This window comes from Arthrobacter sp. MYb213 (assembly GCF_002979915.1).
Classification (GTDB): domain Bacteria; phylum Actinomycetota; class Actinomycetes; order Actinomycetales; family Micrococcaceae; genus Glutamicibacter.
Window position 1 is genome coordinate 632015 of record NZ_PCQA01000001.1, and the last position, 57671, is coordinate 689685.

The 57671-nt window shown below is 53.7% G+C and carries 52 protein-coding genes and 1 pseudogene (1 of these 53 cut by a window edge); 30 read left to right on the plus strand and 23 right to left on the minus strand.

Translation table 11 applies throughout. From position 1 onward, the window contains the following. The 3 genes in view from CQ011_RS03020 to CQ011_RS03030 are tightly spaced (at most 26 nt apart) and all read left to right on the plus strand, a layout consistent with a single transcriptional unit that may run on beyond the window. Positions 1 to 254: the final stretch of a GntP family permease gene (locus CQ011_RS03020; RefSeq protein ID WP_105674474.1), read on the plus strand. The gene continues 1168 nt to the left of window position 1, outside the view; the window shows 254 of its 1422 coding nt (coding positions 1169-1422); its start codon lies off the left edge, out of view; the stop codon is at positions 252 to 254. Positions 255 to 280: 26 nt separating this feature from the next. Continuing rightward, on the plus strand, positions 281 to 1525 hold the full coding sequence (locus tag CQ011_RS03025) for a CaiB/BaiF CoA transferase family protein (RefSeq protein ID WP_105674476.1): 1245 nt from the start codon (positions 281 to 283) through the stop codon (positions 1523 to 1525). After that, positions 1522 to 2466, plus strand: coding sequence for a hydroxymethylglutaryl-CoA lyase-like TIM-barrel protein (locus CQ011_RS03030; RefSeq protein ID WP_105674478.1), 945 nt, complete (start codon positions 1522 to 1524; stop codon positions 2464 to 2466). Before CQ011_RS03025 ends, CQ011_RS03030 begins: the two co-directional genes overlap by 4 nt. A gap of 76 nt (positions 2467 to 2542) precedes the next feature. Here CQ011_RS03030 and CQ011_RS03035 read toward each other — a convergent pair whose 3' ends face one another. Both CQ011_RS03035 and ffh read right to left on the minus strand, forming a co-directional pair. Continuing rightward, positions 2543 to 3346, minus strand: a complete 804-nt coding sequence (locus CQ011_RS03035) for an IclR family transcriptional regulator (protein WP_105674480.1) — start codon at positions 3344 to 3346, stop codon at positions 2543 to 2545. Positions 3347 to 3695: 349 nt separating this feature from the next. After that, positions 3696 to 5261: a signal recognition particle protein gene (gene ffh, locus CQ011_RS03040; RefSeq protein ID WP_105674482.1), complete on the minus strand. Its 1566-nt coding sequence runs from the start codon at positions 5259 to 5261 to the stop codon at positions 3696 to 3698. Between the two features lie 295 nt (positions 5262 to 5556). On the opposite strand from ffh, the gene CQ011_RS03045 reads away from it, so the two are divergent. The 11 genes from CQ011_RS03045 (at position 5557) to CQ011_RS03095 (ending at position 14728) form a co-directional block, all read left to right on the plus strand. After that, on the plus strand, positions 5557 to 6249 hold the full coding sequence (locus CQ011_RS03045; RefSeq protein WP_105674484.1) for an esterase/lipase family protein: 693 nt from the start codon (positions 5557 to 5559) through the stop codon (positions 6247 to 6249). Positions 6250 to 6857: 608 nt separating this feature from the next. Continuing rightward, positions 6858 to 7781: an SDR family oxidoreductase gene (locus CQ011_RS03050; RefSeq protein ID WP_105674486.1), complete on the plus strand. Its 924-nt coding sequence runs from the start codon at positions 6858 to 6860 to the stop codon at positions 7779 to 7781. A gap of 64 nt (positions 7782 to 7845) precedes the next feature. After that, positions 7846 to 8031 carry a DUF6480 family protein gene (locus CQ011_RS03055; protein WP_105674488.1) on the plus strand — a complete coding sequence of 62 codons (186 nt, stop codon included), beginning with the start codon at positions 7846 to 7848 and terminating at the stop codon, positions 8029 to 8031. Between the two features lie 20 nt (positions 8032 to 8051). Beyond that, positions 8052 to 8714 carry a cyclodeaminase/cyclohydrolase family protein gene (locus CQ011_RS03060; protein WP_105674490.1) on the plus strand — a complete coding sequence of 221 codons (663 nt, stop codon included), beginning with the start codon at positions 8052 to 8054 and terminating at the stop codon, positions 8712 to 8714. A 136-nt stretch (positions 8715 to 8850) separates the two neighbouring features. After that, positions 8851 to 9465 (plus strand): flavodoxin family protein, encoded by a 615-nt coding sequence (locus CQ011_RS03065; RefSeq protein WP_105674492.1) that lies wholly within the window; start codon positions 8851 to 8853, stop codon positions 9463 to 9465. A gap of 140 nt (positions 9466 to 9605) precedes the next feature. Beyond that, positions 9606 to 10136: a hypothetical protein gene (locus CQ011_RS03070; protein WP_105674493.1), complete on the plus strand. Its 531-nt coding sequence runs from the start codon at positions 9606 to 9608 to the stop codon at positions 10134 to 10136. Then, positions 10133 to 11557, plus strand: coding sequence for a phytoene desaturase family protein (locus tag CQ011_RS03075; protein ID WP_105674494.1), 1425 nt, complete (start codon positions 10133 to 10135; stop codon positions 11555 to 11557). Before CQ011_RS03070 ends, CQ011_RS03075 begins: the two co-directional genes overlap by 4 nt. A 98-nt stretch (positions 11558 to 11655) precedes the next feature. Then, a complete protein-coding gene (locus tag CQ011_RS03080; RefSeq protein WP_105674496.1) occupies positions 11656 to 12678 on the plus strand; it encodes an iron-containing redox enzyme family protein in 1023 nt (340 codons plus the stop codon). After that, positions 12675 to 12875, plus strand: coding sequence for a CDGSH iron-sulfur domain-containing protein (locus tag CQ011_RS03085; protein ID WP_105674498.1), 201 nt, complete (start codon positions 12675 to 12677; stop codon positions 12873 to 12875). Before CQ011_RS03080 ends, CQ011_RS03085 begins: the two co-directional genes overlap by 4 nt. A 59-nt stretch (positions 12876 to 12934) precedes the next feature. Next, positions 12935 to 14026 carry a carboxylate-amine ligase gene (locus tag CQ011_RS03090; protein WP_181147963.1) on the plus strand — a complete coding sequence of 364 codons (1092 nt, stop codon included), beginning with the start codon at positions 12935 to 12937 and terminating at the stop codon, positions 14024 to 14026. Between the two features lie 378 nt (positions 14027 to 14404). Continuing rightward, positions 14405 to 14728, plus strand: coding sequence for a hypothetical protein (locus CQ011_RS03095; protein WP_286161067.1), 324 nt, complete (start codon positions 14405 to 14407; stop codon positions 14726 to 14728). A gap of 50 nt (positions 14729 to 14778) precedes the next feature. Here the strand turns inward: CQ011_RS03095 and CQ011_RS03100 are convergent, their stop codons facing one another. Together CQ011_RS03100 and CQ011_RS03105 are read right to left on the minus strand one after the other, a co-directional pair. Then, positions 14779 to 14991: a hypothetical protein gene (locus tag CQ011_RS03100; RefSeq protein ID WP_146112546.1), complete on the minus strand. Its 213-nt coding sequence runs from the start codon at positions 14989 to 14991 to the stop codon at positions 14779 to 14781. Positions 14992 to 15147: 156 nt separating this feature from the next. Next, positions 15148 to 16242, minus strand: a complete 1095-nt coding sequence (locus CQ011_RS03105) for a hypothetical protein (protein ID WP_105674505.1) — start codon at positions 16240 to 16242, stop codon at positions 15148 to 15150. Positions 16243 to 16493: 251 nt separating this feature from the next. Here CQ011_RS03105 and CQ011_RS03110 point away from each other — a divergent pair, with 251 nt between their 5' ends. The 3 genes from CQ011_RS03110 to CQ011_RS03120 all read left to right on the plus strand — a co-directional run bounded on the left by CQ011_RS03110 (position 16494) and on the right by CQ011_RS03120 (position 17415). Beyond that, on the plus strand, positions 16494 to 16685 hold the full coding sequence (locus tag CQ011_RS03110) for a hypothetical protein (protein ID WP_105674507.1): 192 nt from the start codon (positions 16494 to 16496) through the stop codon (positions 16683 to 16685). Between the two features lie 108 nt (positions 16686 to 16793). Then, on the plus strand, positions 16794 to 17051 hold the full coding sequence (locus CQ011_RS03115; protein ID WP_105674509.1) for a DUF4235 domain-containing protein: 258 nt from the start codon (positions 16794 to 16796) through the stop codon (positions 17049 to 17051). 166 nt (positions 17052 to 17217) lie between these two features. After that, a complete protein-coding gene (locus tag CQ011_RS03120; RefSeq protein ID WP_105674511.1) occupies positions 17218 to 17415 on the plus strand; it encodes a CsbD family protein in 198 nt (65 codons plus the stop codon). 198 nt (positions 17416 to 17613) lie between these two features. On the opposite strand, the gene CQ011_RS03125 is transcribed toward CQ011_RS03120, so the two are convergent. Together CQ011_RS03125 and CQ011_RS03130 are read right to left on the minus strand one after the other, a co-directional pair. After that, the gene (locus CQ011_RS03125; protein WP_105675024.1) at positions 17614 to 18090 is read right to left on the minus strand and encodes a pyridoxamine 5'-phosphate oxidase family protein; all 477 of its coding nucleotides are present in this window, start codon (positions 18088 to 18090) and stop codon (positions 17614 to 17616) included. Between the two features lie 140 nt (positions 18091 to 18230). Next, positions 18231 to 19349, minus strand: coding sequence for a glycosyltransferase family protein (locus tag CQ011_RS03130; RefSeq protein WP_219844174.1), 1119 nt, complete (start codon positions 19347 to 19349; stop codon positions 18231 to 18233). 80 nt (positions 19350 to 19429) lie between these two features. Here CQ011_RS03130 and CQ011_RS03135 point away from each other — a divergent pair, with 80 nt between their 5' ends. Beyond that, positions 19430 to 20287, plus strand: a complete 858-nt coding sequence (locus CQ011_RS03135; RefSeq protein WP_105674514.1) for a glycosyltransferase family 2 protein — start codon at positions 19430 to 19432, stop codon at positions 20285 to 20287. On the opposite strand, the gene CQ011_RS03140 is transcribed toward CQ011_RS03135, so the two are convergent. Both CQ011_RS03140 and CQ011_RS03145 read right to left on the minus strand, forming a co-directional pair. Beyond that, positions 20284 to 21363: a glycosyltransferase gene (locus tag CQ011_RS03140; RefSeq protein WP_105674516.1), complete on the minus strand. Its 1080-nt coding sequence runs from the start codon at positions 21361 to 21363 to the stop codon at positions 20284 to 20286. The genes CQ011_RS03135 and CQ011_RS03140 overlap by 4 nt on opposite strands. Next, entirely contained in the window at positions 21360 to 22484 is a 1125-nt protein-coding gene (locus CQ011_RS03145; protein ID WP_105674518.1) for a glycosyltransferase, read from the minus strand. Before CQ011_RS03145 ends, CQ011_RS03140 begins: the two co-directional genes overlap by 4 nt. Before the next feature lie 442 nt (positions 22485 to 22926). Between CQ011_RS03145 and CQ011_RS03150 the strand changes: the two genes are divergently transcribed. Beyond that, positions 22927 to 23367 (plus strand): hypothetical protein, encoded by a 441-nt coding sequence (locus CQ011_RS03150; RefSeq protein ID WP_105674520.1) that lies wholly within the window; start codon positions 22927 to 22929, stop codon positions 23365 to 23367. A 491-nt stretch (positions 23368 to 23858) separates the two neighbouring features. After that, on the plus strand, positions 23859 to 24662 hold the full coding sequence (locus CQ011_RS03155; protein ID WP_105674523.1) for a DUF2382 domain-containing protein: 804 nt from the start codon (positions 23859 to 23861) through the stop codon (positions 24660 to 24662). A gap of 125 nt (positions 24663 to 24787) precedes the next feature. On the opposite strand, the gene CQ011_RS03160 is transcribed toward CQ011_RS03155, so the two are convergent. Both CQ011_RS03160 and CQ011_RS03165 read right to left on the minus strand, forming a co-directional pair. Beyond that, entirely contained in the window at positions 24788 to 24988 is a 201-nt protein-coding gene (locus CQ011_RS03160; protein ID WP_105674525.1) for a hypothetical protein, read from the minus strand. An 86-nt stretch (positions 24989 to 25074) separates the two neighbouring features. Further along, positions 25075 to 25398, minus strand: coding sequence for a hypothetical protein (locus CQ011_RS03165; RefSeq protein WP_286161068.1), 324 nt, complete (start codon positions 25396 to 25398; stop codon positions 25075 to 25077). Between the two features lie 584 nt (positions 25399 to 25982). On the opposite strand from CQ011_RS03165, the gene CQ011_RS03170 reads away from it, so the two are divergent. Continuing rightward, positions 25983 to 26456, plus strand: coding sequence for a DUF4383 domain-containing protein (locus CQ011_RS03170; protein WP_105674529.1), 474 nt, complete (start codon positions 25983 to 25985; stop codon positions 26454 to 26456). A 243-nt stretch (positions 26457 to 26699) separates the two neighbouring features. Continuing rightward, positions 26700 to 27209: a Dps family protein gene (locus tag CQ011_RS03175; protein WP_105674531.1), complete on the plus strand. Its 510-nt coding sequence runs from the start codon at positions 26700 to 26702 to the stop codon at positions 27207 to 27209. A gap of 108 nt (positions 27210 to 27317) precedes the next feature. Here CQ011_RS03175 and CQ011_RS03180 read toward each other — a convergent pair whose 3' ends face one another. Further along, positions 27318 to 28397 (minus strand): carboxylate-amine ligase, encoded by a 1080-nt coding sequence (locus CQ011_RS03180; RefSeq protein ID WP_105674533.1) that lies wholly within the window; start codon positions 28395 to 28397, stop codon positions 27318 to 27320. A 332-nt stretch (positions 28398 to 28729) separates the two neighbouring features. Between CQ011_RS03180 and CQ011_RS03185 the strand changes: the two genes are divergently transcribed. The 6 genes from CQ011_RS03185 (at position 28730) to CQ011_RS03205 (ending at position 32372) form a co-directional block, all read left to right on the plus strand. After that, on the plus strand, positions 28730 to 28999 hold the full coding sequence (locus tag CQ011_RS03185; RefSeq protein WP_105674535.1) for a DUF7218 family protein: 270 nt from the start codon (positions 28730 to 28732) through the stop codon (positions 28997 to 28999). A gap of 23 nt (positions 29000 to 29022) precedes the next feature. After that, positions 29023 to 29178 (plus strand): hypothetical protein, encoded by a 156-nt coding sequence (locus CQ011_RS17745; protein ID WP_181147964.1) that lies wholly within the window; start codon positions 29023 to 29025, stop codon positions 29176 to 29178. 20 nt (positions 29179 to 29198) lie between these two features. After that, positions 29199 to 29450, plus strand: a complete 252-nt coding sequence (locus CQ011_RS03190; RefSeq protein ID WP_105674537.1) for a hypothetical protein — start codon at positions 29199 to 29201, stop codon at positions 29448 to 29450. 87 nt (positions 29451 to 29537) lie between these two features. Then, positions 29538 to 30116 (plus strand): cysteine hydrolase family protein, encoded by a 579-nt coding sequence (locus CQ011_RS03195; protein WP_105674539.1) that lies wholly within the window; start codon positions 29538 to 29540, stop codon positions 30114 to 30116. A gap of 73 nt (positions 30117 to 30189) precedes the next feature. After that, positions 30190 to 30477, plus strand: a complete 288-nt coding sequence (locus tag CQ011_RS03200; RefSeq protein WP_105674541.1) for a hypothetical protein — start codon at positions 30190 to 30192, stop codon at positions 30475 to 30477. 50 nt (positions 30478 to 30527) lie between these two features. Then, the gene (locus CQ011_RS03205; protein ID WP_105674543.1) at positions 30528 to 32372 is read left to right on the plus strand and encodes a thiamine pyrophosphate-requiring protein; all 1845 of its coding nucleotides are present in this window, start codon (positions 30528 to 30530) and stop codon (positions 32370 to 32372) included. Between the two features lie 122 nt (positions 32373 to 32494). Here the strand turns inward: CQ011_RS03205 and CQ011_RS03210 are convergent, their stop codons facing one another. The 5 genes from CQ011_RS03210 to CQ011_RS03230 form a co-directional block, all read right to left on the minus strand. After that, positions 32495 to 33472 carry a cation efflux transmembrane domain-containing protein gene (locus tag CQ011_RS03210; protein WP_105674545.1) on the minus strand — a complete coding sequence of 326 codons (978 nt, stop codon included), beginning with the start codon at positions 33470 to 33472 and terminating at the stop codon, positions 32495 to 32497. Beyond that, on the minus strand, positions 33469 to 33960 hold the full coding sequence (locus CQ011_RS03215) for a transporter substrate-binding domain-containing protein (protein ID WP_105674547.1): 492 nt from the start codon (positions 33958 to 33960) through the stop codon (positions 33469 to 33471). Before CQ011_RS03215 ends, CQ011_RS03210 begins: the two co-directional genes overlap by 4 nt. Before the next feature lie 166 nt (positions 33961 to 34126). Then, positions 34127 to 36232: a catalase gene (locus CQ011_RS03220; protein ID WP_105674549.1), complete on the minus strand. Its 2106-nt coding sequence runs from the start codon at positions 36230 to 36232 to the stop codon at positions 34127 to 34129. Positions 36233 to 36406: 174 nt separating this feature from the next. Continuing rightward, complete coding sequence (locus CQ011_RS03225; protein ID WP_105674551.1) at positions 36407 to 37633, minus strand: ammonium transporter; 1227 nt, start codon at positions 37631 to 37633, stop codon at positions 36407 to 36409. A 251-nt stretch (positions 37634 to 37884) separates the two neighbouring features. Further along, on the minus strand, positions 37885 to 38568 hold the full coding sequence (locus CQ011_RS03230) for a hypothetical protein (RefSeq protein WP_105674553.1): 684 nt from the start codon (positions 38566 to 38568) through the stop codon (positions 37885 to 37887). A 105-nt stretch (positions 38569 to 38673) separates the two neighbouring features. Between CQ011_RS03230 and CQ011_RS03235 the strand changes: the two genes are divergently transcribed. Continuing rightward, positions 38674 to 39315 carry a DNA-3-methyladenine glycosylase gene (locus CQ011_RS03235; protein WP_105674555.1) on the plus strand — a complete coding sequence of 214 codons (642 nt, stop codon included), beginning with the start codon at positions 38674 to 38676 and terminating at the stop codon, positions 39313 to 39315. Between the two features lie 25 nt (positions 39316 to 39340). Here the strand turns inward: CQ011_RS03235 and CQ011_RS03240 are convergent, their stop codons facing one another. Both CQ011_RS03240 and CQ011_RS03255 read right to left on the minus strand, forming a co-directional pair. Next, positions 39341 to 40831, minus strand: a complete 1491-nt coding sequence (locus tag CQ011_RS03240; RefSeq protein WP_105674556.1) for a M23 family metallopeptidase — start codon at positions 40829 to 40831, stop codon at positions 39341 to 39343. Positions 40832 to 42135: 1304 nt separating this feature from the next. Next, on the minus strand, positions 42136 to 43419 hold the full coding sequence (locus CQ011_RS03255; RefSeq protein ID WP_181147965.1) for a CDP-glycerol glycerophosphotransferase family protein: 1284 nt from the start codon (positions 43417 to 43419) through the stop codon (positions 42136 to 42138). 112 nt (positions 43420 to 43531) lie between these two features. Between CQ011_RS03255 and CQ011_RS03260 the strand changes: the two genes are divergently transcribed. Then, positions 43532 to 45379, plus strand: a complete 1848-nt coding sequence (locus tag CQ011_RS03260; RefSeq protein ID WP_181147966.1) for a glycosyltransferase — start codon at positions 43532 to 43534, stop codon at positions 45377 to 45379. A gap of 66 nt (positions 45380 to 45445) precedes the next feature. Here the strand turns inward: CQ011_RS03260 and CQ011_RS03265 are convergent, their stop codons facing one another. From CQ011_RS03265 to CQ011_RS03285, 5 genes and pseudogenes are all read right to left on the minus strand, one after another. After that, positions 45446 to 50926 (minus strand): peroxidase family protein, encoded by a 5481-nt coding sequence (locus CQ011_RS03265; RefSeq protein ID WP_181147967.1) that lies wholly within the window; start codon positions 50924 to 50926, stop codon positions 45446 to 45448. 1664 nt (positions 50927 to 52590) lie between these two features. Continuing rightward, entirely contained in the window at positions 52591 to 53229 is a 639-nt protein-coding gene (locus CQ011_RS03275) for a hypothetical protein (RefSeq protein ID WP_105674570.1), read from the minus strand. A gap of 14 nt (positions 53230 to 53243) precedes the next feature. After that, positions 53244 to 54620, minus strand: a complete 1377-nt coding sequence (locus CQ011_RS03280; RefSeq protein ID WP_219844175.1) for a gamma-glutamylcyclotransferase — start codon at positions 54618 to 54620, stop codon at positions 53244 to 53246. Between the two features lie 51 nt (positions 54621 to 54671). Beyond that, positions 54672 to 55013 (minus strand): annotated as a pseudogene (locus tag CQ011_RS18130) (SH3 domain-containing protein); the annotation flags it as partial. A 197-nt stretch (positions 55014 to 55210) separates the two neighbouring features. Next, positions 55211 to 57349 carry an acyltransferase family protein gene (locus CQ011_RS03285; protein ID WP_181147968.1) on the minus strand — a complete coding sequence of 713 codons (2139 nt, stop codon included), beginning with the start codon at positions 57347 to 57349 and terminating at the stop codon, positions 55211 to 55213. Between the last annotated feature and the right edge of the window lie 322 nt (positions 57350 to 57671).

The following is a 57671-nucleotide window of genomic DNA, read 5'->3' on the forward strand; positions in this document are numbered from 1 at the left end:
CCCTCTCTGGGATCACGGCGGCCGGCCTACTTGCTCCAATTGCCCCAACGCTGGGAATTGACCCGGTGTTGATCGCACTGGCTGCCGGGTCCGGAGCGTTGTTCATGGTCCATGTCACTTCAAACACTTTCTGGTTATTGCAGTCATTGTTCGGGCAGACAGTACGAGGGGCTTTGAAGACCGTCAGCATCGGAGTCTCGGTAGCGTCCATCGTGGCCCTGGGCATGGTCATGATCCTTAACATCTTTATCTAGTGCCAGAGCATAAGGAAGAACAAATCATGGAAGAAGAACAAATCGCTCCGCTTCGCGGCGTGCGGGTCCTTGAACTGGGAAACTACATTGCTGCACCGACCGCAGGACGGCTCTTTGCCGATTTTGGTGCCGAGGTCATCAAAATCGAGCGCCCTGGCACCGGAGACGAACTGCGCAATTGGAGACTAAAAAAGGGTAGCGTCTCCATGCTCTACCGAACTATCAACCGCAATAAAAAGTCAGTCGTTTTGGACCTACGTAGCGAAGCCGGCCGAACGGCGGTACTCGCACTCGTCAAGGAGTGCGACATCCTGCTGGAAAACTTCCGACCCGGAACTCTGGAAAAGTGGGGGTTGGGTCCCGAAGTACTCAACGCTGCCAACCCTGAGCTGATTATTACCCGAATTTCGGCATTCGGCCAGACCGGGCCAATGTCTCAGCGTCCAGGATTCGCCGCCGTTGCCGAAGCGTTCAGTGGATTCCGCAACCTAGTGGGAGACCCCGACCGCGCACCGGTGCGGGTAGGCGTATCTATCGGAGATTCAATTGCCGGTTTGTACGCTGCCTTTGGCGCCGTGATGGCACTCTACCAACGGGAGATTGCACGCGGAGATAAAGCGACTCTGGCGCTAAATCATAGAATTATTGATGTCGCACTGCACGAGGCAATGTTTTCCATGATGGAGTCATTGGTACCTGACCACGGCGCCTACGGTGAATCGCGTACCCGAACCGGTGGACGCATGGAAGGCATCGCTCCATCAAATGCGTACGTCTGCGCGGATGGCACCAGCATTGTTGTCGCCGGCAATGGCGACGCCATCTACCGACGCTACATGGAGGCTATAGGTCGCCCAGAACTGGGAATAGATCCGAATCTGCACAGTAATGCTCAACGCTGGGAAGCCCGCGAAATGCTGGACGCAGCAATCGGAGCATGGAGCGCCACACATACCTCATCCGACGCATTGGAAATTCTTGATGCTGCAGGAGTTCCTGCAGGTCCGATATATACAGCTGAAGATATCGTCAACGAGCCGCAATACACGGCCCGCAACATGATTCAGAAATTTGATGTGTCCACCGGTGAGGAAATATTAGAAAACGTCGGATTCCCGGGAATCGTTCCGGTTATCGGTGGCGCCTCACTGCCCATCAAGTCTCTGGGCCCCGATCTTGGCGAACACACCGAGCAGGTTCTTGGCGAATTACTCGGGATGAATAAATCTGAAATTGATGCGGCCACTTCATCTGAAAGGACACTCTCATGAGCTACTCATTTACCCCTGTTGCCACCCTGCGAGACGTCACCTTGCGTGATGGATTGCAACTCACAGGAAAGATGCTTTCCACCGAAACTAAGATCCGCACCGTACGCGAATTGATTCGACTCGGCGTCGCGGAAATAGAACTTGGTTCGATGGCACGAGCCGACTTGGTGCCGACGATGGCCAACACACTTGAGGTTGCTCAGGGACTCACTCCAGAAGAATTAGAACGGTGCTGGATCTGGGTCGCGACTCCGGGGCATGTCGCCAAGGCTGTCAAAGCAGGGATCCGGAATTTCCAATATTGCCTTTCGGTTTCCGACGCGCATAACCAGGCGAACATTGGACGCAGTACCGAAGCCAGTCTGGAGGCCCTCCCCGAAGCTGTTCGTTACGCGCAAGAAGCCGGGGGCAGAGTCCAGCTGTGTCTTGCCACGTCTTTTACGTGCCCTTTTGAAGGCCAAGTTTCTCCGGAGCGGGTAATAGAAATTGCCAATGATCCGCGTGCGGAAGGCACCTGCGACATCGTCATCTGCGACACCCTGGGCCAAGCCGTACCAGCACAGGTTTCCTCGCTCATTTCGCAAGTACGCGACACTTCGCCAACACGACGCATCGTCTTTCATGGTCACGACACGTGGGGCTTGGGGGTTGCCAATACCTTGGCTGCTATCTCGGCCGGAGCCACCTTGGTTGATGGTGCTCTCGGCGGTCTAGGTGGCTGCCCGTTTGCCCCGGGCGCCAGCGGCAATACCTCCAGCGAAGATATCCTTTTTGCGACTCAGCCAAGCTGGCTGACACCGAGCAACTTTGCCGGTCTTGTTGAGCTTTCAGCATCCTTGCTCGGTGAGCTGGGCGAACCGAACCGTTCGAAGTCTGCGCAGGGCGCCCGTTCTAAGGCAGAAGCTTTCGAATGGGTTATCCCCGCCGAAAAGGTCTCCTAATACGAGCCAAACTTTTGAGGTCGGGACGGATACCTTTCAGAAAGGCATTTGGACAGATAACTAGCTAAGGCTAGAGTTACGCGGCTGGTCTGTGGGTTTCGCCTGGGAAACGTCCACCGATCAGTCGCGTCATCCGTTCTGCGGTTTCCAGTAATGGCTCAATCCAGCTTTCGCAGACCTCGCGGGTCATACGCATTGTGGGTCCGCTGATTGTCACCGCGGCAACTAGCCCGGCCGCCGAGTCGAACACGGGCGCAGAGAGCCCTGACGCGCCGCTTTCACGCTCCCCTGTGGTGATGGCAAATCCATCGGCGCGGGTTTGGTCTACAGCGGACTTGAGTTCTGCCATTCCGGTAATCGTGGATTCAGTGAGCGATTCTAAGGATGAATCAACCAAGCTCTGCATTAGTCCGGGTTTCCACGCCAAGAGCACTCGCCCAGCCGATCCGGCATGTAATGGGGCCAATGCGCCTAGGTGCATTTCGCGCCTCAGCGCATGGCGAGTTTCAGCAATCCCCACGCACACTCGGTACTGCTGTTCGGCACGGAACAGACAGGTAGTTTCGCCAGTGAAATCACGAAGTTCTGGCAACGAAGGACTGATGACATCGAGCACTTCTTTACCTCGTGTGGCCGGCGCGGCCCAGTAGGCCATTTTCATACCGATTCGGTACCCGTCACCGTCGCGATCCAGAAAATCCTGTTCAACAAGGTTCGCCACAAGGCGTTGCACTGTGGAGACGGGAAGCTGGGTGGTCTGTCGAATATCCGACAGGGTCATTACTGGCTGTCTCAGTGAAAAGGAATCCAATATGGCGCTGATTTTTCCCAGCACCAGTAGTGGATTCTGTTTTTTTGCAGTGGTCTCAGCCTTGGACATGCTTCAGACGCTAGACCATCAGCTCGCGCCAGTCCAGCCACGCGAAAGCAACACTATCCGTGTCTTGTGCGTCGGCTGCTTTTTGCCACCAATCCCAGCTCTGGTCCCACAGAAACCAGCCTTAAAATACCGGCGCCGGCAGATGAAACCATCCGATGTTTCATACCGTACTTTCATGCCTCATTTTCAACGAGGTACGGGTACTTAGTTTTCTGCGCTGGGCTGCCAAACCTCAAACACTGCAAGTCCTCCTTCAGCTGCTCTTCGAGTAAAAGCAAAAACCGCGCCTTGAGAACTGTTTCCAGCTCTCAAGACGCGGTCGGCGGTCACTGTTGTGGCAGTAAGCTTTCTACTTACCCAGGTACTTTTCAAAACCTGCGGGCAGGTTCAAGCTCGAAGGATCAAAGTCCTCCTGAGCGCCCTGACCGAAAGCGGCTCCGGCAGGTGCGGTAGTCTTCTTGTTCTTCGCCTCAAGCTCGGCCTGTGCGGCCTTAGCTGGGTTACCGAACTTCTGCTGCTGCTTCTTGCCCTTGCCCTTGGCTTTCGCCTTACGCGCGGCACCCTTACCGGAGCCTGGCATACCTGGCATGCCGCCACCGGCAGCCATCTTCTTCATCATCTTCTGCGCTTCGGTGAAGCGTTCAAGCATCTGGTTAACCTCGGAGACGGCTACACCGGAACCCTTGGCGATACGCGCACGGCGCGAACCGTTAATGATCTTTGGTGCCACACGCTCGTGCTGGGTCATCGAACGAACGATGGCCTCAACGCGGTCAATCTGACGCTCGTCGAACTGTTCGAGCTGCTGACGGGAGATCTGCGAACCGGGCATCATGCCCAGCAGCTTCTTCATGGAGCCCATCTTCTTGATCTGGGCCATCTGGGCGAGGAAGTCGTCCAGGGTGAAGTCTTCTTGGTCAGCGAACTTCTTCGCCATCCGCTCGGCTTCGCCCTTATCCCAGTTCTTCTCAGCCTGTTCGATGAGCGTCATGACGTCGCCCATGTCCAGGATGCGTGAAGCCATACGGTCCGGGTGGAAGATCTCGAAGTCTTCTAAGTTCTCACCGGTGGAGGCGAACATGACCGGCTTGCCGGTAATCGAAGCTACCGACAGGGCGGCGCCACCACGAGCGTCGCCATCCAGCTTGGAGAGGACTACACCGGTGAAGTTGACGCCCTCTTGGAAGGCCAGTGCGGTGTTGACCGCGTCCTGACCGATCATTGCATCAATAACGAAGAGGACTTCATCCGGGTTGATGGCGGCGCGAATGTTCGCGGCCTGATTCATCATCTCGGTGTCCACACCAAGGCGGCCGGCGGTATCCACTATGACAATGTCATGGAGCTTGGCCTTGGCCTCGGCGATACCGTCACGGGCTACGGAGACCGGGTCACCGGTAGCGGTATCAAATTCTGAGGAGACGCCCGGGTGCGGTGCGTAGACGGGAACGCCAGCGCGCTCACCGTTGATCTGTAGCTGCTTGACGGCATTCGGGCGCTGCAGGTCACAGGCCACCAGCAAAGGGGTGTGGCCTTCGGCCTTCAGGTGCTTTGCGAGCTTACCGGCAAGAGTGGTTTTACCAGCACCCTGCAGACCGGCGAGCATGATCACCGTAGGAGGGTTCTTGGCCAGGTTTAGTCGGCGGGTTTCCCCACCAAGGATGCCAACGAGTTCCTCGTTGACGATCTTGACTACCTGTTGGCCCGGGTTCAGCGACTCGGAAACTTCCAGTCCCAGTGCGCGTTCTTTCACCTGGGCTACGAAGGCGCGAACCACCGGTACTGCGACGTCGGCATCCAGCAGGGCGCGACGAATCTCGCGGGCTGTACCGTCAATGTCTGCCTCGGTGAGGCGACCCTTGCCACGCAGGTTCTTGAAGGTAGCTGTCAGGCGATCGGAAAGTGAATTAAACACGTGCCGGGCACTTCTTTCGATAGGTCGTATGGTGCGTATCAAAAAACCGCACAGGACTCGACTTATAAGAATATCAACAATCGGGCCAGCGACTAACCGCTCCCACACCAACACCTGGATTTTCTTCGAAGATCACTGTGCTTTGGAACTCGATTCCAAAGCAAACTGGGAATACCGGCATGTCTCTCAGTCGCCGGCGTTGTGCGTGCCACAATAAAAATGCCAGAGCTGCAAACCCACAACTTTGCTCTGAGGAAAAGCCCCCTAACCACGGCAGGAGGAGTCAGTGACAAGTATGTTGCAGCGCGGCGAGCAGGCCTTCGCTTGGGGGCTCGATTACCTCTATGCCGGTGCCTGGCAGTTGCGGGCATTATTCCCCGCTAGGTTTGCAAAGCAGTCAGCTACAAATGCTGAGGTTCAGACGGAACACATTGTTCTCATTCCTGGCATCTGGGAAAGCTGGAAGTTCATGCTTCCACTAGCCCGGTATTTACATCAGGCAGGACATTCGGTGCACGTGGTACCGATCTTGGGCTACAACCGCGGGACCGTACCGGAGATGTCTGAAGTCGTCGCGAAGTTTCTGGCCGAGGCGGACCTGCACGAAGCAGTGCTCGTAGCGCACAGCAAAGGTGGGCTCATTGGTAAACACTTGATGGCGGCCTCGACACAGGGTTATCGAGTCAGCCGGATGATCGCCATTAGCACCCCATTTTCTGGATCAGGTTATGCCCGCTATGCGCCGATTCGCAGTTTGCGTGCCTTATCCCCGAACGACACCGGTGTGCTAAAACTGGCTGCGAACTTGAGCGTAAATGCGCGGATCATTTCCATCTTCAGCCGCTTTGATCCACATATTCCCGGCGGTTGCGAGCTCGCTGGTGCCACTAATATCAAGCTCGAAACCATGGGCCACTTCCGTTTGCTCAACGATGAGCGTCTCAAGAATGCAGTTCGCAAGCACCTTAGCTCGGCTAGCTCCGCGTAGAGCTCCCGCAATCTTCGTACATCCAGCTCTGGACGGTTTGGATAAAACTGGCTCATCCTGACGTTGATGGATGCAAATAACTGCGACGAGTCAGTTCCGTAGGCGTTGGCAGATCGCCAAGCGCGTCAGGGCGTGGATTGGCGTGGATTAAGGTAGTTCCGAAGCATCCATCGCAGCGTCTCCCCTATCTTGATTAGCACCGGATTTGCTCCGCTCAAGGCGTTTCCACCGTGCCAGCCCGAGAACTTAGAAAGCCTGGATCTTCTAAGTCTCAATACGAACAGCACTGTCCGTCTTGGCAACCAAGAAGTTGAAGCCTTTCATGTTGTGGCCTCGTACCTCATTGAGCTTCACCTTCAGCCGGATTGTTCGAGAGACAAATTACGCACGAGGTCCATCATCAAGGTTCACCAATATCTGTTGTTAATGACCAGCTACCGAAAACCTGAGGCTTATGCCTCCTTACGAAGTGAAGAGCACCGCAGACATGCGAAGTGCACGTTTCCCGAACGTTCTCCGTGAGTCTTGCCAATACCTTGAGACCTGCTAGTACCTGTCCTAGCGTGATAGATCCGAGCAGTTCCACGGACCGAGCAGGAGGATCTCTGATGACTACACACGAATCCGATTCCCAAAGCAACGAAGCGCAGCTTTCACTGGATAATCCGGTAACCCGCCATCCGAAGATTTCACCACCAAAACAGGATCAGCCGGAGCCAGGGCTTGACGCACAACTCGAACCGATCGCAGACCATGGGGAGACCAGCTACGTCGGGACCGGTAGGCTCAAGGGCCGCAAGGCGCTAATCACCGGAGGCGATTCAGGTATCGGCGCCGCAGTGGCCATCGCCTTTGCCCGTGAGGGAGCCGATGTCGCCATCGCCTATCTTCCAGCCGAGGCGGAAGATGCTGCGAAGATCATTTCCTTGATTGAAGCCGAGGGCCGTGTAGCTGTCGGCTTACCCGGAGATCTGCTTGAGGTAAATTATCGCCAAACACTGGCCGATGTGGCAGCCGAAAAACTCGGTGGACTAGACATCTTGGTCAACAACGCGGGCAAGCAAATTGCAGTTGAGAAAATAGAAGAGCTGAGCGATGAGCAGGTTCTTGAAACCTTCCAGATCAATATTCTGGCGATGTTCACCATCACTCGGGCTGCGCTGAAGCATTTTCCCGATGGCGCCAGCATCATCAACACGACCTCGGTTCAGGCCTATGATCCTTCGCCGACGTTGTTGGACTATGCCTCTACCAAGGCCGCTATCAATGCTTTTACCAAGGGATTGGCTGTTCAGTTGGCTCCGCGCGGTATCCGCGTCAACGGTGTTGCTCCAGGCCCTATCTGGACACCCCTACAAGTATCCGATGGTCAGCCAAAAGATAAGTTGCCTAAATTCGGACACGACGTGCCGCTGGGCCGCGCCGGTCAACCGGTAGAGCTAGCACCTGCCTACGTCTTTCTCGCCTCAGCCGAATCTAGTTATGTGGTGGGCGAAACCCTGAACGTCAACGGCGGCAAATCCACCCCATAGGGACCGCCGAAGCTAAAGCACCAGCCACAATATCCAGATCAGCTAGCTGCAAAGGATGAACTTGATGACAGAGCATGACCACCCGAACTCTCCGAATACTGCACCACCCACCGAAGACGCCGGTGCGAGCTCCAACCCAGACCCGGTCAACCAAAAAATTACCGGGTTGGAACCCGGTGGCGGCGTTCCACCCGGAGAAACTCCGCCCGGTGAAGGTTCCATGAGCCAAGATCAGGGACATGACGAATAATCAGCCGGTGATCTCGCGCAATGGATAATACCGAAACCCCCGCCATGTCGAACTCCGCCATCACCGGTTGGCTCAATGCACTGTCACTATCAGACGGGGCTCCAGGCGGAGGGGCCGCCTCCGGGATCATGCTGGCGATAGCGGCCTCGCTAACCTCCATGGTGTGCGGATACACCTCCACCGAAGATCAGGAGCAGCAAGTCTCACTGTCATTAATTGATTCCCGGGCTCAGGAGCTTAAAGACAAAGCGCTAAAACTCGGTGACCAAGATGCTGCGGTTACTAACGCTTTCGGTGCAGCGTTTCGCATGGAGCCAAGTTCAGAAAGGCAACGAGCCATCGAAGATGCCTCAATTCAGGCGGCTAAAGCTTCGGCCGCATTGGGTGATTTGGCTATCACCGCAATCACCGATCTGGCATGGCTTGCCGAATATGGCAACCCGGCACTGATCGCAGACGTTGCCGTGGGACTGGGTGCTCTGCGCGCCGCAGTCACAGGTGCCCGCACCAACGTCAGCTTCGACCTATCCAAAGTGGCAACCGATCATACTGGCCTAGCCGAGGTACGCGGTGCGCATCCTCAACTTTGGCAAATGGTTCGGCAACTCACTGACGCGCAACAAGAAATCGATCGGATTACCGCTGGAATCGATCATCGAGCTGCCCCGACCGATGACCGGTAAAAGCATGTGGCTGATACACCGGCTAGCCAAATCCGTAACCCGAGGGGCAGGCGCTAGTTTGCACATGGCACCACTTTTCAAGATCAAACGCAGCAACTCTCAATTTAGAATCCACCGACCTTAGGAATTGATTCGCATGTCAACGGATAGCTTAAAAGCACTCATCCTTGTTTGCACCTTGTCACCTTCTCCTAAAAAGTCCAGCAGTGACTTGCTGGCACAGCAGGTAGGGCAGAAGTTCTCGGAACTGGACGTCCAACCCGAGATTCTGCGGGTTGTGGATTTTAACGTCATGCCCGGTGTGCTCAAAGATATGGGTGGGGGCGATGAATGGCCCGGAATCCGAGCAAAAATCCTAGCCGCGGACATTCTGGTGCTGGCCACTCCGATCTGGGTGGGCCACCCTTCGAGTGTGGCCCAACGGGTGCTAGAACGCCTGGATGCAGAGCTGTCAGAAACAGATAGTCAAGGGCGCCCGATTCTTTTCGACAAGGTCGCAATGGTGGCGGTAGTTGGTAATGAAGATGGTGCGCACCATGTGATCGCTGACTTGTCTCAAGGGTTAGGCGAAGTCGGCTTCAGCATTCCCGCGCAGGGCTCCACCTATTGGGTTGGTGAGGCGATGCACTCCACCGATTTTCAGGATCTCAAGCAGACGCCCGAGGTCACCGCCAACGCTACGGATATTTCGACGCGCAACAGCACACACTTAGCCACATTGCTCAAATCTAAGCCATTCCCGAGTTCGTAGCCGCAAGCCCGGCCGGGCTCCCAGAAATATGGGAATAACCCGGTAATCGAGGCCTTTCATTGGAAATGTTCGGCAACCAACATAGCGTACGAACCACCAGCCAGTCGGAAGCTGAACCCACTAAGCGAAGGAACATCGTGATGTCGCACCACACCATCGATCCGGGAAAACTGCACAGATACCTCAGTCAGCATCTGTTGGGCTCAGAATCCGGCCTAAATCATTTTGAAGCCGCGAAAGACACCTGGGCTGGAACCGCGCATGAAGAGCGGTTTAACTCATTGTGGAAGCAAGTCGAGAAAGATCAACAGGATCTGGAATCGCTCATGGATCGTTTAGGTTTTAGCCGTGGGCCGCTGGCGCAAGTTGCTGCCCCGGTGGCGAAACTTGCCGGGATGGTGAACCCGTTTAACCCCTTTAGGCAGCGCAAGATCTCCGCAGCGCAGGTTCAGCTTGATGTGCTCACCGGGCTGCTCAATGCCAAGTTGCGCATGTGGCAGACGCTGCAATTGATGCTTGATGCAGAACCCCAACTGGACCGGGGGCTCCTAGAAGATTTGGAGCAACGCGCACTGTCCCAGATTAATCAATTGGTAATGCTCAGCGATGAAACCTGGCAAGACCGCTTCGCGCCCGAGCCGACGGAGGGCAGTTCTGGTGACGGCAAATGACGCGTAAAGCGAATATCGTTGGCGCCGGACCCAACGGGCTGATCGCGGCGGCGGTACTTGCCGAACAAGGCTTTGAGGTGAAGGTCTTTGAGCGCAATGCGATACCCGGAGGTGCTGCTGTTTCAGGCACCACCTTGGGTGATGACGTCGTGGTGGATCTGGGTGCTGCTGCCCATCCTTTCGCCTTTGGATCCCCCGCCTTCGCGCACTTCAATCTGACCGGGCAGGGTCTAGAGTGGAAATTTCATGACTACCCGCTGGCCCACCCGTTAGATGGCGCCGATTCGGTGCTCCTGCATCAAGACCTGAACGAGACCGTCAAACAATTCCCTCAGGACTCACGAGTCTGGCAGGCACTTCACGGGCCACTTATTCGGCGCCCACACGACACACTGGATAATGTGACCAGTCCGCTGCTGGGCATTCCACCACACCCGGTGCTCATGGCGCGCTTCGGATTGCTCTCTCTACCGCCAGCGAGGTTACTTGTCGCCACAGCCTTTCGTACACGGGAGGCGAAGGCCTTGTTTGCCGGCTCCAGCGCCCACTCCATGTTGCCGCTGGAGCATCCCTTTACCTCCGGTTTTGGCGCGCTCTTCGGTGCTTTGGGCCAGTCTTGGGGCTGGCCGGTGGCTCGTGGCGGGACCGGCAGCATCATCAATGCCTTACTGAAGGTCCTCGGGGCGCTGGGCGTGCAAATTCATACCGACACTCACATCACGGATTTGTCCCAGCTCCCGCCGGCAGAATTGACCATCTTAGACGTCACCCCGCGCCAATTACTGGCAATGGCTGGATCCCGATTGTCTCCGCGCTACCGAAAACAACTGGAACGTTGGCGCTATGGCACGGCGGTGTACAAAGTTGATTACCTGCTTGATGGCCCGGTGCCGTGGAGTGACCCACGCACGGCGAATGCGGGTACGGTTCACGTGGTCGGTGATGCTTCCGAACTTGCCTACGCGGAACGTGAGGTAACCGCCGGGCGTATGCCGCAACGCCCCTTCGTAATGGTGGTTCAGCCTTCTTCTGCAGATGCTTCGCGGGCCCCTGCAGGGCAGCATGTGATCTGGTCTTATGCGCATGTGCCGCAAGGCTATACCGGGGCTGCGGGAGAGCTGATCGATGCGCAAATTCAACGCTTCGCTCCGGGATTCAAGGACCGGATCCTGCGCCGAGTGGAAACCAGTCCGGCGCAGCTAGAAGACTGGAATCCGAACCTAGTGGGTGGAGATATTGGTGGTGGGTCTTTGAGTGGTCTGCAGCAGTTTTTGCGTCCCACCGCTTCGCTATCGCCATACAGCTTCGGTGTGCCGGGGCTGTATCTGTGTTCATCTTCCACCCCGCCCGGCGGCGGCGTGCATGGCATGGCCGGCTGGAATGCTGCGCACCAAGCGATTAAAGACATGACGCGAAGCTGAGAGAATTCCGAGAACCAGCTTGAGTAACCGATCTGTCATTAGACATTGTCCTAGGCTGTGTTCCACACCATCCCCTGTAGCAAGTGAGGAACGAACCCATGAAAATTCCACAGCACCGCGGACCGGTTAGTTCTCTGCTGCTTCAAATTCTCGGACAGAATGATCTGTCGACTGATTTGACGGAACTCAACGAGGTAGCCACCCAGGCATTGTCAGACTCCGACATCCTCTGCGACGAAGATCTGCAGTTATGTCTTTTTGCCCTCTATGAATTGCATTATGGAGGCTTTGAGCGGGTAAGCGATCAATGGGAGTGGCACCCCGGGTTATTGGCCTTCCGGGCGCGACTGGAAACAGCTTTTGAAGCTCGACTGCGCGATGCGGTGGGAGAGCTCCCAGCCATAGCCGACACCGCGGACCAAGTTGCGGCTCAGCTCTTTGAATTGGCAGGCTCCTCCACAGGGCCATCCGTATCCGAGTTCGTTTTACGTCACGCCACAGTGGAGCAGGTCAAAGAATTCCTGATTCAGAAATCCATTTATCAGCTCAAGGAAGCTGACCCGCATACGTGGGCTATCCCTCGACTCACCGGGCGTGGCAAGTCAGCACTGGTGGAGATCCAATATGACGAGTACGGCAGCGGCAGTGCCGGCAAAATGCACAGCGAATTATTCGCCACCACCATGGCAGGGCTTGACCTCGACTCCCAGTTCGGTGCGTATATCGATGAAATTCCCGCCATCACCTTGGCCTCGGTCAACATGATGTCACTGTTTGCACTGCACCGCCGCCTGCGCGGAGCAGTCGCCGGGCACCTAGCAATCTATGAAATGACCTCGTCAATTCCTAGTGCCCGTTATGCACGTGGACTACGTCGCCTAGGATTCCAGAGTCCGGTCACCGACTACTTTGACGAACATGTGGAAGCGGATGCGGTGCATGAACAGATTGCCGGACGCGATCTGGCCGGCGGGCTCATCGAAGAAGATCCCGAACTTGGCCCATCCATCTTTTTTGGTGCGCACGCGGTGTGCTTCATTGATGATTTGCTAGGCCGTTGGCAAATGGAGGCGTGGGAACAAGGACGTAGCTCGTTGCGCAGCAAGGAATTGATTAGATGAGTGAGAATGACACCAGCATCACCGTCTGCCCGCGCGGGCCACTCCTGGTGCGCGGCGACTTTGAAATCCTAGATGATAAGGGTCAGCCGGTACCTCGTACACGCGAAACTGTCGCATTATGTCGATGTGGGGCGTCAGCTATCAAGCCCTACTGCGATGGATCACATAAATTGAACGGCTTCGAAAAGAACCGATAATTCCCTGGTGGTGCAACAGCCACTGACTAATTTACCCCCGAAGAATGTGTGGCTTTTTGATGAAGAGAACTTTTGGGATCGAAGAAGAGTTCTTCCTTCTCAATGAACGTACCTTTCGTTTAGCTCCGCTGGATCCAGTTCAGGCTTCGCACTTGCTCGCACTGAACGCGTTAGCGAAACCGGGAAATGTACAGACCGAGTTCTTGGCGGCGCAAATTGAGATCGCAACGGGTGTTTGTACTGACTCCGGGCAAGCCGTGAATGAGTTGCGTGGCATCCGCCAACTTTTAGCCGCAGCCTGCAACGAGCTGGGGATTTTTCCGGTGGCTCTAGGGACTCCTGTACAAGTGCCGAATGAACCGACCCAAATCACTCCCGCCAACAGGTATCAGACAGTGCGCGAGTTGGTACCCGGTCTGGCCTCCGAGCATTATCTCAGCGGGATGCACATCCATGTTGGGGTTCCGGATCTAGAGTCCGGAATTCGGGCGCTCAATGGCCTTCGCCGTTGGGTTCCAGTACTGGTCGCGCTCAGTAGCAATTCACCGTATTGGCGTGGCCAGGATAGCGGTTTCGCTTCGTGGCGAACCATTCAATACCGTCGCTGGTCTATCAACGGCATACCACCGCATTTTGACGACGCTGAGACTTATCTCAGACACAAAGAGTTACTCTTGTCCTCAGAGTCGCTACCTGATGCAGGACATATCGGTTGGAGCGCTAGGTTATCGGACAAGTTTCCAACCCTTGAAATCCGTGCCAGCGACGTACAGCTGACCACGGCAGAGGCGGTGGCCTTAGCGGCATTGATGCGCGCGCTGATCGACACCGTTTTGGAGTCACCCGAAGAACAGGTTGAGACAGCTCCCGAGTTGTTGCAACTAGCACTATGGCAGGCGGCCAGAGTGGGCATGCAGGGGAATCTATTTGATCTGAGTTCCGGATCCAATACGCCCGCATGGGAACATCTTCGACGGCTCTTAGCTTTTCTGCGCCCCGCGTTAGAAGCCAACGGGGATGACGCTTTGGTTTCCGAAGTGGTGCAGCGGTGGGCGAACACCGGCTCTGGGTCAGAACAGCAACGCGCTGCCTGGGACCTCGGCGGAGCCTATGCGGTGCTCGACGGCGCGCAGAACATGTTCATCAAGTGAATAAGATAGAAGTTTTTGGGCTACACGTGCCGTTGGCCCCACAGCCGATCTGGGCAAAACCCTAGAATCTGTGAAATAACTGAGAATTTCTGAATGGACACTTCACCTCCACATTACAAATGATACTTTCAACCCTGAATCCCGTTGTTTCAACTGATAGGCCAAGCCCTGCTAGGTCGAAGAATACCAATGCGGAGACAACGGCGGATCACCGCTCAGTTGGAGTTGAGAAGTATCGTCTAGAAGTGGAGGGTAGTTCAAATGCCAGGTCGGCTAGTCAGGTCTCAGACAGCTCAACGCGTCGCAGTACTGCTGGGATCAAGAGAAGGAAGAAAGCACCTCGGAACTTACGGTTGGAAATCAGGAATGCCTGTAATCATGACCCAGCCGGCAGAAAAGCTGGATGATGTGATGGGCCTCGTGTCGGTACATCAAGGTCCGGTCTTGGTGGCCCTAACCGATCCAAGAACCGATGTGCTCAAATTTCTCCACATCTCCGAGACATCTCCAGCGCTGGAAGTCGTCAAGGAATCGGAACAGGGCTGCCTCATTGGAGACCTCTTCCACGATGCCGAACACTGCGGAATGAAAACCTTCCGGGTGAAGTACTGGAAACACAGCGCCGTGGCTCATGCAATTCCATTCTTCGCGGACAATGAGCTGGCTAAACCTTTTCATACCCCAGCGGGCTCAGCTATTTAGCTTAGAGTCAAAAGTTGATACAAGTTAATCGGTCTTAGTCCGCGCGCGGTCTAAGACCGATTAACTTGTGCCGATATGGATACTAGATCAAGTAACCGCTGCACTTCATCTACACGGGAGCGCCAGTAGGCAACATCTAAACCCAACCCACCCGCGGCTTCCTGCGCCTTCGCGCGAAAATCATCACGGTGATCTTCTAAAGCATTCAATAAGTCGGCAATCTGGTCCTTGGTCAGGGAAAGTCTGAGCACTTGCTTCGGCATTTGCGCCACCTCCCCGTCCTACGTTACGCACGTACACATCGTTCAGATTTTTCCTCTTTCCCCGACACTACTCGCCGTGTCCGTTCTCCGAAGGAATACTGAGGGCTTTAACAGGAAAATTGGTATGGGGTAGGCCTATTTATTACCAAGGCGAAGTTACGTCTCGTCGTCAGCGCTAGTGCCGAGCTCAATATTTCTTCGCTCCACCTCGCGCTGGCTAAAGGTTGCACGTTGGACAGACTCCACTTGGTCGAAGCTTGATCCAATGGCGCCGCCCAGCGTTCCCAGGGAAGCTGCGAGCCACGCAAGATTCAGATATTCACTCATAGTTGCTTCATGGTTCAGCTCGAAAGACAAGAAAGCTTGGTCGATGACCACCAGCGAGCCCAGAAGCAGCACGATGAATAACAAGAGGTACATAGCTGCGGCAGCGATGACTACAGTCAGTACCGTAGCGAGGTTGTAAAGAAGCAGCTTTTCTTTCCGGCGAGCGCCCTGGGGTCTCTCCCACAGTCGGTTATGAAATATTAGCCAGGTGCTCAGCACAAGGACGCTCACCACGGTGATGAGCACCAGCCGTCCGAAGCTGAGGTAATCAGCCATAGACCAAATGCTGGTGTAGAACACACCAAAGGCGCCGGTTGCCGCCGCACCGGCCAGCGCGGAGGTAAGCCGAGGCACCAAACGCCACGGCCGGTTGCCTAAGATCATTCCGACAACCAACATGGTGCGTCCGCGGATACCCTCGATACTGTCGTATCGCTCCCCCGACTCATTTGCACTATCTAAGCTTCCTTGCACGCTCAAGACTCGTCCCAAGGTGGTTGGCTTGGGCATCGGCTTGTCCCCCTCGGCAAGCTCATGCAATGCATCTGCCAACGTCTGAGCGACCCCACGTTGGGTCGGTACACCGATACTGGGTAAGACAACGGTGGCGGCCCCATAATCGCAACTGATCATCGAGCGAACCGGCCGGCCCTGCTCGTATTGCGGGCTATCTGTCAGATAAATGACGAAGTCCCAACCGTGCTCTTCACGAAGACGCGATGCATGTTTAATCAGCACGACCTGTCCGGATTCATTCATCGGTAGGGACATCGGGTCCACCGTCACCGTCCAGGTGGCTTCGTCTTGATACTTGCTATTAAGCACTGACTCCAGCCGAGTGCTGACCTTATTGGCCAACGCCTGAGCTATACCGGGATCTGCGAGTAGACCTACCGTGCGGGTCTTTAAATCTGTATCTTCCAAGGCTCACCTCCGGTAACTTGCTTGCACTGACGTGACGCTGCCTCCCACCATACGTAGCGCACGAAAGTAGGCCAACGTTTTCCAGCAAATTCGCAGATTGGGATCGCTCTAAACACAGGTTTTTCCCTGGATTTCTCATGTTTTTTGATTCACAGCTAATACCCACGAGAACCGTCTTGTGCGCAGTGGCAAGCTCTGGAATTGTCGACTGTATCCGGTTCGAATACCCAGGTAGGCAACGAAGGAGCATCATGTCATTTATTGACAAGGCTAAGGAAAAGTTCGAAGAAATTAAGGAACGTTTTGATACCCCGGATGAGCCTGGAGTTGGCGAAGAGCAGCACACAGATGCAGGCGAAGTACCCAGTCCTCTAGATGATCCCGCTCTGGGTGCCGACCCAGACTTGAACACTTCCAGAGAAGACCGCTACGACGCCGACTAGCAATTTCTATGACGCGCCGTGGATCAGCGGCGCGTCAACGGTGGCCCGAAGACTAAATACCTGGGACACTCACCGAGCTCATTCTTCATCCCTGAGAAAGGATTACCCATGAACATCGTCGCCAAACTTCTTGGAACCCTCGCTTCGTTGCTTACTGGCTGGGTAGGTTCAAAAATCGTGGGTGCCCTCTGGCAGAAAACCACTGGCGAGCATCCGCCATCGGTGACTAACCCTGAAAAACAACAACAGGCAACGTTGGGCAAAGTATTAGTCTTTGCGGTGATATCCGGCGCCAGTGCCGCCTGCATTCAGGCTCTCACTAAACGTTGGACCCGGGGTCTGGAACGACGAGTAGCGAAGCACTAACTGCTCAAGTGCCACTCGCAGCCAGCCCAAAAGAGATAGGGGCGGCGTCGGATTCTAGGCACCATGTGGGATCATTCCCAGCCAGCGCTCAGTTTCAAATGATGGATTTGCGAATCGATCTATAGTTCAAAATGTCAGTACCGGAACCACACAGGAGGTAGTAATCATGGGCATTGGAGACAAGATCCAGAACAAAGCTCAGGAAGTTTCTGGAAAGACTAAGGAATCCGTCGGTGACGCCACCGACAACCATAAGCTGCAGGCCGAAGGCGCCAAGGATCAGGCTGAGGCGAAAGCCAAACAGGCTGGCGAGCACGTCAAAGACGCAGCTAAGGACGCCAAAGACGGTCTAACCGACAAGTAGCGTTTACCCTGTGCCCCATGGATCTGATGGTCCGTGGGGCACAGTTCTATGTGTAGTCCTTGAACTTCACGGCTATTCCTTGCCCCCGATATATATCTAGTGGGCTCCGGGAGATTTTCCCCGCAATAAGTCAATGGCTTCCGTTTTTCTGTTGAAGAACGGAAACCATCAACTTAGCAATGCATGGAGCAACTATTTCTAGAGCTCAACCGTGTTCGAGTCCCCCGGTGTAGCTGCGCTGCCGGTGATTTTTTGCTTTACCCAACTTGCGATGAGACTTGCAGCTCCGCCGGGATTCTCCCAATACTCGGCAGACTGCGAATCAACGCGGAGCAATACGGTCTCCGGGGATTGCGGACCAGCTGCCGCAAACGTTTCGACCATGGGATTCCAGAGCTCTTGTTTTTTCGACACATCCCGCACCACGGAGGCGCGGCCACTGACCGAAACCCACTCTTTACTTCCGGAGAAGGACACATTGACCAGATCCTGTGTCTCAAATTCGCGAACAATGTCCGTGTCCGCGGAGGCAAAGAACCACAGGTCTCCCTCATCGGTGGATTCAATGACGGTCAGTGGACGGCTGACCATTTTCCCCTGGCTCTGGATAGTCACCATGCCTATCCGCACATTTTTGATGATCTCTAAAACCTTGCGAACCTCTTCGTTGGCCATGACTAGCTCCTTGGTCGGTTGGTTGTTCTCAGCAATTTTCACGTTACAGATTTTCCACGCTCTTCGGAGCCCTCCCCAGCTGACTGTCAGCTAGCGTCTACGATTTCTTTGAACGCAAGCCCGCGGGCAAACCACTGCATTCAGCGTCCGAGTAACGAGCTATAAATGCGCTGATGGGCCTCCGCCAATGCTTCGCGTTGTTCCTTGCGTTCGTTGGCATTCATGCCGGGAACGTATGACAACGCCAGTTGCTTTCGCACCGCCTGCTGCAAAGAGTCTTCATCTACTTGCTCCCCATTCCACCGGTAGCCAGCTACCGATGGGTGCTGACCTACGTACTGGCCACACATCGGGGCTACGACCGCTGTTCCAGCATCCAGTGCCGCCTCTAACCAGCCCGAATGTGTCCCGAATTTATACGGCAACACATTTACATCAAGCGAGCCAAGGTATTCAAAGAGCTCTGCTTCGGTGAAGTACTCATGACAAACCAATTCCCATTTACCTTGCGCGTCCCCCTCGGCCAGAGTCCGTGCCAGCTCCTCTTGATATTCACTGTTCGCTGGGTCCATCACCTGTTGGTGAATATTAACTTGTAGCACCGCACCTTCATACTCCTGCACGATCCGTGAGAGCGGTTCAATAATTGCTGGCGAGATATTTGCACGCAGTCCTTTCAAATGAACGCCGATGCGCCGAATTCTGTCCGGTTCTTGCCGGCTGCGCGTCTCCTTGGACCGCCTAATCCGTTCCATGCTCTCAAAGTCCAGCACATGCGGGTGCGGTAGAACGTGGGCAGCCCGACCCCATTGCGCGGCGATTTCTGCCGCGGCTCCGTCGGTGAGTGTAATCAGTTCGTTGGCGAAGGGAATGAGCACATCTAAGAGGTCTAGATGTGGCCCGCGATTAGCCTGATGCGGATTGGTCAGGTCATGGACCGTGTAGACCAATGGTTTGCCTAGACGCCGTAGCTCTGCAACGGTTTCACGCAAGGTAGCTGGGTCTTGTGAATCAAACCCAAAATGGATATGCATGAGGTCAAATTCGTGGTGGTTTTCCCGCACCCACCCAGGTGTCAGCATCAGCGGTGGCCACCACGCGGATTGTGTACTGCGCACCCCAACACTTGGAATTGGGTCCGCTAAACGCCGGATCTGCGGGTCCTGCTGTCCCTGCCAAGAGTCAAGATGGCGGATGTAGATCTGATCGCTGGGTACGGAAGCGACCCGGATAATCTTGGAAGTAGCCTGAGAAGTCATTGGAAATCCTGATTTACGAGTGGTGAATGGGTAGTGTCGTGCCGTCACAGTGTGAGTTATGAAGGAACGGTTGAAGCTCAATGGATTTTTCGGTGTTAGTCATTGCCCATCGACGTACCGGTCATCTTCAGCGCTTATTAGACGGGGTCCAGGCAAGTTCCTGGCGGCCCCAAGAAGTTGTGGTGGTCTACATGGATGACCCGCAGCCGGACCCGGTAAGTTGCCAGGTGCCGTTGCAGGTCATCCATCTGCAGTCCGGTCCTGAAGATCGTGGCCTGCCGTTGGCGCGTGCCCGAAATACCGCCGCGCACCATGCACGTTCTGAGCATCTTGTTTTCCTGGACGTGGACTGCATCCCATCCATGCCTGCGTTTTCCTTGTTGATGCGTGGTTTGAAAGAGCATGCAGGATTGGTCATGGCCAGCCCTCGGTACTTGCGTGCTGCGCTTCAAGAAGTAGCTACGCCCGGAGACACCACGCTTCGTGAGCTGTCGGTAGCTCATCATTTGCGCCAAACGGTGGCGCAAAATAAGCCCAGCGATAGATATGAGATGTTTTGGTCCTTGGGATTCGCCATCCATGCCGCCGACTTCCAACGTATTGGCGGGTTTTCTACCGCATACACCGGGTACGGCGCCGAAGACACGGATTTCGCTTTCACTGCACGCGATCATGGCCTGCCGGTGGTTTTTAGCGATGCGACGGTGTTTCACCAGCATCATGGAGTGTGCAAACCTCCGCTGAACCACTTTGCGGCCATCGTGGAAAATGCCAAAATCTTCCGTGAACGGTGGGGTGTTTGGCCGATGGAAGGTTGGCTTCATGCCTTTACCCAACGTGGTCTGATTGATTTTGATCCTGGCTGTCCAACCTTGCACGTGATTCGCGAACCCACCTCGCGTGAAGTGCAGGAAGCCTATAGCGAGGTCGCTTACTAGCATCGCTGCTCACTGCCCATCAGCTGGTAGGTAAGCCGTTCCAAACGCGACGCAAATTCGTCTTGAGTGACGAACAATGCCTTAGACAGCAACGAGCCATCGCTGGCTGCGGCACGCTCCAAGGTAGCGTTCCAGTCCACCGGACTATCCCAAGAATCTTCTACCATGCACCCGGTGGCTTGATGGAGCATCTGAGCGAAACAATGTTGTTCGTTAAAGGGGCGTTCCTCGGCAATGAGCAGCACTGGCCGACCTGAGACCGCGGCAGCTACCACCGCGTTATGGCCGGCCGACGTGATCACCACGGTAGCTTTTGCCATCCACGCTTCGGGGTCTGGTACCACCGCGTGTAGTTGTAGGTTTTCCGGGAGATGGCCTCCGTCATCATGGACACTGCCCAACACATGCCAGGTCCATCGCGGGGTCGCACGGGCTGCACGGATGATTGCTGCCTGACCGATAGAAGCACCGAGTGATGTCTGCACAACCACCGTGGGTTGCTCCGCGAAACCAAAGGTCAACGCCGTGCTCGCGGCGTTTGGCGCGGGGTCCTTTAGCTGTGGCTTAGGAACCGCCAAACAGTGGGTCTTGTGGCCATACTTGTGCAGATGCGAGGGGTCCTCAAGCTGCTCGGGATAATAGGCGAACAATGCATCGGCAATGTCGTAAGCCAGGACATGAGCCGGATCCGTGCGCGTACCAGGCATACGCCGCATCGCTACGCGGTACCCACTGAGCTTGGCAAAGAGCGCCACCTCTACAGAAACGTCAACCATCACAACATCCGGCCCAAACCATTGCCAGGCCTGGTTTAGCGTCGCAAATCTGTCCACAATGTGTGTTCCGGTTGGTGCATAGTGCAGGTAGCCACCGGTGACAGGTTGCACCTTGGTGCTCGCACTGACATCCGGTGGCAACGAGACATAGTTTGTCTGGGCTGGGAGTAGATTTTCATTTCTTTCCCCGGTACTGGTCACCTGCAGCTCGAAGAGACCCGAGTCCAGAATTTTGTGCGCATGGCGCAGGTGACCGGAACCCATATGGTGCGCGTAATAGGAAATGCGTGGAGCACTCATCGTTGCGCCCTCGTGGAGAATGCTTCGTCTAAAATTTCGTTCATCATGGATTCATAGGTCTGAATCATTAGTTCATGCGTAAACCTGCTAGCACGCGCCAGCACCGCTGCCCGATCCATACTGCGCGCATGTCCTACTGCAACACCGAGGGCTTCTGCTGTACTTTCAGAGGCGATTGCGCCACCGGTAGTCCCTAACAGTTCGGCCATCGCTCCTGCAGGGGTCGCCGCGACCGGGGTGCAACAAGCCATGGCTTCCAACGTTGTTAGCCCAAAAGGTTCCTCCCAGAGCGGTGAGGAAATGAAGACTTCACTGGCACCAATTAGTTCCCGCAGCCCGCCTTGATCTAGGTGACCCGCGTAGACAGTACGTTCACCAAGCTTGGGCGCAATGAGGTTGTCGAAATATTCTTGATCCTGAATAGGGCCGGCAATAAACAGGCGTAGCCCGTTGGCACGCGCTGCCTCAATGGCCAGGTGTGTGCCCTTCTCCGGGGTGATTCGCCCGGACCAGGCAGCGGTCCCCAATTCGACGTGACACGTGTTTTGTGTGGCCCAAAAATCAAGGTTGATTCCGTTGGACACCACCTGCAATTGCTCCAACCAGGGACGCCACAACGCGGCATTTGATTCGGAGACCGTGGCATAGCGGTGGAGCGGATCGGTTTTCTCGGTCTTCAGCTGAGCAACAATCCGCGGAAGGGGTGGGGTATGCAAAATATGCAGGACCGGGATGCCGCGAAGTTGAGCATGTGGAATGGGGCTCAACGAATTATTAATCACCACGTCAAATTCGCCGGTACGAATGGTTTGCACCGCCTTATCCATTGCCGCATCCAGCAGTAGATGCTGGTCGTTACGCTGGTCTTCATCTGGATATCCGTTCACCACGAAGGAATGAGCTAAGACCGGGTGGATTCGTACTCTGGATTGCGGAGACAGTTGTTCGGAACCCTCCTTGGCGAAAAGGATTACCTCATGACCCCGTGAGCCAAGGTGTGAGACTAGGTGTGCCGTATGCGCTTCCATCCCGCCTGCATAGGGCGAGCGGATCGGGTGGTGAAGGTGCGCAAGAACCGCGATGCGCAGTGGATTAGGCGAATCCATCAACTGGGATGCCACGTGCTTGTCCGCCTTTCTGGGATCTTTTTTACCGTCAAGATCGATGATCTTTGGGCAGAGTATCCTCCAGCTCAGTAGCGGCGTTTAAGAATCGTAGATTTCCCAGCATTCTTCCGGGATTAACCTTCCGTGGTCCCAAAAATCCACTTTTTAAGAATCCATTAATTAGAAGTCACAAAAGGCAAGACAGAAAATTCTCAAGGATTTTTATCAACCAATCTCATCAGCATTCTGTATGCTGACTAGGCTCCTGTGTGCCAGCAGGGAATAATCGACTATCTATTGGACTGGAATACCCGTACAGTGCGAAGTAAGCCGAGTTTGCTTGCATCGGAATGTCTTGCACACCTAAGTGCACGCCAATTCGTTAGGGACATGCCTGTTCTCCGTGCGACGAAAGGGATCAAACGATTCCCTCTCTCAACACATCCAAGGATCGACAATGCCCGGAAAATATATTCAACCATCACTCATTGAACAAATCAGAGCATTATTAGCCTCCCGCGAAGGACGGAGCTTTCTGACTTCCAACTCGTGGGTCGAAGGTATGCCGATTGTCACCGGCAAAGCCCATGAACCACTAGAAACAACCATGGGACTACTTTCTTTGCATCAGCGCCCTGCCCTAATAGCGGTGGCAGAGCCAGAAAGTGACGATCTGCGCCTGCTCTACGTTTCGGATCTAAGCCGAGCGCTACAGATTGTTCCCTGTCTCCCCAAGCACTTCAGTCTCTGGGACCTATTCAAAGCCGCTGATCTCTCGGGTCTACTGACGTTTAGAGTCAAACAATGGAAGTTCAGCCGCATAGCGCATGCCCTACCGTTCTTCAATCCCTATCAGACGTCTAATGTGGGCGCGTATCGCCCGGAGTTGGCTCGCTAGCTGTAGCCAATATTTCGCGAACATAAGACGAACGCCCTGGTTTAGCAGTATTCGCTGACCCACCCTTTCCTCAGCAAACGATGCCACCTTCAATAACCGGTTCAGTTATCAAACCGTTTGAATTTGAAGGTGGCACACTTATGTCTGCACCTCTATTTTGTGCTCAGAGATTCTAGTTTCCTGCCTCTGAAGTTATTGGTATAGCTCCCGCGTATTCGGGATACCGCTAAACTCTTGGGCCAGCCCATGAAAGGCTAGTCCGACTTTTCACAGTCGTTACGAAGCCTACTTTCACCTAAAAATAAGACTCGGATCCACTCGGAGAAATTTGTGCCACCGTGGACTCAACACGGTTACACAATGACCGTGGAAACAAAAAGTTATCTCACGTCACGCCCCACTGAGGCGCAGCTTTAGCCGCCCGGCCACAACACCGGGCGACCTGTTTGGATTTGAAAATTCATTGACGAACGCAGCAGAAGGAGAAACTCATGATCAACACAGATCAGATTCACGAATTGAGCCAGATCGGTGGAACCGTAATTGGCACGGACGGCGAAAAAATTGGAAAAGTCGGTCAGGTATTTCTCGATGACCACACCGGCGAACCCGAATGGGTCACCGTACGCACCGGGCTTTTCGGAATGTCTGAAAGCTTCGTCCCGTTGACCGACGCTTCAGTGGTCGGCGATACGCTCAGCGTCCCCTACGACAAACAAATGGTCAAGGACGCACCGCGCATCGACGCAGCTGACGAGCTAAGCCAGTCCGACGAACGAGAACTCTACGGATACTATGGCCGCTCCTACGACACCGCAGACCAAAGCACCGTCGGCACCGTCGGCACCGAGCAGGATCTAGCTGCCAACCCGGCCGCCCCCGCCGAGCGGGCTGACTTCGATGCTGCGAACGATGATTCGATGACACGTTCCGAGGAACAGCTCCGGGTGGGAACCGAAGAAGTTCAGACCGGCAAGGTCAAGTTACGCAAGCATGTGGTGACCGAAGACGTGACCACGACCGTCCCGGTGAGCCATGAGGAGGTCCTCCTCGAACGAGTTCCGCTCACAGACGCGCAGGATTCGGACGCTCATCGAACCGGTGAACTGGGTTCTGAAGAGCAAGAGGTCACGCTTCACGCGGAACGTCCGGTAGTCGACAAGGAAACCGTGCCGGTTGAACGGGTCCGCTTGGATACTGAAACCGTAGTCGAAGATGAACGCATCGACGCCCAGTTGCGCAAGGAACAAATCGAAACCGAAGGTTTGGACGACGGGACGAACCGCCAGGCCTAATCGCCGCGTCATTCACCAACCGCAACTAAAAAACCGCAACAGGTCCGGTACGTGCTCATCACACGTATCGGACCTGTGCCGTACTGCCCTACCAATCGCTTATGGGCCAGTCGCCGGTTATTCGATTACGGGTAAGTTTCCTCGTAGTCCAATTCGCCGTCGTCATCATGAACGAAGATCTTTGCGTTTCCGAGTTCTTCGGCTTTCTTCAAAGCTTGCTGATAGGCACTGATTCTCGAGCTACACGTGGCTACATGTTCGCCGTTCAAAGACGCTGTCCAACGTCCCGGATCCTTTGCCAGCACCTGTAGATGATTTTTGCTCATTTGCACACCTCAATTTTGTTGTGTCTCTGTCCCACCGTGCAGCGAATCCTAAAAGCGAAGAATTGTATAGGACTTCCTGCCCGGACCTAGGTCCCTAGGTATTTTGCATAGGAACATGCTGGTTGGTGTGTCTGGGGTACAAAGGGAGGTATTCGTTGAGCTACCGCACTGTGCGCCCAATATTTCACACGGAACTCGGTCATTTCCTGACGCGCCACCAGATCAAAAAGCGATTCGATCATTGCTTCTTCGTCCGCGGCTGCTACCACCCGGAGTACTGCATTTGGCATCGAGACATGCATCAACTGCACTTGGTGATTTTCCGCGCTAGCCAATGCAATGAGTACCGCACGCTCGTGAATTGAAACTAAACCCATCACATCGATGAGTTTCTCCGCTGTGGTTGCCATGACAATGGGCATTCCTTGGACCCATCCATACTGATTTAAGTGTTCTCGGCCTTCTCGGGCGCCGAGTAATTCAGCCACTCGCTGAGCAGTTTTTGATTTGGTGATACTTCCAGGCATTTTTCTGCAACCTCCACTGTGTCCGTAACTTTCCGAGTACTCCCCATGAGTCACGCTGCACTACCTTTCAGATCTGCTTCTGCGGAGGAATCCACGGAACGATATCCAGCACTGGCAACAGAGTGTGTTTTCAACCTATCCCGGATGCTGGAGTAAAGAAATGTTTAGGTCAACTAAATACCTTAAAGAACATGTCAGAGGTCAATTATTCAAAGTACACAAAACGTTATATCCCGCAGCGATGCGAGCCGATACTTGGTACCGGTATTTGTTGGATATGGCTAGATCCGAGGCTGGTCTCTTTGCATATTGACATAGTTCGGATCCTAAAAGATTCCTGTGTACTTCAGGCTCGGCTTTCACGGCGCTTTACTTGTCTCTAACGTATCTGTCACGCGGTCTACGCCACCAACTGACGTATGAGCGTGACCCACACTGTCTTTGAATAAGCACAAAGGAATAACCTCATGAATGTCAGTCGCACACCCTCGGATATCCGGTCTGCTGTAGAGAAAGCCGCCTTGCTGATTGGTGTAGTTTTCCTGATCGTCGGAATTCTCGGGTTCATCCCGGGGGTTACTACGAACTATGCATCCTTGTCGGCAGCTGGACACCATTCCGAAGCAAAACTGCTGGGAATTTTCCAGGTTTCCTATCTGCACAACGCCGTGCATCTCCTGTTTGGTATCGCTGGATTGGTCATGGCACGGAGCATTCCCGCGGCTAAGAGCTACCTTGCTGGTGGCGGATTCATTTATCTATTGCTCTGGATCTACGGGCTCATCATTGACTTTGATGGTGCCGCCAATTTCATCCCGCTCAACGATGCGGATAATTGGCTTCATCTAGTTCTTGGCGCAGGCATGATGGCACTTGGCCTCTTTTTGACTCGTGATGGCACTGCGCCGGAGCAGCGAGATTCCAGACCGATTTCTGACTGATTCATCCCCTTGCTTTACTTGGGATGAATACTTTTCATTTAACAACTCTCGATCCGAAGGACATGCAGACCCCTTGCAAATAAATAGTCAGAGTTATTAGGACGCTTCTGGAGAACCTTGGAGAGACGTGAGAATCCTTTTATTCATTTCCCCTCGGAGGCCAAAAATAGTAGCGTCGAAATTAGTCGGTGAGCCCGCAAGCTCGCCACTGTACGGCTCAACTTCACCGCAAAGGAGAACAACATGTCGAACACAAAAAAGACTCCAGCAAACAAAACCCGTAAAGAGCATGTAGAGGGCGGATTTATCGCCCCTGACGTATTGCGTGACTCACTGCAATCGGTGCTCATCCAGCTACTGGATTTGCAACTAGTCGGCAAACAGATCCACTGGAACGTCGTTGGCCCTAACTTCCGCGACCTACATCAGAATCTCGATGAGATTGTGGACATTGCTCGCCGAGGTTCGGATGAAATTGCCGAGCGCATGCGAGCCTTGCACGCGACTCCTGACGGTATGGCTGCCACCATCACCAAGTACACCAAACTTGATCAGCCTACCAACGGCGAAATCTTGACCACTAACGCCGTGGACATGGTTGTCAAAGCGTTGGAGGCCACCGTTGGCGTGATGCGTGAAGTTCATGACCCGGTTGATGAGGCAGACCCGACCACCGCGGACATCCTGCATGGATACATTGCGGCTCTTGAACAGCAAGCCTGGTTTATCAGTGCCGAGACGCGCAAACCCTAATCACTAAGCCGAGAATAGTACGCGAGACCGGAGCTAAGCTCCGGTCTCGCGTACTTTGTGTTGCTCAGTTCCCCTAAATAGTGCGCTGAAAGCCTGATCTGACACGTACTACATGCGCATTTCGCTATGTGCATTGGCTAACACATGGCTGATTGACCCGCGCTCAAACGCCGCTCTTTGACGTACCGCGCCGTTTCCCATTTCTAAAATGTTGAGCAATGAATGCACAGCGAAATCATAATCCCCACTAGCCCGCAGTGCTGGTTCGATGAGACGCAGCAACCGGCCCATCAAATCCTTGCTACTGATAGTGCTTCCGTCAACGGGGTTGATCTGGTTTCCGGTGAGTCCATGTTTGGCAGCCTGCCAAAATGCGATGTCCAGTCTTTCGGGCAGGTATTCATAGGACGTTGCCCCGGAACTCAGTGCCGTGTCCACCAGCGCTCTAGCGAGCACCGCAAGTAGGACTGAATCTTGGGCTCGCAATTGAGAGTCGGCAACGCGCAGTTCAATGGTTGGATGGGATTCCGAAAGCCGAACGGCCCACCCAATATGTCCTTGATCCGGGACTGCGTCCGTATCGATCAGTACCCTTAATCGACTCTCGTAGTCCGAAGCATCACTAAAATGTGGCGGGATACCCTGAACGGACCATTTGCGGTAGTGGATAGTCCGCCAAGAAGAGAATCCACTGTCCGCTCCGTGCCACAAGGGTGAGTTAGCTCCGAGCGCACAGAATAACGGCAACCACGGTCGCAGGAAGTTTAAGGCCCTGACCCCCGCGTCACGGTCAGGAATTGACACATGAATATGTAGACCGCACATGTAATGCTCAGAGGTGATTCCCGGAAGCCACGCGTGGATATCGCGGTATCGCGCGTTGTCTGTCACCGTCGGAGTTTTCTGCGCAATCATTGGTGCTGCACCGAGTCCGGCAACAATCATTGAGGACGACTCAGCTTGGTGGGCCAAAGCGGTACGGAAACCTCGCAATTCCTCCAACGCCTGGTTTCTGTCTTCACAAATGGCACTGGCGTACTCCAGCTGGCAAGCCAACAGTTCGTGTTGCACCTCTCCACTTCGCTGCGAGTCCAGCAGTTCTTTGAACGGGTTAGGATCCGGTTCAGCCGGGAGCCCGGTTTCCGCATCGATCATGAAGAATTCTTCTTCGATACCGAAGGTACTCATACTCTTCCCCCCGTCAGTTAGCCCTCAGCTAGGGTCTTCGTTGAGTGATAAAGGCAAATCTGCTGTTTATCCGTAGCCTCAGGATGTCAGCCGCCCTGACATCACTCAAGACCCACCAGCCCGAAACTCCCCCGCAATTAGCTGAAATTCTCGCCTAGTGCTCTCATGCAGCCACAATCTGTGCTAACCAAATCGCCCAAGGCAGGCCACGTTTCTGAGACTTACCATAAAGAAATGCACCGATGCTAGCGAAGACTGCGACTGGAGCCTAGCGTGTGCGGTACCTGGTAGGTTCTTCCAGTCGACCACCACCAGGCGAGAGGTGAGTAGAAATGGCAGAGAAAAAGGGCTCAAGCCGAATCAAGGATGAAGAACTCTATGAAGAGCTCCGCGACGAGGGAAATTCCAAACAGAAGTCCGCTCGGATAGCCAATGCGGCGGCCCGCGACGGCCGAGACAAAGTTGGCGAACGCGGAGGTGAGTCCGGGAGTTACGAGGACTGGACCGTGGAGGAACTAAAGAAACGTGCCAAAGAAATTGGGGTGGAAAACTACTCGGACAAGCGCAAGAGCGCCCTGATAGACCTGCTCCGAAACAGCTAATCGCCCGAGAAGAGGTATTTACGATGACCGAACACGAGAATTCTGAGAAAAATTACTCGCTGGCAGAGGAACCGGAGGAACACGACGTGGCGCGCCGGGGACCGATTTCCGACCCGGAGCCAGACGAGAACGAAGCTACGGACGAACTCGATGATCCGGATCGATTTGATGCCGGATAGCCGGCGCTAAGGAGCAAAAAATGACTTCACAACAACCGGAAAAGGTTGCACGCACAAAGCACTTGGGATTGGGACTGCTCATAGCTGGCTTGATCATTTGTGCTTTCTTCTTAGCATTCTTGCTGATTCCGCAGAATGCCGACAAGTCGATGTCGCCGATGTGGATTGGTGTCGCATGGGGCGCACTCATGGCCATCTGGGGTCTGTTCAGAATGATCAAGGGCCCTAGCAAGCTAGACCACCCGCGCGGTGGTAGCGATGCCGGTGTCTAGTGAATACGACCAGGGCACATTCACCGAGGGTGGGGACAGGTAAATCCCTGTCCCCCTCGTTGGTTACACCTAAAATCGGCACTACTGATGCGTAGCTGGAAGCCCGAATTATTCTCACGCCCTGCGCTGGTCATGATTGATATGCAAAATGCTTTTTTCGAAACCCCGGCGTTAGAGCAGCAGCGCCGGCAGGTGACCGAGCAATGCAACATGCTTCTGAAGGAAGCCCGGAAACATGACCTGCTGATAGTAAATGTTTGCACCATTCACCAGCGCGATAAATCAACGTGGACACTGAGCATGTTGGAAGATGACCAAGGCTTCCTCTTCGAGGGAACCGAGCAAGCGCAGCACCTCAACGAATTGGATCTGTCTCGCGCCGTAGACGTCATCAAGCATCGCGATAGTGCTTTTTGGCAAACGGGTTTGGACGGGCTATTGCACTTCCACAGGATCCGCTCACTGATTTTGGCAGGCGTGGCTTCAGATTCCTGTATGGCGGCCACCGCGGAAGTCGCTTTCGCTGCAAACTATCGGGTAGCTGTGGCTAAGCAGGCGGTAGCTTCTGAAGATCCAAACTTTGAAAAGACCACGTTATTGCAGATGGAGACGCTGCATCGCCAGCCTGCGGTCAATACTGAAAGTTTGATCAAGGCTATGTCGTAGAGCAACCGTACCTAGTACATTGGCCAGCAACCCGGGTCCTATCCGGTCTCCATGATCTCTTGAAGGAGTAAAAATGTCGTTCAACGAAGCTGAATTCCACGCCGTGAACCAAGAAGGTCTAGAGGATGAACCTCTAGACGGGCGTGATGGACAACCTGTCACCGAAGGTTCATCCGATGATCCACAAACCTTAGACGCTTCGGATCCGTTGCGCAGTGACGAGGCAATGGCCGAAGACCATAATGCCACCGATCCGTTGGCTGTGGCCACCGAGTCCCCTGCCGACATTGACCAGGCCCTGAACGAAAGCTCCCCGCAGTCCCCTGCACGGCACTTGCAGGATAAGCGCCCCGAACGCTAAGCCAAAGAGTTAGCCATGAACAACTTGTCAATTACAAGGAGTACAGATCCATGAGCACTCAGTCAGTGGCAGATGAACTCATTGCACGCTTGCATACCTGGGGTGTCACCCGGCTCTTCGGCTACAGCGGCGATGGGATCAATCCAATACTTGGCGCCTTAAGACGCAGCGATTCGGGTCTGAGGTTCGTTCAAGCCAGGCACGAGGAAAATGCCGCGTTCATGGCCGTAGCTCATTCTAAATATGGGCTTGGTCAGTACGCCATCGAGCGACCCGAGGAGCATCACGCGGGCGTGGATTTGGGAGTGATGCTTGCGACTCAAGGTCCGGGTGCCGTGCATCTGCTCAACGGACTCTATGATGCCAAACTTGACTCAATGCCGGTGCTGGCCATTGTTGGGCAGCAGAACACCACCGCCTTAGGCAGTGGATATCAGCAGGAATTAAATTTGGAGGCGCTGTTCAAGGACGTCGCCGTATATTGCGAGGAAGTCGTCGCACCTGAACAGCTACGTCACGTGGTAGATCAGGCGATCCGTAGCGCCTTGGCATCCTCGGGGCCCGCGGTGGTAATAGTCCCTCACGATATCCAACAAGCCGACGCAGTGCAGCCAAGCACTACGCATGGCCAAATTCCTTCCTCGGCGGTGTGGCAAGCACCCTTGGTAGTTCCGCGCACATCAGAACTGCGCCAGGCGGTGGAACTGATCGAGGGAGCCGAAAAAATTGTGATGCTCGTAGGTCAGGGAGCACGCACTGCGGCAGATGAGGTGCACGCCGTCGCGCAACTGTTAGACGCGGGCATCGTGACCAGTTTGTTGGGTAAACCCTACATTGATCAGTCGTGGCCGCAGGTGGCCGGTGTTATGGGCCATTTGGGCAGCACGGCGAGCGCCACACTGCTTGACTCGTGCGACTTATTGTTGATCGTGGGATCCAACGATCCGTGGACCGAGTTTTATCCGCCTCTGGGACAGGCAAAAGCTATACAGATTGACGTGAATGCGCAACGGCCAGGCAATCGCTATCCGGTGGATGTGGCCCTGCTCGGAGATGCCGCCCATACGTTACGTGCCTTGGAAGAGCACTTGCCAGCGGCCTCAGAGCGGCGCAAACCATGGAGAGATTTCGTGCGCAGCGCGGTGGCCGAATGGCGTTCCGTGGCGGTCAGGCGAGCGATGACTCCGGCGCGGCCTATGAACCCGGAAAGGGTGGTGCACGAGCTATCTGCGCTGATCCCAGCTAATGCGCAAGTGGCGGTGGATGTTGGAAGTTGTGTGTATTGGTATGCCCGTCAGTTACGACTGCCGGTAGGAGTGCCTGCCCATTTATGCAGCACCCTGGCAAGTATGGGTGCCTCCATTCCCTATGGGCTGGCAGCTAAGCTACGCGATCCGAAGCGTCCCACGATTGTGCTAGCCGGGGATGGGGCCATGCAAATGAGTGGCAATGCCGAGTTGGTGACGCTTTCCGAGCTGTGGAAAGAGTGGGAAGACCCGCGATTTATTATCTGCGTGTTTAATAACCGTGACTTGGCCGAGGTCTCTTGGGAACAGCGTGAGACCGAAGGTGAACCACGTTTTTCGCCGAGTCAAGACCTGCCGGGCTTTCCATTCGCCGAGTACGCGCAGATGCTTGGTCTCGCGGCGCGGAGTATTTCTCACCCTGACTCGATTGCCGACGCGTGGGAGCAGGCGCTGAACGCGGACCGCCCGATGCTGCTCGAAATGCATACCGATCCCGATATTCCATTGCTTCCCCCGTTCCCACAAGGAGAAAGCATGTTGGAAAATATGCGTAGCGCCCTGACGCAGGAAGGGAAAGCCGGCGAGCGCGCCTTACAGCTACTACAGGTCTACGCGGATATGGAAAGCGGTGATAAGGACTCCGGCTAAGGGCGAGCTCTTTGATCTGCTGACCTACGTATTGCACAAATGTTATGGGACCCCTCGGAGGCCAGTCCAGTTCGGAATGGCTCCGGGAGGCCCCATTTTTGATGGTGGTTACTTCACAGGTTTCAGTTCGTCACTTCTCGCGGCTGGGAGAAAAAGTCAGGCAGTTCTAGCACCGGAGTCACCACCACGTCATAGGCTTTCCAATCAGTATCTTCCAGAGCAGCTTTCACTTCCTGGATCTGAGTCATGATCACGTCCCCGGATATGGGAACGATGAAAGCCTCGACATGCATGACTTGACCCAGTTCCCTGGCTCGAATACCGCAATCCTCGATCCATCCAAAGGACTTCAGTTGCGCTTCCATTCTCGGAATCAGCGGGTGCGGATCTTTACCGTCGTAGGAGGTGGCCCGTCGGTCCAGCAGATCTACGGTTGCCGATCGGGTGTTCTTCCAGCCATCCTGGATAATTCCCGCGGAAATCACCAGCGCGGCGACGGAGTCTAGCCACCAAAGCCCAAAGCCGATACCGCCGACACCAACAATCGATGCCACATTCGTTTGCCAGTCTGCCTTGGCCATCGAGGCATCTGCATAGAGCAACTTGTTGTGTAGCGGTTTAGCGGCCTTGATCTTTAGTCTGCCCAAGATCACCGCGGGTACGGCAAAGAACGCCATGACTGCAATCATGAGCCAGCCTTGCCAGATAGTGTGCCCGAAGACGTTCATGGTGCCGATAGTAGGATGTTCAAGCTTGACCAGCGCGGAGACTGCTTCATAAACGAGTACTCCGCCGACGGAAAGCAAAGCCACCCCTGCGACTAGGTGCCCAGCACTCATGGTTCGGTGGTACCCATAGGGATGAGTAGGGCGTCGCAAGCGACGCACATATACCCCGGAAAGCAGGAAGGCAACTTGTGGAAGTACGGAGAGCATATCGTCAATCCAGGCAGTGCGCATTGCCTGTGAGTTGCCCACTACCAATGCTACGGCGGTAATGGTGCACGCGGCGTAACCGATGCTAATCCATTCCAGCTTGGTCGCTCGTCGCATCATTTGCCGTTGCTCTTCGGGTAGGTGAGTTCCGGCTTCCGGGATCATGGCATCTCCTGAGTCTGATCTAAGAAGTATTCAAGTTCTCCGAGGAATGCGTTCTCCCCCGGAGGAACCAGCAGAACTAGCTTTTCCTTCTTACCCTTCTCATCAATGACCTGTGTGTAGGGGCGGGTCATCCCGACCATCTTTGACCACGGAGTTTTACTACTGATGCCACCAACCACTAAATCAACCTGGTCCTCTTCAAGCTTCTTGACCAGGCTCTCTTCTCCCCCGACAATGAACTCGGGTTTGGCACCTAAACTCTGTGCGAAGTCTTTAACCAGCTCCACTTCGCTACCTTGGTAAGAGGATCCTTTGATCTCAACCAATGAATCATTGGGAGAAAGTCCAATGCGCAAGGTGCCGTTGCGTACCGAATTCAGCGTTCCTTCCGGATCCACGGGAATGGCTTGCGAGCACCCTGCTAGTACAACTATCAAGCTCAGACCTATCAACGCAGTAACACGACGACGGCTATGGGTATGGCTCATAGTCAGCACCGTCCTTTCGTATCTTAAAGATTTATCCTCCAAGTTACTGATGCCTCGAACGTACTGCACCCTGGGATGCGAACCTACCTATCCCCGGGAACTGTCAGGAACAGCATGAGGGCGGGTAAATCCACTCAAGGATTTACCCGCCCTCAGATATTGCGCGTTATTCGGCGATAGGGAATCTTTCCCACGCACGGTGTGTCGCCAACAAGTCCTCCGCCGTATGGGCCACAGCAGCCACTGGTACGGTATCGATCCCTGGGCCGTCATTGACAATGCCGAGCGCATCCAACAGACCGTCGTCTTGGCCATCAATGCAGATAATTGCTTTACTGTGTCGGTAGGCCTCATTGACCAACAACGACACCCTTGGATCTATCGGAACGGCCCCTGCGGTGGGCGCTCCAGCCTTCGCATCAAGTGGAACCGAAGAGTCTGCGGCCGGCGGAAGCGGTCCAAGGAGTACCAACGCATCAAATTCTATGGAACGTGCTGTGAGATAGGTACGGTCAATCGGTAGCCCGCCGGCTGTCTGCCCGCCCTGAGTTGAGACCAACAACGGGTTTATGCCCAAGCCGGTGAGGTCCTTAACAACCTGCGCGAGGTGCTCTTCATTGCCGCGGTTGAAGATCACCGCAACATTGCGTCCGTCAACCGGCCAACGAGATCCAATTTGCGAAAGTGCGGCACTTGGCTGCGTCTGAGGTAAGTCCTTCGCTGCTGCCTGAGCGTCCAGCCCCAATGCCTCGGCCACGGTGGAGGCCAACTGGGCATCAATTTGCGCAAGGCAGTCCACTTGTCGCTGGCGAATCGCCACATCCGTACATTTACCCAGCTCAAACGAGTACGCCTGCTGTACGTGGGCGCGTTCCTGCGCGGTGAGGCTCACGTAGAACAACCGTGCTTGACTGTAGTGATCGGAGAAACTCGCAGGCTCGGCACGAACCTTCTCGCTGGCCCCAAGCTCTTGCGGAAAGTCCAACGGCGGATGTTCCCCCGAGGCCACCTGCGACATATAGGGGCAACCACCATCTAGGGAATTTGGTTGGTACGGGGCAATACCCTGTGGCACGCGATGTTCGTGGAAACCATCACGGAACATGTCATTGACTGGCGACTGCGGTTGGTTAATGGGGATCTGTGCAAAGTTGGGGCCGCCCAAGCGGGTTAGCTGAGTATCAAGATAAGAGAATAAACGAGCCTGCAACAACGGATCATCGGTGACATCAATTCCTGGCACCAAGTGTCCTGGATGGAAGGCAACCTGCTCCGTCTGGGCAAAGTAGTTCTCCGGGTTCCGGTCAAGCACCATCTTTCCTAAGGCTTGTACCGGAGCCAATTCCTCAGGGATGAACTTTGTCGGGTCAAGTAGATCAATCCCTTCAAATGTATAGGTGCCATCATCGGGAAGAATCTGCACACCCAATTCCCACTCAGGATAATGACCTGCGGTAATAGCCTCGGCCAAGTCACGCCGGTGAAAATCCGGATCGGCGCCGGCCGCGAGCTGGGATTCTTCCCAAACTAGCGAATGCACACCGAGCCTAGGCTTCCAATGAAATTTCACCAAGGAAGACTGACCGCTGGCACTAACCATCCTGAAGGTGTGGACACCGAATCCTTCCATCATCCGGTACGAGCGTGGAATCCCCCGGTCACTCATCTGCCACATTGCATGTGCTTGAGCCGGAGTATGCAGTGAAACAAAATCCCAGAATGTATCGTGAGCGGATTGCGCCTGCGGAATTTCCACATCAGGATGTGGCTTAGCAGCATGAACCAGATCCGGGAACTTCACGCCATCTTGGATAAAGAACACCGGCATGTTGTTACCCACCAAATCGAAGATTCCCTCCTCGGTGTAGAACTTAGTGGCGAACCCACGGGTGTCGCGTGCGGTGTCCATAGAACCCCGGGACCCTACAACGTTAGAGAAACGGACAAAAACGCGGGTTTCCTTTCCCGGCTGCAGGAAGTCGGCACGGCACAGCTGTGACGCATTGCCATAGCTGACAAATGTTCCATGAGCTGCCGCGCCGCGGGCATGGACCACCCGCTCAGGGATTCGCTCATGATCAAAGTGCATGATCTTTTCGCGAAGGTGGTGATCTTGCAAAAGGGTGGGGCCGCGCTCGCCGGCCTTCAACGAGTGGTCAGTGTCGCTCACCGGAGCACCTTGGGTGGTGGTCAGGGTTTCACTGTCTTGTCCGGGACCCGATAGTACTGGCGGATGGTCCGGGTTCGATGGCTGTTCTGGTTGATTAGTCATGACGCGTTCCCAGCTTCGAATAGATTGCCTGCGGATGCCAGCCACGTTAGGGAACCTTCATACCGCTTGCCAGCAAATAATCTAATTCCCATGATTTTCACATCTTCGACCAAACATGCAGAAGCTCGCCGGCGGATGCTTCAGCCGGCGAGCTTCATTTCGTTTAGTGCTTACTTAGACTTTGTTCTCAGCCCAGTGGTAGCCACTTTCGTTATGCTCTGCTGCGTCGATACCTTCAATTTCGGTCTGCGCCGAGACACGCCATGGCGTGATTTTCTCAATAGCCGTAGCGATGACCCAGGTCATGGCCGCCGAGAAGACAAGCACCACGAGCAGTGTCATGAACTGGGCAACGAGCTGACCCATTCCTCCGCCGTAGAACAGGCCGCCAGCGTTCGACTCGGTAGGCAGGGCAAGGAAGCCAAGGAACATGGTGCCGATGACTCCGGAAACCAAGTGCACGCCGACTACATCGAGTGAGTCGTCGTAGCCCAGCTTCCATTTCAGGTTCACTGCCCAGGCCGAACCGGCACCGGCAATCAGTCCGAGCAACAGTGCGGCCCACGGTGCCAAATCTGCACAAGCTGGGGTAATGGCTACCAGTCCCGAAACAAGGCCTGAGGCTACACCCACCGAGCTCGGACGCTGTCCACGGAGTTTCTCCACGAAGATCCAGCCTAGGATCGCGGCTGCTGGAGCTCCCATGGTGTTAATCCAGATCAGTCCGGCCTGTTCAACGGTGGTCGCTGCCCCGGCATTAAACCCGAACCAACCAAACCAGAGCAGCGCAGCACCAAGCATCACCAGCGGGGTGTTGTGTGGCTGTGGACGGTCATGGAAGTTGTGACGCTGTCCAAGCTTGAGAGCAAGTACCAGGGCCGCAACACCGGCGTTGGTGTGTACCACCGCGCCGCCGGCAAAGTCGATGGCTTCACCAAAGATACTGCCGAGGAATCCGTCTTCTGACAGCATTCCGCCACCCCAAATCCAGAAGGCCACCGGTGCGTAGACCAGCGAAACCCACAGTGGCACGAAGAGCAACCAGGGGGCGAAGCGACTGCGGTCCGCAATGGCTCCGGAGATGATAGCCACCGAGATGAGCGCGAAGGTCCCGGAGAAGCCGGCGGTGAGAAGCCCTGTCGGCTCGGTGTTGTGCATGGCGATGTCGCTGAACGGATTGCCGATTATTCCGGCAATCGCTGGCTGTCCTGCTGAGAGCGAGTAGCCCCACAGGATCCAGACGATAGCGCTCAGTGCGGCGGCGGAGAAGCTCATCAACATCATATTGACCACGCCGGTGGAACGCGTCATTCCGCCGTAGAACAGGCCGAGTGCCGGTGTCATCAAGAGAACTAGCGCTGCGGCGATCATGATCCATAAGCTGGCTGTATCCAACTGCATCAGGGACCCATCTCCTCAAAAGTGTTTGGTGTATCGGTGAGTGAATCAGGTCTTTCAAGTACTAATTCTTTGTCACCGACATTTCGGCGGGAGGCACTTTTGATTTCGGGGATGTGACGATCAACGCTTTGGTGTAACGATCTGCTCTCACAAATGTTTCCGCGTGGTTTCCACCTTTTCACTAAACGACAATCGGCTCGGTCAGTGCGCAGAGCAGGAACCGAGCCGAATTGTTAGTGGTGAGAATATGATCAGAGTTGTTTGAGTTTGATGACCTCGAACTTGGGAACGGTAGTAGATCCACCAATCTGAGTGTCGTAACTCAAGGATCCGGTGACCGTCGCGGTGACCTGGATGATGTCATCTGCCAGTACGTCATCCAAAATATCGCAGTCAGATAGACCATCGCCGGCGGTAAACATTGAGTTGTGCTCGTAGTCGTACTTTCCCACGTGCGCGTGAGCGACGTCGGCACGGAAGATACAAGGGCCAGTCGCCGAATCAAACTGGGTGACCTTGGCATAGATAATGACGTTCTTATCTATATTCGAGTCTGGCTTCTTCACAATCTGAGCCAGTGCACGCTTGGAAATTTTCTTTGCCTTATTGGCTTTGGCCGCTTCGGCTTTCTTAGCAGCTTCCTTCGCCGCTTTTTCCTTATCCTTCTTGGCCTTCTCTTCCGCCTTACGCTCTGCTTCAGCCTTAGATTCCGCTTCGCGCTTCTCCTTGGCTTCACGCAGCTTGGTCGCCTCCGCCTCGTAGGTTTCTAACTGGGCGTTCACAGTGTCTAGTTCAACCTGTAGCGCCTGCTTTTCACTGTCTAGTGCGGCGGTAGATGCTTGAGCCGCATCAAATTCTTCGGTGGAAATGCCACAGGCGGTCAGGGTAAAGAGCAAGGCCAAGAAGCTGGACAAAGTTACCATGCGCTTTTTCATTGATATTCCTTTTAAGGGTGCGAGTTATCCGATGCCCATGCATCCGATAACAGTATCTTCACAGCGGCAACCGACGCTTTGACCGGATCTGGTAATACTTGAGAGATGGACCGCGAATTTTTCAGCCAAGACGCGTTGTATGTTGCGCCGAAATTACTGGGTGCCAAGTTTTCTGTGGACTCGGCTGTTGGGCTGGTGACCCTGCGCATTACCGAGGTGGAAGCCTATATGGGTCTGGGCACCACTGGTCCGTATGATCCTGGAAGTCATTCAAAAGACCGCCGTACCGAACGTAACGCGTCGATGTTCTCGGACCCGGCCCACGCGTACGTGTACTTCAGTTACGGAATGCATTACGCAATAAATTTTGTCTGTTCACCGGCAGGTTCCGCTTCGGGAGTGCTCATCCGGGCGGGCGAAATTATCGAAGGACGCGAGCTTGCTCAGCAGCGTAGGCTCGTTCGACGCGCTGAATCCACCGGAGCTATCAAAGAGCAACAGCTTGCACGCGGTCCGGGAAACGTAGCTCAAGCGTTGGGGATCACGCGTGTAGAACACGATGGCAAGGACCTCTTCACTCCCCCATTTTCGCTGCAAGCGCCTCCCGAGAGCCCAGCGCAGATTCTCAATGGTCCCCGGGTGGGAGTCGCTGGTGTTGGCGGCGGACCGCAGTTTCCATGGCGATTCTGGTTGCCCGGTGAGCCTACCGTTTCGGCGTTCCGGCGGGGCAGAAACGCATCTGAGTGAACACCAAGTGTCACATCTAGTTCGATTACTTCTGTGACTCCGCGTCAATTTGGCTGGCCGAAGAATTTGGTCTGTTAGATTCTTCAGGTAGCTGCGTAGCGCGAACCGTAGGACCCTCTACGTTAGGTAACCTTACTGTTTCGCTTGGCATGACCCGAGGTTCCTTAGTCACTTCAGGACTCTCGCTGAGCGGTGGAGCTGCGCTCGACTTAACGCTCTCAGAAGGTTTCGGCGACACTACGATTGGCTCCTTTTCCTTTGGCTTTGGCGTGGGCGAATCACTGGCAGTCGGAGTCGGCTTCGGCGTTTGTGTCACGTCCGGCGACTTGCTCGGCTGTTTAGTTGGTGATGCAGATTCACTTGGTTGCTGACTTGGAGTCGGCTTCTTCGTCTCACTCGGCGTAGGCGAAGGCTTCACAGTTGGCTTATCCGTAGGCGACTTTGACGGCTCTGGTTTAGCTGTTGGACGCACTGACGGTGATTTAGATGGAGTTGCAGATTCAGATTCCGAAGGTTCTGGCGTTGGTGACGGCTTGGGCTTTGGCTTTGGCTTTTTCTCCGGTTCGGGAGTCGGGACCACAGGCGTATCGTCTTTCGGCACGATCACATCTGGATTCTTTTCCTTCTGTGAATCTCTGCTCTGACGCTTATCTTCTTTCGAGGTGCCAGTCTCTTTACTCTTCGGTGCGCTGTCTGCATCCACGGTCAGCTTCGAGGAGTCAATCAAAGCACGACGCTGGCCTGGGTTCATTGGCAAGTACAAGCGTGGGTCATGCCAACGCCCGCTGATCAATACTTCAAAGTGCACGTGACATCCGGTCGAGTTCCCTGTGGTTCCAGACAAGGCGATGACTTCACCCTGTCGGACACGTTGACCGACTTTAACGAGTAGTTTTGAGTTGTGGCTATAACCGGTTTGTACGTTGTGTCCATGGTCTATGGTCACGCGCATACCGGAGTGTCCTGCCCAACGAGATACCGAAATAGTGCCAGCCTCACTGGCATAGACCGGTGAGCCACAAACAATAGGATAGTCCTGTCCTATATGAATCTGGTTGCCGGCACCCGTTGGATTAGCGCGCCAACCATATGGGCTAGAAATTCGCCGCGTGGTTACCGGGTGCATCAATTGCAAAGCACCAGGCAGTTGCCCTTTCGAAGCCACCGTACCGACAAGCAACGCCCGTTCAGCTGGGACTTTTGAATTCTGTGGAGCTTTCAGACTATTAGTGACTTGTTGAGCGTCATTAGCTTGTTCACCGTCTAAGTTCCAGACGACCAGTGGCATATCTTCCGGGCGCCCGTCGATAGCCAAGGCCTTTCCGGATCCGCCGAAGACGGCAAGCGGTGCGAACTCGCTAACTACGACAGGATAATTCTCAAAGCTGCTGTTCTCTAAGGAACCAAGCGTGGTCGCTAAAGTGCCGGATCTAAGATCAGCAGGCTGCGCGAAAATTGGCCACGCTAACGCGCCGGTTAGGCCGATGGCAGAGACCACCGAAGTAGTCCAGACCATCAGTGATCGCCGACGCTGTCTCGCTCTGCGTCTAGGCGACAAATAAGTCACATGATGACGTCTAATCACAAAAATCCAGTCCCCCCAAAGACGAATTCATTGTTGAACCCAAGAATATGCTTAATCCAAAAAGTAATCTAGATCACATCACGAACAATCACCGCTGACCTTGTCAAAAGCTGATCCTGAATTTAATTTCTTCAGATCAAACGCCAGGAAAAAGTTGGCCCGCAACAAAAGTATTTTCACCAATTCACGCCTCATGTAGTGTCACTTTGGCTTCGAGCCTGAATGCTGAAGAATCAGTCGACTCCGACAGGTCATCAACACATGGAAATGAGCTTAGGCTTCAAAATCTTCCACCTAAGCCAAGAGCCGTTCATGATGACCCACGAATGCCGGTTTTGATTCTCAAGCCGGGTATCCATTTATAGAATTCGCATCTTTGATCCTTCCTAAATTTCAGATTTTGACACCAACTTAAGTCATGTAAAAACTTATCGCGTCGATTCTTCCGGGAACTGATCACAATTTCACGTCGATACCAATATTTGATGTTCTTTACTTAGGTTTATTGGGATACTTCAGATATGGGAAATTTTCATTTGGGGAGAAAACCACTCGCTGTCATCGGGCTGCTCGGACTCTGTCTATCTACAGCCTCGTGTACGACCAATACGGTTCCGGAACCCACCGAGACGTCAAGCGTCAAATCATCGATTACAGGCACGTCGGACGCTGGGTCCAGCGAACCCACCTCCGTCTCGGCGTTGCCGCCCGTATCCACTGACACTGGTTCGCCATCTGTCCCACCGACGTCTGAATCGAAGAAACCAAACAATTCAAACCACGGAGAAATCGCCATCAGTCTCCAGAACGATTCCGTGCCGGCGGATGCCAGATGTGATGGTTTTGCGTCGAGCGACGATGAGGTGAATTCCGGTGGTGGTGGGCTTGGCGGCGCAACGCAAAAACTAGGTTCCATCTCGGTCTCGAAGCAAACCTCTGTCTCATTACTTCCAGGCACCTACCAAATTGGAGTCCACTGTAGCCTGGACTCGGAGAAATGGGCGGCTGCTAGCGCTCTCACCCAGGTGGTGCGGGGTAAGTCAATTGAGCTGCGGCTTCAAATGGAGCAAGCAAAGTAGTCATTCATTGCCAAAAGTAGGAGAAATTTCAGGTCATTTATACCCGCGGTGACACAATGCAACACCAGCCCGCTCGTTCAGCAGCAAGCGTGAGCACCAAAGGGGGCCTTCGCAATGCATTCTCCAGTTTGAGTCACTTTGCGAATTTAAAACTGATTACGAGCTCTCATTCGTAGGGTGCCAGGCACGATATAGATGTAGTTTTGAAGTTCGTTCGGTCATCAGATTGGAAATTTCGTCGAAGAATTGTTCAGTCGATTCTCCCCTCTGAAGACCACCAAAGTAAAACTCGCGTGCCTCCAGCCTTTCCTTCGACATTTCGTCATTGCGAATCCATTCATTCAGCAAGCTACCCAAGGATGCTCGTGTCCTAATATTGACAATCGGGCAGGCTTGAGAAATCGGTGCGTCTAAACGCAGTTGCTGCTCATTTTGTCGACGATCTGTTAATACCATCGGCTTTTCTGGGCATAGGTACAAGTAATCGAGACCTACACTCGAAACATCAGTAATTAGGGCATCGACGTGGTCGAACATGGAAAGAATATTTCCGACAGGTACATACTCGTGTACTTGGCCGCGAGCTTTTCGCTCTCCAATGAGCTTACAAATGTCCTCGTGCGCTTTTCGAACGTCTACATCTCGTGAGTTTGTAACACGCGGATGAGGCTTGTAGATGACTCTATTACTCGCGTCAGCAACCAATGCACTCACGATTTCCAGACCATATAGATCGACGGAAGTGTAATTGTTATCGTCGTTCTCGCCTTCCCAGGTAGGCGCATACATGATGGTACGAAGATTGGATGGTTCAAGCTCCGCCTCAAATTGAACGTCTAGCTGAGGTCTTCCTGTAATCACGAGTTTTTCGATGTTGAAATCAATCAGACGGGCTTTATGGCGGTCAATGGCGGCCGGACCAGCTACGAAGACGCGGTCATACGCCTTGGCCTTATTAGAAACCATCGAGAGCTTATCGCTCTCCCCGTGATTTACATGGACATGCACTGGCCTAGGGTGCTCTAGCGATTGAAAATTGGTACGACTATTATTCACGTATATTACGAGTTGGTACTGATTATCTTCATAGAGGTCCATCAAACTCGAAAATCGTCGCACAAATATACGCGGCAGCGAAGTATGCTTCCGAATTTGCCGGAAAGATTCTACTTTTCTAAAGAGCAAAACGACGCGGTGCCTCAGATGTAGTTTCTCAAGTACAGGAAGCCATTGCACAAGCTGATATAGCTTGTCCGGTTCATCTCCAAAATAGACAACAACGGTTGCTTCTACTGGTATGTCCTCGATTTCATGGTTAAAGCTCTTCCCATTTTCTATGCCAATCCATCCCAACGCTTCTTGCAACTTGACGCTACGACTAACAGCCCCAGCTATTTGCCTAGACTGAGCTAAAAAGGCAGCTGCCAGCTGATGACCCATAGTTGTCATTTTGCGAAAATCCCCAATACCGGTGGTTCAGATTAAAATTGAGATGGTAGCCCGCTCAGAAGCATCTAGAATGATTCAAAGCCCATCTGCGAAAGTTGCATTAATGTTCGAGGATACCACCACGTTATCGGCTCGCTCTATTGCGAGTAAACCATCTGCCGCCCGTTCAAGCGCCCTTCCAACTCTAATGACGACTTGGACCATTGAACAAACGTTCGGTGGGATGACTGCGATGTGTTTAAAACGCGCAAATGTCTTCCATGCAAATGGCATCCCGACAGCTGTAGTAACTTTCGCGCCTGACGAACAATTTGAACTGACGCATAAGTCGTTGACGGAGTCTGGGCGATTAGACGTAGAAGTACCCATTATAAATCTCCATAACTATTACGACCAACATTTACCAAATCAGGTTGGCGCTGATTTCGTAGCAACTGAACTACCCGATTTGGATTGGGGATCGCCTAGCACGGTTCTGCGGACGAGCGATCAAACTTTGTTCTACCGCGCCTTTTCCGCAGGAAAAGGTTCTGCTCTAAAACGTCGCGAGTATTATCGCCGCGATGGGACAGTTTATTTATTAGACTGCACTCTCCCCAGTTCGACATCGAAAACTAAGACAAAAAGGATTCTGCAACTTTTTCGCCGTGGTCGATCACCAGTGGCCGAATTCACTAGTGCTTCAAAGCTCTACCGCCATTGGCTTTCAACTCTTATTGGAGACACCGAGTCCAATGTCATCGTTGATAGTAAGTACGCCGCAGGATTTCTCAATTCATGGGAACATCCCGGGGCTATAAAGATATTTAATTTCCACAGCACCCACCTCATGCCTCAGCAAGATGTCATACAAGGAAAACTCTCCCCTGCCCATTTGCCAGTCATCGAAAACCGGACTAAATGGGACGGTCTAGTCTTCCTTACCGATTCACAACGAAGTGCGTTCAACCGACGATTTAACGACATTGGCAATTCGTACGTTATGGGTAACCCCACGGAGGGGCCAAGCGAGTTACCGTCCCGTTTGGATCGAGATCTCTCAAAAGTTGTTTATGTTGGGCGATTAACCGCGGCAAAAAATATCGACGAAGTTATCGAGATAGTTCACTCTGTCGCTCGATCCGGTCAACCTATAAGCCTAGATATTATCGGAGAAGGCAGCCAACGAAGTTCTCTTGAAGAACTTGTACGCACTTTGGGTCTAGAAGATAAAGTAAGATTCTTAGGTCAAGTGGAATCGATTGGCGAGCACTTGCGTAAGGCAAATGTACTGCTCTTATGCAGTAGTTTTGAAGGCCAGTCTCTAGCCCTCATGGAAGCACAAGCACATGGATGCGTACCAGTGGCATACGACGTTGATTTTGGGCCTCGTGACGTTATAGACCATTCCGCTACAGGATATTTGGTCCCTTATCAAGATCAGACTGCGGCCGTTGGAACCATCATCCGCCTATTTAGCAATGACGAACTGGCATCGAAAATATCGGGCAATGCCTTCAACAAAGCCAAGGATTATAACGAAGTTGCAATATTCCAACGGTGGCAGCACTCACTGGAAATAATCAGGAAAAACCGTTCCAAGCTTAGTAAGCTCTCGCAAATTCGTCCCATTCTTGTAGGGCTTGGATTCATTGCAGACGGAAGTATCAGGGTAGACATTGAGTTGGTTCAAAAGCTGCTCACGATCGACAGTTTAGAACTACTAGTCAGTCCGCGCAGCGAAAGCGAGTCAACAAACACAATTTCTGTCTCCCCTCACAGTTCAGAAGTTGAAAGTGCTTCATTCATCGTCCCAAGCGAGATCTATGAATCTGCAGGATCCAAGGGGACGTTAGATCTGCATTTAAAGATGTATTCGGGAACTGCCGCGGTCTCTGTACGTTTAGGCGTTCAGAATCAACAGAGCCTATCTCCATATCTGACTGCATATGGAAACTTGAGCCTCAAGTAGGCTTAGTGAACACAAAGCGGCGCCGCCTGCAATTGAATTGCAGGCGGCGCCCTTTTTGTTACCTAATTACTCGGCCGGAAGTGGATCCGGTGCGAGGTTCTGCGGGCTAGGGATCAAAGCCGTCGCGTTGGAGTACGCGACTTCTGCTGTTCCCTGGTCATCGTCGTAACCGATTGACAATCGAACGAATTGGTTTTGCTGTCGGGCGGTTACGGTAAAGCTCGCCATATCCGTACCGTCTCCGGTTGCTCCATCAATATTGCTCCAGTTGTCCGTGCCGTTTGCACTCTGTTGCCAGATGTAAACGCCACCTGGCTCTTCGAGTACTGACTCGGCACCATCCTCGTCAGACATCTGGGTGACGATACTCAAGGTATCTCCCACCGAGGCTGCCTCCGGAGAGATGACCGGACCGACTGGTTCGTCATTCACGTTGGCTACCGCATCGGTTCCTGCCGAGGCGATTTGTTCGTGAGTGCCGTTGCCATCAATGTAGGTCACCAGGACCCGAACCGGTGCGCCAACTTCGGCGTCGGTGAGGGTGAAGGTTCCGGACTCGTTAGTCTGGGTAGTCACCCAGACATCGCTCTGCGCATCGACTCCGGCTTCCACGAAGGTCTGCAGCGAGAATGTCAGATCCGATTCGATATCGTCCACGTCGCTGACTCCACTGGCGTCGGTGGTGACTTCCCCGTTTTCAGTGATCGGATCATCGTGGCCAAGCACAACTTCACCGGCCGCCTGTCCACAGGTTGCCTCGGTGTCCACTGGCAAGCAGACCACGGTGTCATTGAACTGAATGCGTTCAATGTTACGAAGTACGCTAGCCATCTCTTCGCCTTCGAGGGCGTTGACTACCTTCACTACGTTGGCTTCCAACTCAGTGACTGTGTAGTCAGCTTCGATACCTTCAAAGACCACCGTGTCGATGTTGTCTGCTTCGTTATCCAGCTGAACAACCTCGCGAACCATATGCAATTCGCTTGGATTGATGGTGCCGTTTAGCATCCGGGTGCTGAAAGCTGCTATTGAATCCTGAGATTCAACGGCTCCGCCCTCTGGCCGGTACTCAACACGCACGTTCAACCAGGCATCCCCGTCGACGAAGTTACGTCCGTCGCGCGGTTCAATCAGGTCAGATCCGGTGCCACCGATGAGGATGTTGTTATTGTGATCCCCGTCGTAGACGGTTGGATCATCCACCAGGAATGGCCTTGCATATTCGGGGACGTCTCCGCCACCGAGCATTTCACGCAAACCATCGATCCGGTCCAGATGATCTTGGGTCAGATGGTGTCCGTAGCCAATCGCTCCGCCGGCTGGATCGAAGGTGAGATCCACGCCGCCTTGCGAACCGCGCAGGATGTCATCTCCAGACCAACCACTGGTTGCTTCGGTCTGCAGGAACCGATCTCGGATACCCGTGATCGACTGTGGCATTCCAACAACAAATCCCATATCAGCGTTCACTGGTGTCTTGTGACCTCTGTAGCTCACCCAGTCGAATCCGAGCACTCCCGAATACCTGTCGGTAGCGCCACCGGCAACCATGATGTCATCTCCGCCTTCTGCGTCGAAGTCATTGTTTCCAGCACCGCCGATGATGATGTCGTGTCCACCGTGGTACAGATTCGGATCATTGAACATGGTATTACCCATGTCACCTTGGAGCAGATCGCCGTTGCCGCCGTTGCCCTGAATCCAGTCGTTGCCCTCATCACCATAGAGAACATCCGAGCCGGTGGAACCGAGCAAGAAATCATTTCCAAGGCCACCGTGAGCGGTGACTCGATCCTGGCCGCCGAGCATAAAGTCAATGCCCGAACCACCAAAGGTCAGATCCGCGACTCCCGGTCCTGGGTTCAGCACGTCGTGCCCCGCTTCACCTTGCAACCTGTCGCCATCACCGAAGAGGTCAGTAATGATGTCATCTCCATCGCCACCCATCAGCGCGTCAACACCATCATCACCTTCAATCCGGTCATTGCCGCCACGGCCCCAGACGGAGTCATCGCCCAGCCCGCCACGGATGCTACTTGCCTCATCGGTGTCCTGAACAACAATGTGTTCTGGTCCGGTGAAGCGCCAGCCGTCTGCTGCCGAACCGGTGAGACCGGCGGCATTCAGATTTTCTTGTGTATCCGACAAGTTGAACGTCAGCTGTGGAGCAGCAAAGACATCATGCGGCACCTTGTCTGCGGTCGTATTGCGGATGACCAGCTGCGAGAGTGAATTCGCTTCCAAGGAGTGGAAGAGCGTATTACCCAGGTTGCGAGTCAGGTAGTAGAACCTGTCACCATTTTGCAGATCCTCCAGCTGGGCCTCGAACACGTAGTTGAATGTGGAGCCGAGCATGCCGCCGAAGATATAAGGCTTTTCGGCTAGTCCACCCATCCACAGGTCAACATCGTTCAGTCCCGTATCTGCTGCAGGAAGAGCCATATAGGCAGGATCTGCGGCCAATGCGGTACCAGCTGCACGCTTATCAACAAGCGTTGCTGCCCCAGTTACCGACTCATGAGTTGAGTAGGCGGCAAGGAAATTACTGATCGATTCCGGGTTCTTCATTGAGAGCCTGAAATCTTCCCAGCTAGCGTATGGCTCAAGCTGCGAGTCACCGGATTCATTGAAGAACGTCTCACGAGCGGTCTGCATTGAAGGAACACCGGTATCCCTTGCCCGGGCCATGTTGATCGTTGGCAGATCTAGTGGCAGACCCAGCAACTGGTTGCGCAGCGTATCGGTGACAAACTCATCAACGCCGTTAGCCGTTTGATTGGCCAGACCCTTCAAGATGCCGCCGGCAGATTCGTCAGCAGTCAACGGAGTACCGTCTGGTGCTGTGGCGAATGCCGTCGGATTCAAGAATGCATCCAACAATGGCGTTTCAACCATCACCCCGTTGTGCTCGCGAGGAACAGTTTCACGCAACATCGAGTGTCCGAAGCGGTACACTGCGTGAGCAAATTCGGCCCTGATCGAGGCATTTGTGCCCGGCTGGTACGAATTCTCGTTCAGCACCGTTGGATCGATCGAAGGAGCGATACGTCGTGCGAATTCCTCGAACACCAGGTGCTGGTACTGCATTTCTGTCATGAAGCGTCCTGCTTGGAACAGGCGTTCACCATAGTTCCAGAATCCATCCTTCTGGAAGCGCTCTAGCAGCTCGGCTGGCAGATTGTTTTCCAGTTCATCTCGGATCTGCTCGGTCACCCGGTTGTGTTCGGAGTGGAACACATGGTGGACCGAAGTCAGCCCAATATTCTCGTTGCCTCGTCCGTCACCGGTGATGTAGTGGCTTTCCAAACTAACGTTGTCGTAGCCCGGGATCTGTGGACCGTCTGGATCGGTTGGATTATCAACCAACAACGGAGTGGCACCATGGGCAATGTCATCAAGGAATGATGCATTAGCCGTATGTGAGCCTTCGGTAGAAAGCGGTGCACTACGGTCACCCGACTGCATCCCATCTGGGAATGCAAGCTGAGCCTGTCCATTGGTGTCCAGGATCAATCCGCCGTATGGATCGGTGTACAGCAGCGGAACGTCCAAAACATCAAAGTCATCCATGGCGATGCCGAGAATGTCTCGCGCCTGATCCTTCACATTTTTCCAAGTTGGAAGACCTTCGCCGCCCTCACCGTTGAGAATCCTTCCGGTTGGCACCGGCGAATCATTGACCAATTCGTACTCACGCATAAAGGCGTTGTGCGAAGCATGGGAACCATAAGTCTGGTTCTGGTCCACAAAAGGGGTCGTACGGTTGATGTGTTCACGCTGTCCACCGGTGTCATCGATAGTGGCACGCGTCAGGGTCAAAAAGTTCGTTCGAGCACCTTCTACGTATAGTGGATCATCTGGTTGCAGTGGAACCACTACTGTTCCGTTTCCACCCTTGGAGACCAGATCCAACCCGTGATCAAAGAACTGACCAAAGATGGTGAACAGGCTTGTAGCCGAAGCCGACAATCCTTCATCGGTGGCGATATCTGGGATCATGTAGTTAGAACCGCCGGCAAGTGGACTCACGAGATCATCCAAGGTGGTAGCTACCGCTAGATTCCCACCCAAGATCACGATGTTGGTAGGTTGCAAGCGATCGATCTCGGCTTGAACCACGGCTGGCAAAGTACCTCCGCGTGGCACTAAGAGGATCGGTGCACCCTGTGATCCAGCTACCGAAGCCGCCGACAATGCGTCAGGATAGTTTGCATTGGTCGTCAAGTAGACAACAGGAACTGGCGGCGTGAAATGAGCCGCCGAGATCATAGTGGCGGTCTCAATCGAGTTCGCTCCACCAATTCGTTCGGTGGTCCAAGAGGCAGCTAAGGTCGATTCGACAGCAGCGGACACTGCTAACGGTCCACCAAGCACAACAACCTTTGCAGGATTCAGCCGAGCTAGTTCTGTTTGAACCACCTCAGGAATAGAATCACGCGAGACCAGCAACACTGGTGCGTTGTCTCTTGCTGCGGGAGCTGCAACGGCAAGTGCATCTTGAAAACTCTGCCCGGTTGCAATGTAGACGGTATTTACCGGCGCATCACTTACAGGATCCGGATGAGTGTATTTGCTAATCTCCACTGCCGTGGCTACGGAGCTAGCACCAGCAATCCTACTCACAGTGCCCGAAGCGTAGGTACCTAGTTCAGTCGCCACAGCTTCGCTGATAGCAAGTGGACCACCTGCGATGATGATGTTTTCCGGGCTCAACCTGGTCAGTTCGGCAGCTGAGACTTCGGGAATACTGTTCGTGTTGATGAGCAGCACCGGAGCACCAGCCGATTTTGCCAGCGCACTAACCGTCAAGGCATCCGCGAAGTGATTCACGCGTGCGATGACGACTGTCGAAACATCGGTAGGAAAGTTCGCTGCGCTGATAGCAGCTGACGTGGCCACCGAGGAAGGGCCAAATAGTCGCTGAGCCGTTCCTCCTCCTTCTTTACCTGCCCCATCAACCCTAGCTGCAACCTCTCCTGCTGCTTTGTTGGCAACGGTTTGATCAACAATCAGGTTACTGATGATGCGTGGTTCAGAATCGTAGACGAACCCATCGGTCTGCGTATAACTAGTCTGTGCCCCTGGCTCATCGGTGGCGTTTCCTGGTGCGCGCGGTGGAGTGGCTTCCGCGTCCTGATATTCCGCGTCAAGGAGACGAGGGAAAACTTCTTGCGCTGTGCCGTATCCATCTTGGCCAGGCATGAGGTTATTCCACCGCCCATCAACTGTGCGCAACCCAAATGGCAAAAGCGGAGACCCGATACAGGGGTCTCCGTCAAGGTCAAAGTGGGTTTGAGAAGGAATGTCGAACGTCGCGGTTGATTTGCAGAGAGGCGACGCTTCTTCATTCGTGACCTCGTCCTCAGCATGGGCCTCAGAAATTTCAATTTGCTTGATGATGAATTCAAGATCTCCTTGAGAGACGTTGAAGTCTTGACCTGGCGGCGGTGCCGCGACGGCTGCCGGGACACCTATCATCGCCCCAGAAAATACCATCGTTGCGGCTACAAGAACTGAGCCGACTTTGGCGCCCGGTGATCCGGGCATACCCCTCCTGCGTGGCATCTTATTTCTCCCCAAAGAAATGGCCCCAGCGCGAGTCGCTATTGGACCAACGAGCCCCTGATGTGATTCCCCAAGTTTTACCCCTCTTGGGATCCCACTCCCGAGTTGGCTTAACTATCATCGAAAATTCACTTTAAGTAAATAGACAACCGATTAATTCTGTGGTTGATTCCAAAATAATTATGAAGCATTCACTAAAAGATGAACGTCTTCAACTAAATACTTCACTTGGTTACTTTACGCAACTTAGTCTGACATTACTTCTAAGAATTAAATAGCGGAAACTTTGACCAAAAACATTCCCGATGTCCGATTCGTAATTCTCTTAACAAATATTAAAGCTGTAATATCAGTGCAGACACTAATGCTTCTTGCAATATAACTTGTTCATACCCCTCGACGTGTCTAGTGAAAATATATTAACGTAAACCGACGCACTGACATTTCTCGGATTAAATCAACGGTGAAATATTTCACTCTAACCGAATTTATTTAGAGTATAGATGGGCACCTATGACGGGTGTCTCAAAAGTATCCTATCGCGTAAATTCTGCGGCCAAAACTATAAAATAAAATACATTTCAAACCACGCAACCGTCGACCTAATCCGTCACACTGCACATAACTAATGACGTTCTTCGCATCATTCCGCAGAGTTTCAATCGAAATATGATCCGGTACGAACGGCTGAAAAATGAATAAATGAACGTTCGGCACGGAGCAATTGGATCTTACTCCAAGTCAAGTGACCAAACGCAAAGTCCATCGACTTCTCCGCGTCCAGACTCACCCACGTTTGCACGGCCTCCAACGTGATGACACGATTCTGCAATTCGAAATTCAGCCACACGCATTCAATGTTTTTCTAGTTGGAGGAATGAGTGATCGTTTTGGGATGCCATTTTGTGTTTACGATCAGTATGTTTTCGCATTTTTCCCATACCCGACTTTGTACGCCGTCTCTTCCTAACCGCTACGCACCTCGCCCGCGACGAGCACCCTTGTGGCATCGTCAGCGAAAGGCGCTATCAGTATCTCCAATTTCTATTTCACACTAAGATCATTAGGCTTTCTTAAACATTGCCGTCTGTCAGACTTCTCCAGTTTGTAAGACATTGAGTCTGGCCACGCGCGGAAGTAGATCAAAAATTGAAGACAAACTAGATGTTGAGGGAGCCGGATAACCAGTTGTTCAGTTTGGAACAACCCAGAACTGTGCCGGTGCGAATGCACCTCTTGGCGGCTGAGAAATGACCTCGGCGACAGCTTCATGTAATTCGTAGGCATAGTGGCGGTTCAGGGTCCTGCCTGGCAGGTAGAGAGCGAACCTAGACACTGATGGTTGCAGTCCACTGCTCAGCTGCTGAAAGTGGACAGTCCTCCATCAACGAATTCCGCTACGCTTTCAGTGTAATCGTCCCGAGATTGCAAGAGCATAGCTTCAGCTGTTCCTCTTCGAGTTCATGTGGTGCGTTGGCTTTGTACCTATTTTGGAGTCGATCTGCTTCAGTAGGAGAGTTTCGAAGTTTACGTAGTTCCAAAATTAACATTCCGGCATTACCGGCTCGCGTTTGATGCGGTGGGATTACAGCTTTTCCAGAGTCGCTCTCAAACCGTGGCCGCTGTAAAAAGCTCGATTCTTCAAGCTAGTAACCCCATGTCCAACCGCCGGTCTTTTCTGGGTCATACACAATTTGCCCTGAGCTGTAGGGCGCATCAAGCATCAGCATGCCGCGGACCTCATCGCCGGCCCCTACCGCGATATCTATCGCATTATCTACCTCGCAAGAATAAGAAGCAACCGTGTCCAACTGATAATTTGGCTTTCGGTTTTCACCAGCAGAGACACCGAAAGTCGAGGCATCCAGTGGCATCAGAGCAATTTCTTCGTCCACTGCTTTGGCGGCCGAGGCCGCGAGGCTGGCGCTGATGTCAACCAAGAGGAATCTTCCATTCTCCGGTTTGATCTTGTCCCCAAAGCCACGCAAGGTGCACGAGTCCAGAACCTTGACACTGTGCACGGTGATTTCAAATGAAGGTTTTTTCTGACCGTCCACGGTCAGTTTGCCTGCCTCGCCCAGTGACTTAATCACCTGGGATTGGGCATCGACATAAACTCTTTCTCCGGATTCAGCATCAATTTTTGCGACGTCGGCCAGCTGGCTTTTGGTCGTCTTCGTGGTGCTCTCTGCCTGGGCTTGCAGGGAGTTGGTCAGCGCCAACCCACCAGCGCCAAGCGTGAATGCAAGTACCGTGGCGCCTGTAAGCAATTTGGTCTTTTTCATTGTGGGTTCCTCACCTAAGAGCGCTTCAGGAAGTCGCCGGAAACTATGTAACGACCAGATCTTTTGACCACTTTCTCCGAGAAGGGTGTGGTCTTGTAGGTCCATGACTGCGACCCGTCGGTCATCCTCACCTTTTGACGGGTGTACATGACTCGTCCCTGATATTTGAGCTGACTTTCATACCGGTCCAACTTTTTCAGCATGGATGGCCCAGCTTGATCTGAATACTGGAATTGTTCAGTCGCCACGCTCCGCGAGCCATTGGTGAGAAATGTCCAGTTACGATTCCACAGTTGGTAAAGAGATGTTTTGGATATGCGCTGGTTCATTTCCTTTTGTTGAAATCCGCCCATCACGTTGTAGGCCGATTGTCCCGTGCGTAAGGTTCCGTAGACCGCAACCGAATGCGGCCCGAAGATCCGAAGGTTGTCTTTTTCCTTGACATAGCCGGACTTAGATCCAGACTTTATTTTGACCCAGCCTCCGTCCGCTTTAGCTTGAACGGTGACTTTGATTCCCTTTTTTACGCTCCCTGCCCACCCGGCCTTGGCAGACGGTTGCTTGAGCATGGTCAGGTTTCTGGTAGCGAAGCGGCCGTAGTCGGTCACGTTGACTGTGGGCGGGATGAGCCCTTCTGGTTTTGTCCGGTTGGTGACATCGGTCCACACCCATTTTCCGTTCACCCGGATTTCGTCACGACGGTTTTTCGAATCCCACGTTGCCCATTGCACTTTGGCCCCGGCCTTGATGGTTCCAACCTTCTTCGCACCCGACTTACTGGCTTGGTCGTAGAGGTTACCGTTTTTCTGCGCAAATCGGTACTCGGTTTTAGGCGCCTTCCGATTGGTTGAGTTGGCCCAGACCCAACGCCCGTTCAATAGGACTTCGTCCCGACGATTTGCCGAATCCCACGTTCCCCAGCGGACTTTTGTCCCCCGGCGAATAGTGCCGGCTTGTTTTGCCTTTTTCTTCTCTGCCGAGTTATATACCCCGCCAGTGTGCTGAGCGTAGCGATATTGGCTGCTAACACTTTTGCGGTTGGTGGTATTCGCCCAAACCCAGGAACCGTTGACTAGAATTTCATCCCGACGGTTCGCGGAGTCCCAGCGGCGATATTCGTAACGCTCACCGTGGTGGATACGACCAACTTCCCGGGACTTACTGGCATCGAAATGCGAATAGATGGGGCCGCTCTTTTGCACATAGCGATAGGACTTCGCTGGTTGCTGAGTAGCTAGCTGATTGGTCTTAACCCAGCCATGGTAATAGCCGGTCTTGATATGTGCTGCGCTTCCACTGATTTCTAAGAGTTGGACTTGTGTGCGAAGGTTGACCGCACCAATACGACGGCTCAGTGATGAGCTGGAGTACATGGACGCGTAGCCACGCATAAATCTCTTGGACTCGTCCTTGGTGTAAGTTCGCGTTCTCAGGTATTCAGTGGCAGACCAGCCAGTCTTGGATCCCCATTTGAGTTGGCTCCAGTTACCTTGTTTGGTTCCGGTCGGCTTCACCAGGGTCCCCTTGGGCATCACGCCAAGCGATGAGGCATTCGATTTGGGGCTTTGACGTAGCTGAAGATTCACCGTAGTCGTGGTTTCGGTGACCTTCTTCAGGTACTTCGACGGTGGTGCATCTTCTGCCCCGTACCCAGTCTTTCGAACCGCATGCAGGGCCGCAGGTTCGACCGCGTGCCCCAACGGCATTATTGCGACAGGCGCTACCAAAGCAAGAAAACCCACGGTAGCAATAATCCGTTGACGAAGAGTTACTCGCGTGCGCATCAGACAGGAATCTCCAGCCAAAATCTATGAGGGAGCCAAAATATTGGCTAGCGATTGCAGACAGAGAACCGCCATAAAATTGAGCATAGATAGTTACGCAGTGACCGGCAAGCTTTTTATCAATTATTTATATTTTGTTCATTTTTGCACCATAAATTAATTAGTCTTCGGTAAGGACTCCGTGTACTGACCGGGATTTACGATGAAGCAAATAGCTTGCTGTCATCCAGTGCTTCTTTGAGTCGGCTGTCTAACGGCTTGGCTAGGTCACGGGACATAGTGCTTGAAATGTGCGAGTGGTCCCAATATGCCACCACCCCACCGATCACGCCGTAACAAGTGTCTTCACGGCAGAATTTGTCATTCATACTGACCGAGACGATTTTAGGATCATCTAGGGCTTTGACAGCATCGAACTGTGGATCCAGAGGAATCCATTCCTCTGCCGGGCCACTGCACTTTGACAGTTCCTGCTCATGTTCGGCAACGCAGTCCGGAAGATTATCCATGGTGCTTCCGGGGAACGGGGTGTCCTTGATGACCGCTACTTGAGCACCAGTATTTTTCCAGTCACTCAGGGTCTTCTCAAACGCTTGTTGCGCCGGTGCTTCGGATGCGGCAAAGCCCTTGCCTTCAATTGCTAAGGACTGGCGACTGGAAGAGATCACCAAATCATAATCATTCTTATCGATCTGCTCGGTAGTCCAATCCGAGTATTCAGCGCAGGCGTCGACAGAGGCCTTCTCGTCATAGGCCTGGCGTTCACCCATCACCGCACAACGGCTGATCAAATAGGTGTCCAGTTTCCAACCGCGATCCTCGGCGATTGCTTTCACCGCTGGCACCCACTGACCGGCGTGCGAGTTACCCACCATCGCAACTTTGACCTTTCCATTGTCTTTGCCGTAGCTGCAGACCGGACGCTTTGCGTAGTTGTCACCTTGCTCTGAAAAACAGTCATCCGCGTAAACACCTGGTTTGTCGTCTTTGGCCACGATAGGTGCCGGGGCTAGCTGTTTGTAGCCCTCTGGGATTCCCTGTTCTTCAACACAACGGTCCGAGAGCCCATTGGAGCCGAAGCAGTCCGTTCCAACTTGAGCATTAACGCGTTTGACCGAAGCAGTCACATCCTTTGACTCCTCCATGATGTTCCCACTCATAGTGTAGAAAGCACCGGCAGCCAGCGCTAAGGTGGCAGAGCCAGCAAGCAAGAATCTAGGGGCAGTCAAAAGCTTTGAGACCTCAATGAATTTACGGAAACGGACCTCAACTAATTTTTGAGTCAGTACCGAGAGAACCAAGGTCAGTGCCAATGCTCCAATTTGCGCAGTTACCCCGAATTCGGCGACCGTATAAGGGGCCAGAATGAGAATCGGCCAGTGCCACAGGTAGATTGCGTAAGAATTGTCGCCTAAGAAGCGCATCACGCGGTTTTCAAGCAAGATTCCCGGTGAGTACTTGTGAGTGGAGTGCGAGAGGAGTATCAACGCGGTACCCAAGACCGGGACCAAGGCAATGTATCCGGGGAACGGCATTTCACCAACAAACACCAACGCACTGAAAATGAGCGCGGCTAACCCGATCCAGGCTCCTGCCAGACTCGTTAGATCTTTCTTCGCCGCATAGGCACGTTGCCCCAACGCAGCCACCAAGGCACCCGCTGCGAATTCCCACGCACGGGTGAAGGCGGAGAAGTAGGCGGCTCCAGCATCGGTGGCCGTGGCGTAGATGGAGAACCCTAAGGACAAGGCGAAGATTGCACCCATCCCGATGAGGGCTGCGTTGCGACGCTTCCAACCAAAACGTATCGCCGCAAACAGTAATGCACCGATGAGAATCGGCCAGATAAGGTAAAACTGTTCTTCCACCGATAGTGACCAAAAGTGTTGGAAAGGACTTGGCGCATCTGCTTCGGCCAGATAATCAACTTTGGAAGTTGAGAGGTACCAGTTCTGGAAGTAGAAAGTGGCGGCAATGGCTTGGAAACCCCAGTCTTGCCACAAGGTGATGGGTGCCAGTAACCAGACTCCGAGGAGACCGGCCAGAATGACTAAGAAGGACGCTGGAAGTAATCGTTTAACACGGCGCATCCAAAACTGCGCCACGTCTCGAATGTTCTGTGGTGGACGCTTGAGCAGGTGTGTGGTGATCAGGAATCCCGAGATCACAAAAAAGACGTCAACACCGATAAAGCCACCGGGCAATGCCTTGGGCCAGAAATGGTAAATCACCACTACGCCTACGGCAATAGCACGTAATCCCTGAATGTCGCCACGAAAAACCGTCGGCTTGGATTTACGCGCGGTGGTGCCAGTTTCGGCCTGCTGCAAGCTCACGTGTGGCGGGATCCTTTGTCCGGGGAAAGATATCACGAGACAAGAGCAACGTTGCCGGTGCGGCTAGTTACCACTTGCCAACATAGGTAAAGCCTCGCGGTTAACGAGGCTCTACTTCATGTCTAGTGATTCAATCTGAACAATAACTGAAAACTCCCACAACATTTCCAGTATGGACAACAGGTCGGTCCGCTTCTCAAGTGGTCCGAACGTCGAATTATCCGTGAGTCTTCGCGGATAACTCCCAAAAATGACTGGTTGAACTGTGATTGAATTCTCAGTGTTTTAGGATGCGCGCCTGCTGTCCCGTACGCCGAGGCGC

Excerpts from the sequence above, each read along its gene's own strand:
- CQ011_RS03025 (WP_105674476.1), top strand. The coding sequence starts at position 281 with ATGGAAGAAGAACAAATCGCTCCGCTTCGCGGCGTGCGGGTCCTTGAA.
- CQ011_RS03030 (WP_105674478.1), top strand. The coding sequence starts at position 1,522 with ATGAGCTACTCATTTACCCCTGTTGCCACCCTGCGAGACGTCACCTTG.
- CQ011_RS03035 (WP_105674480.1), bottom strand. The coding sequence starts at position 3,346 with ATGTCCAAGGCTGAGACCACTGCAAAAAAACAGAATCCACTACTGGTG.
- CQ011_RS03045 (WP_105674484.1), top strand. The coding sequence starts at position 5,557 with ATGTTGCAGCGCGGCGAGCAGGCCTTCGCTTGGGGGCTCGATTACCTC.
- CQ011_RS03050 (WP_105674486.1), top strand. The coding sequence starts at position 6,858 with ATGACTACACACGAATCCGATTCCCAAAGCAACGAAGCGCAGCTTTCA.
- CQ011_RS03055 (WP_105674488.1), top strand. The coding sequence starts at position 7,846 with ATGACAGAGCATGACCACCCGAACTCTCCGAATACTGCACCACCCACC.
- CQ011_RS03060 (WP_105674490.1), top strand. The coding sequence starts at position 8,052 with ATGGATAATACCGAAACCCCCGCCATGTCGAACTCCGCCATCACCGGT.
- CQ011_RS03065 (WP_105674492.1), top strand. The coding sequence starts at position 8,851 with ATGTCAACGGATAGCTTAAAAGCACTCATCCTTGTTTGCACCTTGTCA.
- CQ011_RS03070 (WP_105674493.1), top strand. The coding sequence starts at position 9,606 with ATGTCGCACCACACCATCGATCCGGGAAAACTGCACAGATACCTCAGT.
- CQ011_RS03075 (WP_105674494.1), top strand. The coding sequence starts at position 10,133 with ATGACGCGTAAAGCGAATATCGTTGGCGCCGGACCCAACGGGCTGATC.
- CQ011_RS03080 (WP_105674496.1), top strand. The coding sequence starts at position 11,656 with ATGAAAATTCCACAGCACCGCGGACCGGTTAGTTCTCTGCTGCTTCAA.
- CQ011_RS03085 (WP_105674498.1), top strand. The coding sequence starts at position 12,675 with ATGAGTGAGAATGACACCAGCATCACCGTCTGCCCGCGCGGGCCACTC.
- CQ011_RS03090 (WP_181147963.1), top strand. The coding sequence starts at position 12,935 with ATGAAGAGAACTTTTGGGATCGAAGAAGAGTTCTTCCTTCTCAATGAA.
- CQ011_RS03095 (WP_286161067.1), top strand. The coding sequence starts at position 14,405 with ATGACCCAGCCGGCAGAAAAGCTGGATGATGTGATGGGCCTCGTGTCG.
- CQ011_RS03100 (WP_146112546.1), bottom strand. The coding sequence starts at position 14,991 with ATGCCGAAGCAAGTGCTCAGACTTTCCCTGACCAAGGACCAGATTGCC.
- CQ011_RS03110 (WP_105674507.1), top strand. The coding sequence starts at position 16,494 with ATGTCATTTATTGACAAGGCTAAGGAAAAGTTCGAAGAAATTAAGGAA.
- CQ011_RS03115 (WP_105674509.1), top strand. The coding sequence starts at position 16,794 with ATGAACATCGTCGCCAAACTTCTTGGAACCCTCGCTTCGTTGCTTACT.
- CQ011_RS03120 (WP_105674511.1), top strand. The coding sequence starts at position 17,218 with ATGGGCATTGGAGACAAGATCCAGAACAAAGCTCAGGAAGTTTCTGGA.
- CQ011_RS03125 (WP_105675024.1), bottom strand. The coding sequence starts at position 18,090 with ATGGCCAACGAAGAGGTTCGCAAGGTTTTAGAGATCATCAAAAATGTG.
- CQ011_RS03130 (WP_219844174.1), bottom strand. The coding sequence starts at position 19,349 with ATGACTTCTCAGGCTACTTCCAAGATTATCCGGGTCGCTTCCGTACCC.
- CQ011_RS03135 (WP_105674514.1), top strand. The coding sequence starts at position 19,430 with ATGGATTTTTCGGTGTTAGTCATTGCCCATCGACGTACCGGTCATCTT.
- CQ011_RS03140 (WP_105674516.1), bottom strand. The coding sequence starts at position 21,363 with ATGAGTGCTCCACGCATTTCCTATTACGCGCACCATATGGGTTCCGGT.
- CQ011_RS03150 (WP_105674520.1), top strand. The coding sequence starts at position 22,927 with ATGCCCGGAAAATATATTCAACCATCACTCATTGAACAAATCAGAGCA.
- CQ011_RS03155 (WP_105674523.1), top strand. The coding sequence starts at position 23,859 with ATGATCAACACAGATCAGATTCACGAATTGAGCCAGATCGGTGGAACC.
- CQ011_RS03160 (WP_105674525.1), bottom strand. The coding sequence starts at position 24,988 with ATGAGCAAAAATCATCTACAGGTGCTGGCAAAGGATCCGGGACGTTGG.
- CQ011_RS03165 (WP_286161068.1), bottom strand. The coding sequence starts at position 25,398 with ATGGCAACCACAGCGGAGAAACTCATCGATGTGATGGGTTTAGTTTCA.
- CQ011_RS03170 (WP_105674529.1), top strand. The coding sequence starts at position 25,983 with ATGAATGTCAGTCGCACACCCTCGGATATCCGGTCTGCTGTAGAGAAA.
- CQ011_RS03175 (WP_105674531.1), top strand. The coding sequence starts at position 26,700 with ATGTCGAACACAAAAAAGACTCCAGCAAACAAAACCCGTAAAGAGCAT.
- CQ011_RS03180 (WP_105674533.1), bottom strand. The coding sequence starts at position 28,397 with ATGAGTACCTTCGGTATCGAAGAAGAATTCTTCATGATCGATGCGGAA.
- CQ011_RS03185 (WP_105674535.1), top strand. The coding sequence starts at position 28,730 with ATGGCAGAGAAAAAGGGCTCAAGCCGAATCAAGGATGAAGAACTCTAT.
- CQ011_RS17745 (WP_181147964.1), top strand. The coding sequence starts at position 29,023 with ATGACCGAACACGAGAATTCTGAGAAAAATTACTCGCTGGCAGAGGAA.
- CQ011_RS03190 (WP_105674537.1), top strand. The coding sequence starts at position 29,199 with ATGACTTCACAACAACCGGAAAAGGTTGCACGCACAAAGCACTTGGGA.
- CQ011_RS03195 (WP_105674539.1), top strand. The coding sequence starts at position 29,538 with ATGCGTAGCTGGAAGCCCGAATTATTCTCACGCCCTGCGCTGGTCATG.
- CQ011_RS03200 (WP_105674541.1), top strand. The coding sequence starts at position 30,190 with ATGTCGTTCAACGAAGCTGAATTCCACGCCGTGAACCAAGAAGGTCTA.
- CQ011_RS03205 (WP_105674543.1), top strand. The coding sequence starts at position 30,528 with ATGAGCACTCAGTCAGTGGCAGATGAACTCATTGCACGCTTGCATACC.
- CQ011_RS03210 (WP_105674545.1), bottom strand. The coding sequence starts at position 33,472 with ATGATCCCGGAAGCCGGAACTCACCTACCCGAAGAGCAACGGCAAATG.
- CQ011_RS03215 (WP_105674547.1), bottom strand. The coding sequence starts at position 33,960 with ATGAGCCATACCCATAGCCGTCGTCGTGTTACTGCGTTGATAGGTCTG.
- CQ011_RS03220 (WP_105674549.1), bottom strand. The coding sequence starts at position 36,232 with ATGACTAATCAACCAGAACAGCCATCGAACCCGGACCATCCGCCAGTA.
- CQ011_RS03225 (WP_105674551.1), bottom strand. The coding sequence starts at position 37,633 with ATGCAGTTGGATACAGCCAGCTTATGGATCATGATCGCCGCAGCGCTA.
- CQ011_RS03230 (WP_105674553.1), bottom strand. The coding sequence starts at position 38,568 with ATGAAAAAGCGCATGGTAACTTTGTCCAGCTTCTTGGCCTTGCTCTTT.
- CQ011_RS03235 (WP_105674555.1), top strand. The coding sequence starts at position 38,674 with ATGGACCGCGAATTTTTCAGCCAAGACGCGTTGTATGTTGCGCCGAAA.
- CQ011_RS03240 (WP_105674556.1), bottom strand. The coding sequence starts at position 40,831 with ATGGTCTGGACTACTTCGGTGGTCTCTGCCATCGGCCTAACCGGCGCG.
- CQ011_RS03255 (WP_181147965.1), bottom strand. The coding sequence starts at position 43,419 with ATGGGTCATCAGCTGGCAGCTGCCTTTTTAGCTCAGTCTAGGCAAATA.
- CQ011_RS03260 (WP_181147966.1), top strand. The coding sequence starts at position 43,532 with ATGTTCGAGGATACCACCACGTTATCGGCTCGCTCTATTGCGAGTAAA.
- CQ011_RS03265 (WP_181147967.1), bottom strand. The coding sequence starts at position 50,926 with ATGCCCGGATCACCGGGCGCCAAAGTCGGCTCAGTTCTTGTAGCCGCA.
- CQ011_RS03275 (WP_105674570.1), bottom strand. The coding sequence starts at position 53,229 with ATGAAAAAGACCAAATTGCTTACAGGCGCCACGGTACTTGCATTCACG.
- CQ011_RS03280 (WP_219844175.1), bottom strand. The coding sequence starts at position 54,620 with ATGCGTGGCTACGCGTCCATGTACTCCAGCTCATCACTGAGCCGTCGT.